A 43091-nucleotide genomic window follows, 5' to 3' on the forward strand; every position below is an offset into this window, starting at 1 on the left:
GGCTTTACGAGCATTGCGGCGATGTTCCTCCGGCTGAACTCGAGGAGTTCTACTACGGTGAACACAGAACTACGCGAATTGCGGAGTTCTCAAATCAGTAAGTCTCCGGACTCGCCGGTGCGATTCACCCTGTTCCCGGGTGTGACCCTGTCGTTAACTGGCCTCGTTGCCTTGGATCTGATCTGTCCACCCGGGCATGGTTCCGCGAACCGGCCAGGGCTGGCATGACCGTATAGGAGCTTGGGTAGAAGCCCCATCAACGTCTTGTCTGCCCTTCCTGACCGGCGAGCCCTCGTTTGGTAACAGGAAGGCACTTTCCATCATGACAACGATCGAGCTGGAAGTCATCGCCGGGATCGACACCCATGCCGACACCCACCATGTCGCCGTGATCGATACCACCGGTCACAGGCTAGGAGACGCGGGATTCCCGACAACCTTGAAAGGCTACAAGGCGATCGCCGCTTACATCGCCGCGTTCGGCCTTGTCCGACGGGTCGGAGTTGAAGGCACCCACTCGTACGGCGCTGGGATCACCCAGCATCTGAAGGATTCCGGAGTCCGTGTCGTCGAGGTGATCCGTCCGAATCGGCAAGTGCGGCGCATGCAAGGAAAAACCGATCAGGTCGACGCCTACGCAGCCGCATCAGCGGCTTTGGCCACCGACGATCATCCGGAACCGAAACAACTCGACGGTCTCGTCGAGGCCGCCCGCTACATCCACGCAGCGCGTCGCAGTGCGGTCAAAGCACGCACTGCCACTCGCGTTCAGATCAAAAGTCTGCTGGTCACCGCACCCGAGCAGATTCGGGCCCGGTACCGAAGTACCGCCGACACGGCATTGTTCCCCGCCTTGGCCCGCACGAGGCCGGCATCGGAAGAGAACATCCTCACCCGCACAATCATGTCGTCGTTGAAATCTCTGGCACGCCGGTACCAGCACCTCACCGCGGAAATCGACGTACTGGAGGCCGAGCTCGAGCAGCTGGTGCTTCAGATCAACCCGGGGCTGGCGCAGACGAAAGGCATTGGAACCGTCACCGCCGCACAACTATTGATCACCGCCGGTGGAAACACCGATCGACTGAAGTCGGAAGCGTCTTTCGCAGCACTCTGCGGGACAAGCCCTATTCCGGCTTCCAGCGGCAAGACCACTCGTCACCGACTCAACCGCGGTGGCGACCGGCACGCAAACTCCGCCCTCCATCAAATCGCCCTCACTCGAATGACCTACGACCAACGAACCCGCGACTACATTCAACGTAAGCAGCAGGAAGGCAAGGGAACCAAGGAAATCCTCCGCTGCCTCAAACGCGCGATCGCTCGAGAAGTCTTCGCACTCATCACCAACCCCATCCCCGTTGTCGATCACCGAAAGCTTCGACCGCTCCGCCAAGAACGCGGACTCATCCAAGTCCAGGCGGCCGCAGCCCTAGGCGTCAGCATCGCCAAAATTTCACTCGCGGAAAACGGACGGGTCCACGACGCTACCTTCCTCACCACCTACGAAACATGGCTCCGAAACACCGATTTGACACCATAGGAGCATCACACCGAATCGCAGATCAACTGAACGCCACTGTCTCACTTGATGTGATGAAGGCGCGGGCCCTCATTCCTCGTAGGTTCCCGGCGGATGCTGGGGTGTCACGTCCAACACGACGTTAGGAGGAGTTCATGTGTGAGTACGACGGAAAACAGTTCGTCGGGATCGATCTGCACCGGAAACGGTCGGTCATCGTCTGCCAGACCGACACCGGCGAGCGACTCTCCGCGGTACGGATCGTCAACGATCCGGTCGCGTTGGGTCTACAACTCGAAAAGGCCGGCCCGAACCCCGAGGTGGTGCTCGAAGCCACGTACGGATGGTACTGGGCCGTCGATGCACTAAAGGCAACCGGTGCCACCGTGCATCTGGCACATCCGTTGGGTGTCAAAGGATTCCGTTACCGGCGGGTGAAAAACGACGTCCGCGCCGCCAGCGATTTGGCTGACCTGCTGCGAATGCACCGCCTACCTCAGGCGTGGATCGCCCCACCATCGGTGCGGGAGCTGCGGGAATTGGTGCGCTACCGCGCGAAGTTGGTGGCGATCCGTTCTGGGTTCAAGGCCCAAGTGCACGCCATGCTCGGCAAGGCCGGGCTGTTGATTGCCGCGTCGGACCTGTTCGGCGTCGAGGGGCGCGAACAATTGCAGAAAACCCCGCTGGCAGGTCCGTACGCGCAGCGCGTGGCGTCGTTGCTGCACCTGATCGATGTACTCGACGCCGAGGAAGCCGTGTTCACCGGCCGGATTTCCGAGCAGTTGCGCGAGCACGACGGCTATCGGGCGATCCAGGCGTTGCCCGGGGTCGGGCCGATTCTGGCAGCGATCTTTGTTGCCGAAATCGGTGACGTCAGCAGGTTCGCCGGCCCGGAACGGTTGTGCTCATGGGCCGGATTGACACCACGGCACTACGAGTCCGACACGGTGGTGCACCGCGGGCATATCACCAAACAAGGCAGCAAACTCGTCCGCTGGGCCACGGTGGAGGCGATCCAACGTAAGACCACCGCCAAGATCGCCGCCGATCGGATGCGGATCGAGGCCCGCCGCGGCAAGAGCATCGCGAAGATCGCCGCGGCTCGAAAACTGCTCACCCTCGTCTATTACGGCCTGCGGGACGGCGAGATCCGTGCGTTGGCCAAGGATGCGGCGTGGGCTGTCCGGACGCGGTATGCGCGTGGTCGTCGTCAAGTCTGGCCCCCATCTCGGCGTGGTCGCTCACTTGATTGACCCCGCATAGCGCTCGTCGTACCACTCCATGCCCAACGCGCTGGGCGAAGGAATGACCGGCAGCCGGATTACCGGCCTTGCCGACACCTCTCGCATCAACCTGGAGAAGCGCACCCCCACAACCACACATCGTGATTTGTCTTCGACTACCGGCAAGTCTGCACCGACCTGGACCGACGTCAAGACCGTACGTCCTAGCTGCGCTGCGGGCGCTCCGTCTTGACCGCAGCCCTTGTTTGGTGCTGCCCAAAACTGCTCGAAGACAGCAGAAACCAGCTTGACAGACACCCACCCCTTCACGAATGACTTGACAGATACTGGCGGGTCCAGTCAGCCGAATGAGTGCACTGACTGGACTCAATCTTCTTTGGTCCGATCCGCTACTTCGCCCAGCGCATTGGGCCTCCGTCTCCTGGATACTCCCACCGAACAGCGGCTATCTCAACGCCTGCAGGCAACTGGAAATTCACATATCCACGGGCGCACTCTCCTGGTGCCAGTTTGCCGCCACTGATCGTCGGCTTGAATGGCTGACTCGACGAGTCGTACGACTTGTACTCACGATTTGCAGCGTCAACAAGAGTGAACCCGTATCCAGTCTTGCTGATCTGCCTAGCGCCCGCACAAAGTTCAGCATCAAGAACAGTCCAGGCGCCCGGCTCATTACTACGTGAGAAAGCCGAGTCCGGAACACGATCAGTCGGGTTCTCCAACGTCAACGGTGTTACCTCCGCGCCATCAACAGTTGTCTGGGTTTCCCCCAGTGGGAATTGTTGGGTCTGCGCTTTTGTCCTAGCTCCCCCCGGAGTCGAGGCATCAGACACGGGTGACCGCAGAGCGGTGGTTGTCGCAGCGGAGCTGGTGGACTTCGATTCGTCCCGATCTCCACCAACAAGGATGCCTGCGATGACGAGCAGGGTGACTAATCCGCCGGTTATCCAGGGCCACTTCTTGGGCTTCTTCATTTCAGGCTTCGGCGTTGGCGCCTGGAACTGCGGCTGTGGGTATCCAGGTGGGTGAGACGGATTGAATCCGTGCGGGTCAGAGGGCATAGACATAGGGGTTCCCTTCATGGAGTTTGATCGCCACTCGGATTCGAGCGCGATAGGAGCGTGAAGCAGGTATTTCGCTACAGGGCAGTGGCGGTCAACCCCTGCGTGCCAGGGTGAGTTGAGTCCACCGATTCACAGCAACCCCACCTGATGCAGGGCGAGATACGGACCCACCGAACATGACCACCGCGACCGCTCCAGCGATCACAGACCACAATGAACCGATGGATCCAGCACATCCCAGAGCCGACGGACCACGCCGGCGCCGCAGCTTCACCACCGCGGACAAGATCGCGCACCTCACGGCGTACGAACACGCCTGCGAACACGGCGGCGGCGGCGCGTACCTGCGACGGGAAGGTTTGTACTCGTCGCTGATCAGCGAATGGCGCAAGCAACGCGACGCCGGAGTACTCCAAGGCAAGAAACCTGGCGAAAAGGTCGGCAAACTGACCTCCGAACAAGCCGAGATCGCGAGACTGACCCGCGAACTTGCCCGGGCGAACAAGCGACTGACCACCACCGAAGCCGCTCTGGACATTATGGGAAAAGCACACGCTCTCTTGGAAAGTCTCTCCGAGGGAGCGGATTCGGGCGAGACGAACAACAAACGATGACCGCCGCCTGGTCCGAACTCACCGCTGCCGGTGTCGGTACCCGGGCGGCGAGCACGCTGACCGGTCTCGTCCGCTCGACAGCAACCAGACGCCGCAACGCAGCACGCCTGCCTACACCGCCGGCGGTGACCCACTGCGCACCGGTCAACAAACTCAGCGACCTCGAACGCCGCCGTGTCCTCGATGTCCTCAACTGCGAGCGGTTCGTCGACCAGGCGCCATTGGAGGTGTTCGCCCAACTCCTCGACGAGGGTACGTACCTGTGTTCGGTGTCCACGATGTACCGAGTCCTGCGCGAGAATGCGCAGGTCGCCGAGCGTAGACGGCTCGCGCGGCACCCGGCGAAGACGTGTCCGGAACTGGTCGCGACTGCGGCCAGGCAGGTGTACTCGTGGGACATCACCAAGCTCGCCGGTCCGGTGAAAGGTCAGTACTTCGATGCGTACGTGATGATCGACATCTACTCCCGCTACATCGTTGGTGTTCATGTTCACACGCACGAATCCGGTGTGCTGGCAAGAGAATTGATGGAACATATCTTCGCGGTGCATGGCATTCCGAACGTGGTCCACGCCGACCGCGGAACATCGATGACCAGCAAGACCGTCGCAGCACTCCTCGCGGATCTCGAAGTGACACGCTCGCACTCACGTCCGCGAGTATCGAACGATAATCCATTCTCCGAGTCGTTGTTCAAGACGTTGAAGTACGGGCCGGCGTTTCCTGAGCGTTTCGGATCACTATTTGCAGCAAGGGAATTCATGGACAGCTTCACTAACTGGTACAACCACGAGCATCGGCATACCGGGATCGGCCTGCATACTCCCGCCGATGTTCACTTCGGACTCGCGGCCGGCAAGGCCGCTGACCGAAGAAGTGTCCTCGCCGCGGCCCGCGAGCAACATCCACACCGTTTCGGCACCACAGTTGCACCGAAGATCCTCGACCTCCCCGACAGCGTCTGGATCAACCGACCAGCCGACGAATCCGAGGCCGCAAAGAACTCCGAAACCGCAGCGGCTTGACACCTACTGGACTCAACCGCCTTGACAAGTTCCGAACGCCGGAAGCACTGATTCACTCACGTCGCCACTGCCGAAGCTACAACCATCGACAACTGGCTCAGTATCGAATCTTCGTCCAGTAGCTTTCTCACCCGCTCACACCACACATCCAGCGGCAGCTCGTCGCCGAGCACAAACATTTCGATGTCGACGAGCATTCGCCCGCTACACGCCTCGATATCGGCGGCTATCCGCTTGACCTGCTCGCGGCAGGTCACTGATTTTTCGGTCGACTCCCACGGCGCGCTTCGTTCAACTCACGATGCTCTGAATTTCGTTGTATACGTTAAGAACTCGATTATCAACAGACGTCGCGGCCGGAAGCCTCGGTGCGAGTCAGGCGGGCCACCTGACGGGGTCATGGGACTTGGACCCAGATACTTCTGAAATGGTCCGCCTCCACCTCATGATTGATCTCATAGCGGGCTCGCACGTGATTGTAGAAGCGCTCTGGAACTCGTGCGGAGTCGAGGCGAGAGTGGAAGATTTTGTCCTGACGTGGCCGTAGTGCTCCTCGGAGGTCGTCGAGCTTTTGCTCGGTGACATTGTCAGGAGTGAGTCCGTGAAGGGCCTCGTCGATACGTTCGCGGAGTGCGATCTTTGTCCGAGCCACTGACCGTTGTTGCAACAGGCTGCGGAAAACGAGTGTGGCGACGGGCAACGTAGGTGCGATAAACCACGCACATAGCTGCCATACGTACCACTCCGCAGCGAATGAAATACCCATGCCGACAACGAACCACAAGGTGAGTCCTGAGACGAGCCTCCACGCCCATTCTTCACGTTGATCGGCGTCCCAAATCAGATTCTCGCGTTGGCAGAGGGTCTCGGCGATGGGGGACGGGATACCGCGTACATCGAGATACCAATTTTTCTTGTCCTCGTTCTTACGATACCTCCCCGCGGCATTCGCTATGTGTACCAAAGGAACTGGGCTGCCGAGATCTCGATTCCAATCAAGACGAAACAAGGAGGTGTCGAACTTCTCTTGGATGAGAACGGCACGTTGGGTGAGCTTCTTGGTTAACCGTGGCCATACTGCTTCGGTCACGCCCGCAGCGACGATTCCACCGACTGTGGCTGCCATCCTCAATTCAGGGATGAGGATGGCAGCGAGCCCCAACACGCTTAGACCCAACGCGACTGCCCAACGGAGCGATTCGACGCGTTGCGCCCTCGCATGTTCAACGTCCGCGGCTTGGAGTAAGCGAATGTGATCAAGATCGTTCTGCTGATCATTGATGCTCTGCATCGACGCGGCGTTCATGGGCGCGGCATCCGGCTGCCGAACAGGCTTCGCCACAGCTCAATTGCGGCTCTCTCTTGACCTTCTGACTCCAGAAGGATCGCTTCCTCGGCGGTGGCGAGCCACCGCCGAATGGTGCCTTGTAGGTCGATGCGCTCCGAGATCGTCATGGCAGCGTTGACGTCGCCTCCGAGTTTTGCGGGATCAGGCCAGTTGTCGGTGATCTGGTCGGCGGCAGAGGCGAGGAAGAACCTGATCTCGTCTTGGTATCGCGCGAGGTCGGGCTCAACGAGATCGAGAGCCATGACCTCGATCAGGAACGATGGATTGAGGGGTTCACCTGCTTCACGATTGATCGCCTTGAGCATCTTCACGAGCGGGACAAATTTGTCTTGGCAGGCGGTATTCTTTTCAGTGACCATGCGAGCGTGCTCGTGTGGGTTGGTTTCCATCCACTCCACGCCGTTCGGTATGCGAAAGCCGGTTTCGGTGGCGAATGCAGGTGCAACCTCGTATGAGGTGACATCTTCGCCAGCATAGGAGATCAGGGCGACGGTGTCGTCTCCGGTGACATCCGACCAGCGGGTGGACAGCACATCGACGAGTGCGGTCACTGCGGTCGTTCCAGTGCCGTCGGCGAGATGCGCTTGGGGTCCGTCGGGGTCAATGACGACGAAGATGTCGACGTCCTTGAGTTTCTTTGTCTTGGTGTGACGGTCGTAGCTTCCGGTGAGGAAGTCATCGGCCAATGCCCATTGTCCGCGGACATGATCCCGGACGATCTTGTGGCGGCTTTGTGCGAGTTGCTGCTCTCCTGTAGTGATTTCGAGGTTGCTTTTCAATCCGGCGAACGCTGCGTCGACCAGTCCCATATCTGTTATCTGTTCCTTCGGGTCAGCTCATGTAGACGCGCGCCGCGGCGGTCGCGTCGGGGGCAGTAGCCAGTGTTCCGATCGATCGTGACCGGAGGTTGGCTGTGGATGCGCTGATTCCGGGGCTCCAGCCGGGCTGGGGGGTTCGGGGCCCGTTGAACGCACAAAAGAGTTTGAATGTGGTGTCGGTTGGCACAGTTTTCAGCTTTGCGACGTACTTCAGAATGGAGGCGTTGTCGACGGTGAACTTGCGGTCGCCGAATCCGCCGGCGGTGTAGGAGATAGGGAATTTGAAGATGGGGTCGACAGCCCCGGAGGGGCGGTGGCATTCTACGGATACCGACGCAAGGGAGCCTTCGGTGATCCACGCGGCGATCGCTGCCGCATCCTGATCCCATTCGTTGTAGAGACGGGTGGAATCGATCCCCAGGCTCGCAAGAATGTCGGCGATCGAGGACATGATCGCGTCCGACATATGTGTGGCCGTATGGGTTCGGGTGTAGGTGGTTGTGGAGGTCGAGGTGCTCATCAGTTACCTCCGATCCTGCGAAGCGCGTCATGATCAATACTCAATGACATTGCCTCATGCGCCTTCTCCTGATAGGCCGGCGCCGCTGCGGTAGAGATGTGGTCGCTTCCCGCAGCGGCTGAGCTGAGGTGCTCGGCGAGATGGTCCGGGGCAGTCATGTGCAACACCCAATCGTCGGTAGCGGTTACTCCTCCGGGAATGGGATCGAGAATTTCTTCAAGAGTGAAAGCGTTGTCGCCGCGCACAATCCGGATTGATACGTACAGACCCTCGTCAACGAGAACCAGTGGAGTCTCGTCCAGGTGGCCAGCGGCGGTAAGAGCCGAACCAATCCCGCGAACATCCGTGAGGGCGGCCGCGACCGAACCGGGAGAGACGGCATTACTGCGCTCGAGGGTGTCCGACAGCAACTGGACGACAACCGTCCATGCGTCGGAGGCCGTCCGGACCGGCGAGCCGGCAATCAACCTAGTTCGTTGCATGGTCTACCTCCAACTCGTTAAGGACCGCCGCGTCGGCCGCTGTGAGAATGTCCGCGATCCTCAACTGGTTCGGATCGAGTGTGACATCGAGGCGGCATAGCATCGCGTCGGTCACGAGCTTGCGCACGGCCCGCCCATCTCGACCGGCCAAGCGGACCGCGACCTTTCGTAGTTGCGGGTTCTCCGCCAGAGTCGCCAAGGCCGGGTATATTGCCCCGAAGCCCCGCAATGTGTCTCCGAGGATGGCACCGATCGCTTCCTCTCCAGGCAAGGGCATCGGCACCGTGATGTCCGCCCTGGAGAGAAACGCGGTATCAAGCGCGGAGGTGAAATTTGTTGTCGCAACGGTGAACAGGTGCGGAAACCGCGATGCGTTCTCATCTAGCGCAGTCAAGACTGCGTCCGTTGCCCGGTGCACATCAGCGGGGTTCGCCGACAACGAAGCCGCGCTGCGCGCCACAGCCATGGACTCCACCTCGTCCAAGAGGACGATCGTGGGCAACCCGTCTTCAGCCAACGTCGGGATAGTGTCCGTCAGCAGCTTCGTGACCCGCTGCTGGCTCTGCCCGTGCTCCGCACTCATCAGACCGTGCGGATTCACCTCGATAAGGCGTGCCCGCTTGGTGGCCGCCACTGCGGCGATCTGCTGGGCAAGACCGCGGGCGAGAGTGGACTTTCCTGTCCCGGGCGGGCCCATCAACACCGCCAGCCCATGAAGCGCAGTGACGTGGAACGGCAACGTGGCCCGCAACTCAATACTCAACAGCGCAGCGCGCAGGAGCCGATCCTTCACGGATCGATCCACCACAATCGAATCCCACAGTCCCTCGTATCGAGGCAAGGGCACTACCTCATTGCGGACCACGCACTCAGCGACATTCATCATGTACCTCCAGTCTCCGCAGCGCGTCCCGAAGGCGACGACAATGGAATTTCCCGCTGCAATAGTTCAAGTCGAATATTGATCATGGCATTCGCTACCGACAGCATCGGTCGCTAAATCCTCTGTAGCCTGCATTAGCTGCCGCTCGTCTGCGTTTCGCGTACGGATCAACCACGTATTTCGGATTCGGGGTTGCCGTATTTCAGTTTCATGTTGATTGCCAGCAGAAATCCGAAGGGCTCAAATGCTGGGCGCCGAAAAGTTACGGCGAGAATGGCAAGTTGTGCTCAGTGTCGACTCCGAGCGTCCAATACGGGTCGTTCGTCAAACCGCCGATCTTCTTAGCCTGAGGACTCGCCTCCAGTTTTGTGCCCTTATCTCCACCAACTGCTGAAACCACCCCTGCGGGTTGTCGTTCGTTTCGTGGCGAAAACGCAACCGATACCTGGATCTTGTCTGTGATCTTCATGCGGTTCGCTGGCGATTCACCGTAGTTGTACGAGTCAGCAAAATCTTGCGCCTTCTTTTGATCGTCTCTGAGCACGAGGGAGTAGGCGGAATCTTTCACCACTCCCTCGCCGTAGGAAACGGTGTAAAACCCTTCGTCAGGATCCTGGCCGAGGAACGTCGAACGTGCGAGACCGACGAAGATCACTGCGCCATCGGGAACTGCCAATCGACCCGTCACCGTTACGTCCCGGCCGTGGATGCTCACGTTGGGGACGAGTTCGATGGTCGGGGTTGCTGTCGTCGAGAGACTTCTTGCCGAAGTTGCAGTTGCGGCCGCGGTTGCGGTTGCGGTTGCGGATGAACTCGTCGTCGTGACAGGCGAAGAAGACACAGTGGTCGAAGTAGAAAACGTCGCAGCTGAAGTAGTCATCTCGGTCAGCACCGCTTCATCAGCTGCACGAGATGCTTCAGCATCGCGACGCTCCTGCCACTCAGGATGATTCCGCTCATCAACGCTCGAAGCAAAGGCGAAGACTGCAACCGATGCAGCGGCTCCTACGACCCATCGAATGGGTCGTCGCTTGTCGGCCTGCACCCCCGACTCCAGCTTCTTCCTGCGCCGGGACGGTGAAACGAGTGCAAAGTAGAGACACAGAAACGCCACTGCCGCAAAGAAGATAGCTGATGCATATACGGGGTTGAAGATGAAGACGATTGCCAGAACTAGCGAAACGAATCCGACCAAGATCACCAGAACCTTCACAGTCGCCTTCGCTATGTCACGCGCCGTTCGCTTACCGTGCTGAGTAACGTCGCGATTTCCATCATCAGGTGGCATCGACACTTAGGCACTCGTTTCTACGGCGAAGGATGGCGGAAGGTTTAATGTATCGTGCGGCCGAATCGACTGTAGACGGCCGTGACATGATCCCTCCTGGTTCACCCATCGGCTAGTGCCCTTTCCTTCGTCAACTACGCCGCAGTGAATGGCCGGAATGCATGGTCACCGAGAACCAGCCAACTCCGACACACCAAAGACCCATTCAGCGAGTCGAACTCACGAATCTTGCGGCAGAACTATGAAGGCCCAGACGCGCCGACCCCCTTCCGGATATGCGGCCCGACCGAAAAAGTAGGACGCCCAATGCTCAACTACACCGCCATCGACTTCGAGACAGCGAATTCCTACCGCGGCTCGCCATGCTCGGTCGGCCTAGTCCGCGTTCGCGACGGAATCCCGGTCGAGGAACGCCGCTGGCTGATACGCCCGCCCGCGCAGGTCGACCATTTCGACCACTTCAACATCGCACTGCACGGCATCACACCAGCAATGGTGGCGACCGCACCCCGATGGAAAGACGTACTACCGGCCATCGTCGACTTCATCGGCAGCGACGTCGTGGTCGCGCACAACGCCGGATTCGACATCGGCGTCATCCGCTACGCGTGCGCCGTCGACAAAATCGAATGGCCGGAGCTGCGGTTTCTGTGCACGATGGTGCTTGCGCGGCGCGCGCTGTCGCTACCAACCTACCGTCTGCCGTACGTCCTCGAGGCGCTCGGAGGGGTAATCGTGGATCACCATGATGCGCTTGCCGACGCCCGCGCCGTTGTCGATGTCGTTCGCGGACTCGCTGCCGCGCAGGGTGTGTCGGATCTTGACGCGCTCGCCACGTCGGTCGGTGTCAGTATCGGCCGAATGGCCAGCGCCTTATACAAAGGCAGCGTCGCGGTCTCCCCCAGCGCAGGTGGTTTCCCGCTCGTTCAGCCCGACCTCAATCCGAATGCCGATCCCGACGGGTATCTCTACGGACGTGTGGTGGTGTTCACCGGAGCGTTGATGTCGATGACTCGGCAGATCGCGTGGGAAGAGTGCGCACGCGTCGGTGCCGTCACCAACGAGTCGACGACGAAGCGGACCAACGTACTCGTCGTCGGCGACATCAACCCCGCTGTCCTTCAGCCGGGATCGAACATCACCGGTAAGGCTCGGAAAGCGTTCGAACTGCAAGAAAAAGGCCAAGACATCGAAGTGATGACGGAAGACGATTTCCTTCGCTGCCTGGGTGGGAAACCCCTCGACGAACCCGAAATTTTGCTCTCGCACGAGGGCGTCGACGAGTCCGTTGCACCGGCGCCTGTACCCAGCCGCCTCCGCATGGTTCCGATGGCTCTACGCCCGAAACCCCAACCGCCGCAGCAACCAAAGCCGCCGAAGCCGCCCAGGGCGTTGCGGCGAACACCCGTCCCGACCACCCAGACATGCTCCATCGACAACTGCACCAACACCGCGGCATTCAAGACACGGACGAAACCGACCTGGTGCGAGCAGCACATCATCGAGCAACAACGCCGCGGCGGACTTTCGCCGTTGGAATCGTTCACTCACCCCGACGACTGGCAACTGACCGAATGCCTGACCTGCACCATCCAAGCGCACTATCGGTTCGAGTACACCCTCGACAAAAACACCTACGGGGAACCGACGTGCCGTGCCTGCTTCTGGCGAGGGTGGGCGGCGCAGTCCCGGGAAATGCAGGGCGCATGGGCCAAGGTGGAACCTGTTCCGTACGAAAAGGCCAAGTCCGTTGCGGAAGAACACGGGTACGAGTACCTCGGACCGCTTACGGCGCCGTCGCTGCCCGACGACCCGCACCACGTACGCTGCCGTCGATGCGGACGGATTAGCGCTGAGCGCCTCGGCGATATTTCATTCGGCTGCTCGACCTGTAAACCCCGCGACTAACAGTTGTATCGGAGACCGAGCATTGTGGGATTGGCAGTGGCGCCGCTCGCCTAGAGTGAGTGCGCCACTGCCCGATACCCTCTCGTAGGAGTTCTTGTGACCACCGCACCACACACATATCTACTTCCAGTCGCGGTGATCGAGGAATCCTCCGGGAAAATTTGTATCTGGCACATCGACGTCGGACCGGACATCGGTATGCCACGCCTCTCCGGCGGTTGGGTACTTGAACCTGACAACACCGACACCATCGTCAACCTGATCCGGGGCCGGCATGTCGTCCTGTGTAATGGCACCGACATCCTCGACCGCGAAAACATCACCACGGCAGGAACAGTCGATATCGACGCCACCGTCGACGCCGTCATTGCTGAACGTGATGCGTTGCAGGCCCGCTTCAACTCTCATGCGGCGACACGCAAGACTCTGGTGTCCCCGACGTGGCCGGAAATCCCGCATCCGAAAGAAATTGCCGCTACGGTCCCCCGCACCGAGAAAATCATCGAGCAAACCGGAGACGCGTTCCCGCTGGCTCGGGGGTTGAACGTCTTGGCCCAGGCGTGGGCGCAGATCGAGAAGCAGCGCCTGGCACGGCCTTTCCTCATCGAACCTGTTGTCCCGAATCCTCGACCGCTGCCGATGGTCCTGCTCTGACTACTGCCACACCGCCCACATTTGCAGCGATCAACGCCGAACCCGCGAACCGTGCACGCTGGCAGCATCTGCGAGATCGGTGTGACCGTCGTCCGTGATGGTGTCGTGGAGTTCTCGGTTCTCAGGTTCGTGGCGTTGTCAACCGCCGAAGTGCTGTCGAGCTTCGACTACGCGAATGTGCCGACTCATGGCATCGCTGCCACGGATGGAGTGTGGAACCGACGTTCGCAGAGCGAATGGCCGAGGTGGCAGCTGCCGTCGGCGACGTAGCGATCATTGATCATAACGCGGGATTCGATGTCGGAAGCGATCTGATCTGCATGCGACCATTCCCTGATCGAGCAGCCGACATAGACGTATTGCTGCACCGTGGTGTGCACACGGAAGCTGCTGGATCTCGCGCACCCGGCCACGGATCAGCTTTAAGAAACTGGCTGCGCGGTCTACGGCAGATCTACGCGGTACTCATCTGCAAGATGCTCGCACGCAAACGTGACAGCGCTCCGAAAACTCGACAAATGGACCGCGAAGCGCGGAGTGTCCCTCTCGAAGTCAACCCCGTCTCTACCCGCTGCGCGAAGAAAAGTCTTGCAGGCTGTCACGATTAGTGCAGTCTCTTTTCGAAGCTGTGTCGTAGCAGCTGCACCTCTGATAGCAGTCGCATCGTCCCTGAAATCAAGAACGGCCTTGACGCATAAATCGGGTAGTTCATCTACTACCGGGTCCGTGAAAATTCGCTTAGACCCGACAATGGCAAACAGCGTTCGCACGCGGTCGGCATCGGTTACAACATTCGCTGAGGTGGTACTGAAGGTTCCATTCAAGCCTGCAGGACCGAGTCCCCCACCGAACGTCCATGTTCGTTTCTGTGCCATATCCATCCTTTTGATCCGGATGGTTTGAATCCCATCCCTTTGACGACATCCGCGGATTCCTACCTGAAGATACGCATGCGGTGACGAGGAGGTTGACACTAGCCATGAGATGAAAGGCCGTGGCTTCCTCGGCATCTAGCACGCGACACCTGTCCAGAATGGTAATATCATTGCGGCAGTGCACTTTTCCAGTTCTGCGTGCCGGCGTGACGATCTGCGAACGGCCCTCACACCCCGAGCCGGCCACCACAAACACTTACATGCGATTCAGGCCTCGGCTGGTTCCTGGAGCCGTCACCGCCAAAACCCTTCCCACCCATCAGTGACGCTCACCGCCGCCCCGTCCACAACCATCGAGTCTGCCTCTCCAGTCATTGTGTTTGAATCAAGCCTGGCGAAGCGACGCCGCGCTACCTGCTGAACGAACTACGCCGTTCGCCACTCGCGCCAGTGATCATCGAGCCACTTCTGTTGCTTCGGAGTGAGTTTCACGTTGATCGAAGTGCCGTGCAGATCGCCATACGCGGGATAGTTCCGTACCTCGTCGGCCACATCGATCAAACCGCTGGCATCGACGGCGAGCAAGCCTTGGTCGAAAAGTCGATGCACATCTCGACGCAGAAGTAGGCCGCCCTGGTCCTTGTGCTCCCCGAGATCGGCATAGCTGTACAGGTGGCATGCCTCAAGTACCGCGATCGGGCACGGGCCCGTGAACGCACAGTACGATCCGTATTCACCGAGCAGCTTGGCTCTGAAGGCGGCCTGACCGACTCGAACACGCACCGGCCGGACCACGTGCCCACCTGCCAACTGTGCGGAGGTGACGTCGAGGATGTGAAGTGGGTTGCCTTGCACCGCCTGTTCTACCACTCGCCGGAAGTCATCCCATCGAAGGCGCCTGAAGCTGTTCTGCTCGCCGGGGTGTACGCACAGCGATCTCAATGTCTTTCCGTCGAGGACGCCCGCGAGGTTGATCCAGGATTGGCTGTGGCTGCTGCGGTATGTCGTCACTGCCTTCTCTCCGAGAACTGGTTCCTCGAATTCCGAGTAACAGTCGTCGCACCGATACGTCGGTTTCTTGCGCACCCGGCGTACTACATTCGCCCGGTTGCATTTCGGGCACTTACTGGTCGCTTTGGAACCGTTGCCGACCTTGATGTCTTCGATTACCGACACCCCTATCAGGAACTCGTCCCAGATGACGATGATGTCCCCGGCGTGTACTTCGGCGGAGTGAATCACCGAGCTGTCCCAGCTGTAGTGGGACGCCGCGTCATCGTCGTACCGGTCACTTCCCACGATGCGTCGATAGTCTGCCTGTTTGGACTGCGCCAGCCATGCGGTCTTGCCTGTTACGAACTTCAACTGCCACCCCTGTCATCTCTTCGATTGCTACAAGGCTGGTGCACGCGCGCCACGGTATCGACGGCGGGGTTCCTCGGTAGCACAGCAGGCGAGATGCGCGACAAAAAGTGTCCGGTCCACTGCTCGATAGATTCCTGAAATCGTCGGGCGCTTGAGGACCCATTCAAGCGACACTCGAACTCAACCTTGATGCCTCTACTCATCCGTGCACTTCTTGTCGGCGACAGTGGCGGCGGCTCACTCGACGAGCGACGTTCATTGCACCCGCTACGCCGTGACTACGGCATGATTTACTTCCCGCCCACACCCGGATTCGGGACGACGGGCAACTCGTTTGCTCGAACGACGGCAGCGCGGCGCACAGCCTTCAGAGTCGGGTAGAAACTGTTGTGCGCGTTGGTATCCAGGTTAAGTGGGACATCCAGACTGCTAATGAGCTGGTGCTCCAACACCCAAGGTTCAGGATGCAGAACCCAGGACACCAATGCATTCTCCGCCATCCATTCGGACAGTATCTTCTCCCCGGTCACGAACGTCCGCCGATTTCCTGACCCCACTCGGCGTAGTTCAAGCCCGAGCTGATCAGACATTAGACACCCGAGCGTCTTACGGAGTGTCGAGCCTTCGGCATTCCCGGTGTAGTGAGTACGTAGCCGTGAGCGGATGTTCTGCTTGCTGGGGGCTTTGCCGTTCGCCGGCGGCGCGGACGGGCTGATTCCCGTGTAGAGCAAGGTCAGTCCGTCCTTCTCCGCGCAACCCGCTGTGTTGATGCCGGGGGGCACTTCTCGGAACCACCACCCGTAGACACCCGGAGCTGCTGGCACCGGACAGGGGCGGGCGAGTACTGCAGCCCGAGTGAAGGGCGACGCTGCCAGGTACGTGGCGCTTTCGTCCTGCGCGGCGCTGCTGGTTGAGATCGTATCCATAGCGAGAATGGTTTCATAGCATTCTGACAGTGAATTTCATCGACACCGCAGCCGTCGAACCGATCGCAACCGTCGGCAAGTGATCCTTCGGTGGCGAGCTAGGGCAGAAGATTTGGGACCCGCACGCACCTACATCACCGATGCTCTGCCTGTCGCCGGCAATCAGGATCGAGACGCCGGTAACCACCCGATACACCTTCCCACACCACCGCCACACCGAACCTCAGCAACAGATCGACGAGATCCGCTCCAGGCTCGTCCGGAACAAGCACCGCCTTCGAGGTATGGGGGACGTGCCGGGCGTAGTCGAGGACCTGCCCGAGTGCCGCCCGGATCGTCGCCCGGCCACTGTCCGCCTTGACCTCGACCAACTCGCCGGTCGTCACGTCGAACACATCGGTATAGAGGGCCGACGACTCCCCCGGCACCACAATCATCTGGCGACATACCGTGTGTCCCTGATCTTCGAGGAACCTCAGATACCGCTCTTGCAGCGCCGACTCACGGCGCTCGGCGTGCACCGGACCGAGATGATCCCGCTCGAACATCTCGATGGTACGGATCTCGGGCGCGATAACGGTCACGCGTGCCGCAGACAACCGTGCCGCCGGATCATGCCCTGCTGGGGCGTCGATAGTCGGCGCGGCCCGGTCGGCACCGGGACTACTGCCGTTGGAATTCAGGCCCAGACGGGCCAGTAGGTCGTCAAGCGCCGGGTGCTCGCGTCCGATCGCAGCGATGGCGGCGACGGCCTCTCGGCGGAAGTTCTCATCCCGGGCGAGGAGGGTGTGCGCCTCGGCGCTCAGACCAGCTCGGGAGCCGAAGCGATGGACCACATCCCTCGGACGCAGTCCCTGACGGAGGGAGGCGTCGGGCAGCTCGATCTGCCACCAGGGTGAATCCGCCAGGGCAATCCACGGTATGGCCGGGTCCGGGGCGCTAGCGGCGATCGCAAAGGGGGTCAGCAGCTTTCCCAGCGCCTGCCGGGCTGCCGAGAACGCGGTGAGACGAGCAGCACTGGACGGCCTCGATATCGCCCATAGCAACACCACGTACTGGTAGAAAGCCGCCGCGCCGTCCTGGCGGTGAACAGTCAGATGGTGGAGGGCGTCGAGCAAGAGCGCCCGCGGGTCGCGGCCGGGACTGCTCTGCGAACCGTCGCGGTCGGACAGGGCCGCGCCAGCGCCGTCACCGTTGCCGGCTGCGGCGCGGGCGGGATCATCCTCCAATGTGGAGGGTGAAGTGGACGCGGACCCGAGGGCGCCGGCTGACGCACCAGGGACACTTGCAGTCTCCTCTCCGACCCAGTCCCGCCACGCCCCGGGACACTCGATATTCGTGGTGTCGGCTCCGCACAGGACGCTCGTCAGCCAGCTCCGCGACACCACTTCCGTATCCAGGACCGTGAACCGTGCACGGTAGTTCTCGAATTCCTGCCCCGAGGCGGTGTGGCGAACCACTGTCAGCACGTCCTCTGCCTCAGGGCTCGGTTCACACGGGACCAGAAGACCGAGAAACCGTACCGCGCGGCCGATTCCGGCTTTCTCGAACAGCAGGAACGGCGGCACCGAAAGTCGGTCCTCCCGGTCTGCGCGGGCTGCGGCGAAAGCGTTGCGCAACAGGATGTTTCCGCCACGCGTGGTCTTGAGCAGGTCTCGGCCCGGCTTGCGGTTGTCACCGAAATAGGTGAACACCCCGGTCTCAGGGTCGAGTGCGTCCGGCCATTCCGCCTCCGCGCCGCTGGTGTAGAGCACCGACAACCGGACCGTGCCCCTCGTCGGTGACCCGGCATGCCGGAAGCCACCTTGGTTTCCGACCGGGAGCAACTTCGCCAACGGGTCATCGCCCGCGGTGCCCTTACTACCGCCGAGATAGACGGCACCGACGTACAGGTCGGCGTCGGCGAGATCCTCGAACGGGATGGTTCTGTTGTCGGTCGGCACGATCGGACACCGTACAGCGGGGCTCCGACACCGAATCACTGCCAGCCACCCCAGTTCGCAACACCGGAGTGCACACCGCCACGCCCAATGAGAATGTCGCACCGGCGGATGCCTTGCCCACACACGAATTCCGGCATCGCGCCTGTTCGTCGATGATAATCCGCGGGGACGATCCCAAGCCGGACGAGATGGGCCGCACTTCCTGCGCGCGCATTCACGCTCAGGCAGCAGCGAGCCTGTACTCGCAGCGCCGAAGCGCCAAGTAGGTTTCACAAGCGGTTCAATTCGGACGTAGTCCGCTGACGATAGGGCAGAAATGGGTCGTTTCACCGAGCACGCGGCGCGGGAACGTATCGACGAGACAGTCGATCTGTGGCGAAAGAATTGCCTCATGGCAGACGGGTCGTTGACTCAGTCGCAACCGGCGGAAACCTGGACGTTGGCGAACGCCAAAGACCTGGAGACACGGTTCACCAACAATCCGCTGGTCGGGTCGGCCGGCGGCGGGACCTTCGCGAGCAAGTTCGAAGTTCAGCTCGAAAATGCTTCCCCCGAACTGAGACTTTTTGCGGCAGAGCTATTGCTCATCCATTTCCTGTTCACCAGTTCCGTGACAGGACGAGGCAAAGTCGAGGTAATCGACAAGACCTTGGCCGATTCCGGATACAAACTAGACACAAGCTCGGTGCCGTACAAGGCAATGTGGTCGAAGATCGGCCACCCTGGTGTCGGATTCAACACGCGCCGAGATCTCCAACTCGGGTTGCTCATCGACTTCACGGTCAGATTGAAAAGCTTGTCTGTGGAAGATCGAGAAGCGGTACTCGCAGATCCATGGGCGCTCGAGGATTTCGTGCGGCAAGCCCCCAGTCAGAACAGCCGCGAAATGATGCACATATTGCTACATCTGTTGCATCCTGATTCGTTCGAGCGAATCGCCTCGGGCGCGCACAAACGTGAGATCGCCAGCGCATTCGCTCAGCTTCTCGATGAGGATGTTCCGGAGGATTGGTCGGTGGACCGCAAACTACTCGCGATCCGGACAAAGTTGGAGAACGACTTCCTGGCGGCAGACGGCTATGTCGATTTTTACCATGCACCGTTGCAGGGGGTGTGGCAGTCCCGCCCGGGCAGGGACAGCGAAGGTACGACCGATATCGAGTCGCTGGAATGGAAGAAGCAGCTCATTCTGTACGGTCCCCCCGGCACCAGCAAGACTTTCACCGCAAGAAAATTGGCCGAGAGCCTGATCCGGCGCGAAGCTCTCCGAAGTTGGGGGCCGCGCAAGTTCTTCGACAACAAAGATCTACTCGAACACCGGGTGAACGAGAACGTCGAGTGGGTGCAACTTCATCCAGGGTATGGCTATGCCGAGTTCATTCGAGGACTTCGGATCGAAGGGGACGAGACTCGCTATCAACCAGGCCTTCTCCCCGACTTGATCGACCGCGCAACGACACAAGATCTTCCCGAAGATCTGACTCCGCTACCGTTCGTTCTGGTCCTGGACGAGATCAACCGGACGGACCTCTCAGCGATGCTCGGTGAGGCATTCTCGCTGCTCGAGCGCGACAAGCGTGGTTTCTCCGTAGCGTTGCCGGGCATCAACAAAGGGGAACCGCCGACGAGGCTGGCGATGCCGGAGAACCTGTACGTCATCGGCACAATGAACGAGATCGACCAATCTGTCGAGACACTCGACTTCGCGTTGCGACGACGATTCCTGTGGAGCGAGTGCCCATTCGAGCGGGACACCCTGTTGGAGATTGTCCGTGCACGATGGGACGGCGATGTCGGGACACGCTTCTCGTTCGAGGACGCGGCGGCGCAGTTGGAGATTTTCGCGGACCGCGCAGTTTCGCTCAACGACGCGATCCTCAAGATGGAAGACCTCGGTCGTGCTTACCAGATCGGGCACACGTACTTCGCGGATATTACGTTCTTCCTCGGGCGATCGCTCAGCAGCGCCCGTCAGAAACCCGATAAAGGAACCTACTTGTGGACCAAAGGAGGCAAAGCGAAGGACCCACTCATCGACCTCTGGGCTCGATCGTTGAAACCTCTACTCGAACAGTACCTTTCCGGAACTGACGCCATGGAGAGCTCCCTCAACGCCCTCTGGACGACATTCAAGTCGCAATGAGAATAAGGGAGCGAATCGTTTACCAAGATCTCGGCGGACTGGTTCCAGGCACCAAAAATCTGAACAACGCCGAAAACAAATGGCTCGAGGAGTTGGCGCCGCGACTGGACCCCACCTCGATGCTGGTCCCGATCAAATATTCCTTCACCAAACATCAAGATCAAGCCGAACCCGTACTGACCCGGCAACTGGACGGAACATGGCGAGCCGGCCGCTACATCGGGGAAATCCGGAGCGGTAACACGATATTGGAGATCCGCCCACGCCTCGGCTTCCCCATCATCGCAGCGTGGGCGAGCGCGGCGTTGAACCTGAAGATCGTCCCGCGCGCCGCCGGCAAGAACGGGACGTCCTTCCTGATCGCCGAACTGCAGGCCGCTGCCTGGCGCCGCGCGCTGGTCGACGCGGCACGTCACGGGATGCCCGCCATCCGCGCGACCGAGCATCACGTAGGGCCCAGTGTGCGGGGGCGACTCGATGTACCCGGCACAGTGCCGTACCGCGCGAGACGGAGCCCGAACCTGGTGTCGCTGACCCAGCCGAAAGTGGTCGACAACCCGGTCACCCGTGTAATCGTGTTGGCCGATCGAGTCTTGAACACTCGAATTCAACGCGCAGGTTGGCGCGGGCCGCGCATCGACGAATTCATTCCCCATCTTCGCGCCGCGACAGGTCCCCGACCTGCTCTCCCGACGAGGCGGGAACTGCGCTCGGTGCGGTACTCGCCGATCACGCAACCCTACAAAGCTGTGGCAGATTTGTCGTGGCTGATCGCCAAAAACAAAGGCCCACAGGGTGATAGTTCCACCGATACACACGATGGAGTCCTGCTCGACGTAGCGGAACTGTGGGAGTTGTTCCTGCTGCATTGTCTGCGCGCCGCCGCAGACGATCTAACGGTTACGCACGGAACGACCGCGGATCTATCAACTCACCTTCTGCACGCCGCAACCGGAGGGCAGAAACTGGGCCGACTGCTACCGGACTTCATCGTCGGAGACGACGCTGCGCCCACCGCGATCATCGACGCCAAGTACAAGCGCCTCAACGATCCGTTCCCCGTGAACCGAGAAGACCTCTACCAACTCACCAGCTACCTGGCTGCTCATTCCGGCGGGGGCATCAGACCCCGCGGCATCCTCGCCTATCCACTACTTCCCGACTCGGCGATGTCGAGCGCTGAAGCGAACGGGCCGTGGAGCCTGCAATGGGGTGGCGGTGGGACGGCAGAATTTCTCCGACTGCCCATCGAAGCCGCAGGCTGTATCGATCGGTTCACAAAAATTCTGTCATCCGACCGCGACACGGTAGATCGCCACAACTACTCGTAGACGGGTGTCCCACCATGGTGAGGATCCGGATCATCCTGTGGAGTGCGGCGATCACCGCCGTTACTACCCCGCGACGGAGATCTCGGCCGCTGCCCACGGCAGCAGTCGGCCGGCCGCAGCACTCCTCCGAGGAGCACCTTGATCCGCTCGGAGACGACGCAAGGCATGGATCAGCTACCCGACTTGTTTCCCTCGTAACTGGCTTCGAATGCGCCGCCCGCAAGTTGAGGGCAGTGAACCTTCCGCTGCATACACGGGCCTTTGCGCATGATGTTCAGTGCAGTTGTGGCGGCCGCCCGGGTGACCGCGACGTCGTCGAGGAGCCGTTCGAGGGCATCGAGCGTGTCGACACGCAGGAGCAGCTGCCCCGGCCCTGATTCCTCGTAGACAGCGGGAGACCATTGTGCGGTCGGGTGGCGGCGCAAGAACGCCCAGACTGATTGGTCGGTGGGGAACAACTCATCCGCGTTGACCTGAATCGTCCCCGGCCCCGATATACCTCGGTTCTGATAGATCACCAGCATTTCGGTCATCGCGATCGTCAAACAGGAAACTCGACCACTGCGCTTGCCAGGTTTGGTCAGGCAGCTGATCGCCCAGGAGTGAAGTTCTGTCCGCGCAGGATAGGGCACACAGCGGGTGAGGTAGCTGCCGATGATGCGGGTGATCTGGTCGGCATCGGGATGGGTGAGGAAGTGCCGGTAGTTGGCCGCGGTGCGGGCGAGTCGTTCGACGGACGAGCTTTCGCGCGCAGTGGTGTCATTGGTGTTGGCGACATCGGGTGCGGCCAGCCAGGTGCGTTGTTCGTCGGGAGAGATCAGGTCGTCGAGGTGTTTGCTTGCCCCGATCATCGTGGCCATCTCGTTGATGTTGCGTGCGAGCAATCCTGCCTCTTGCGCGCTATGGATGAGCGACTTCTCGCGCAGTCTGAGACGCCGTTTGTCATGGAGCGATCGCGTTGCCTCCGCGTCGGAGACCACCCGGATCTGGTGTATGTCCAGATAGCGGCCACGATGCTGCTTGAGCCGTTCGGGAAGATTGATCGATTCGCCGATATAGCACTGTCCATCCGCGAACTCGAGAATGTAGTAGCCACCGGAACCCACACCAGCCTGTTCGAGATACCTGATGAGCGTCGAAGGGGTCGGCTCCAGTGGGATGGAGAACCCGTTCTCGACAGCCCACGCATCGATCTCCTGTGCTCGGGCATGGACTACGTCCGGCTCGGGCAGCGGCTCCGGAGCCGGAGGGATGACGGGCAAAATTGATGCAGGAGTCGCCGCACCTCTGGAATGCCACTGCTTCGATGTATCAGAGGGCACGAGGGCACAGTTCGCCGCCGCTACCGCCATCACGTCATAAAGGAAGTCGAGTTCAGCGGCATCGACGTTCGCATCGACACCGAGAAATCCGGTCGCCTCGGGGTCGAGTTGCCAGCTCCCGTCATGAAAGGTCCAGCGCATCCGCATGTCCCGGACATCGACGTCCAGGAGGTCGCCGACTACCAGCCGAAACTGGGCGCCTAGATCGGGCGGGACCTGCGTGGACATCTCGATCACATTCGTCTCGCGATAGGTAACTGTGAACTCCCAGCCCGCTACCAGCGCGCAGATCATCGCGTCGGATATGGGAACCAGCTTGCCGACCAACCCCCCGAGGACCGGATCGTCGTCATCGGCGAGACGGTCGTGCAGATCGAGAAATCCCCCAGGGCGCCCGGTTGCCGCCTCGGGTATCAACCAGTCGGGTACGTGCGTGTACATGTGCTCGATCACAGACCTACCGTCGCGCGCTGAAATGATACCGCTTAGGGACAGGAGCCCGGTCGACGTCTCGTCCACGCCCCACAGCCCCTGCTCGTAGGCGATCGTCACAAGTGCGTCGTCTATGCCATCCACCGGGGCAGATGCACGAACCTCGATGGAGGTTCGCTCCTCGGTAGCCGACATCCGTACACGTATCGACCAGCCGGCAACGAACATCGGAAAGACCTGGTCCTCGATCTGGTCGGAGATCTCTTCGACGAGGAGTCGTGGTTCTTCGATATCGTTTTCCATGCAGTTACCTTCCAGTTCAATTCCGCAAGTAGGTACATTTGCCGCACCCATCCCTCCAAAAGCCAAGCCGCTGTTCACCGGGGCCGGTAGTAGCCGATAGATGCGGGAACCCGTCGGCCCGACCGAGCAACTACCAGACTTCCCGTGCCGGTCCGGCGCGACGCTCGGCCCTGATACGCGCGACGGTAGTCACCCAATTCACCGCCTTTTTCAGACCTCGGACGATGAACCAGTCCTGCGCGCAATCGGTGAGCGGGTCGACAATGTCGCCGGGCTGCTGCGACGCCATTCCCGCCCGTCTGGAGAACACGGCACCGCGCTCGACGACGAACACGTCCGGGTAGATCTCGCAGGCCAGTTCCCTGCTCGATTTCGCGCGGTGGGTTGCCCGCAGCTCGAACTGCACGGTCCGCTCATCGCGCCGCGGCAACAACGCCCAGTCGATGTCGGGCCGAATACGTGCGGACGAATCCCCCTGACCCGTGTGTCGCTGCTCTATCAGCCACACGGCCATCGGATCGCCGGACAACACCTCGATCCAGTTGACCGCGAGCTCGGTCACCTCGTCGTCGACAACGAAGACATACTCGTCTTCCTCCGGCAGACGGGTCACGACGGCAATGCCCGCATCCGCCACCACCGCCTCGTCTGTCGTGAAAGCCCGACCACATTCGTCGACGAAGACGTCAGGGTGGATCTCGCACGCCGCCTCCCCAGTCGACGTCACTCGATGAGTAGCCTTCACCTCAAATACCATCTATTACAGCCCCTTCCCTGCCGTCGTAATACGCATTTCACATCGGGCGCCCTGGTGCGGCGATTCGGCACCAGGGCGCCGACAACCCTGCCGACACACCGGAAGCACAGATTCGAATGTGAGCACACAGTCCGATACGAGACTTCCTGAATTCGCGTGGCGATCGATTCAAGAACTCCACAGAGTTACGCGATTTCCGCTAACCGAAATGCGAGCGAGCTTGCACCGAGGAGAGTCAGGAGGCGCTAGCAACGGCCGCAACGATGAAGATCAACAGCCAAAAAGCAACAAAGAGATAGCCCAGGACCAGGCCGGCGATAGCCAGGCCACGGCCGTTCTCGCCTGTGCGCCTGATCTGGCTCAGCGCGATGTGGCCGAAGACGATCCCCAGTACACCTCCGAGGATGCCGAAGATGAGCGCGAGGATCGCGAAGGTATTGGTGGTCTGCGAGCGAATGGGTGCGCCGTAGACGGGTTGTCCATCGGCGGTGTAACCGACGATCGGTGCCACCAACGGGCCAGTAGGCACCACAGCTTGTCCTTTAGACGACCGCACGGCCGCGATGATCGCCCCAACTATCATCGCAAGAAAGCCTGCGACGTTGACGATTCCGGCGATAACCTGGATTCCAGATACATCGGTCGTCTGATTCACCGCGCCGAGGAACAGGTTGATGCCAAAGGCCATGAGAAGCCAATGCCACCACTGGATTCCATAATTTAGGTACGCAACGAGTGCGATACCGCCGGTCCCGAGGACGGACGCCACACCGATGACAAACCAGCCCGCTGTGGAGTCTTTGATCAACAACACATGTAGAAATGCGCCGACGATGTTTGCAAGGAAAATGCCCAGGCCGATCCAAAATATCGGTAATCCTAGTAGTGGCCGAGCCGGTGGAGGGGTCGTGGCGCGCCCAGGCGTTCCCTGTGGCAACGGCATCGATGCTGTCGGCGGATAGTGTTCAGACATTGGGACATCCTGCTCCAAAGCATGAAACAGGACAATACCGACCCGTTGGAAATGGCAATTCCGCGCGGTGAATTCGACATTGATGTTCGACACGGGTTCTCGACATACCAGCGTTGCGCGAATGCGCTGTGAATCGCATCGCCAAGCGGCGGCCTATTGGCAGAACTGCACGGCCACAGTCGATCCCGAATCGGGAATCGTGACCGAAAGAGTGGTTCTGGCCCACTTTCCGTGACGGCTCCACATTCGCGCCGCGTGTCGTTCGGGCAGGACTTGGATCGCGCGGGAGATGATCGTTCTGGTGTTCTGAGAACTGTTGTGACCTGCGTGCACTTCTTCCGCATCTGGCGGGGGTCGACATCGATTCGGTCGATGCGACCGCCGTTGGAGTCCTTATTCGTGCGTCGCCGTTGTCGACTTCGGCGAGCTGTCCGACCTGTGGTGTTTCCTCGAAACGAGTGCACAGTCGGTACGAACGCATGCTCGCCGATACGGCTATAGCTGGCCGATCGAGTTACGTTGTCTTGCAGGTGCACCGGTTTCTGTGCTCGAACACCGGCTGTGACCGACGCGCATTTGTCGAGCAGATCGACGGACTGACCAGCCTGGAGGCGTCGCCAACGGAGAGCCCGGCGAATCTTGTTGGTACGAAAGGAAAGAACACGACCCCGGAAACTGGAATCCGGCAGCATGCCGACTGCACATGGGTCGGTCTGTCATGCCCTGATACTGATTCGGGCCGTGAAAACATCATCGGCGAACCGATCAGGCCGGCAGTGACCTCTCACACAAGATTGAGGTTAGGAGACGACGCCACCGCGCTGCTGTTCGCGCTTCGCGGTCGAGCATTCGCGCAGCTCGGCTACAACGAGGCCGCTCGCGAGAGTTTCAAGGAAGCCTTGAGGGTCCGCTCCCGCGCTTCCGAAGTACGACATCGTGCGCTGCTCGAGCGGGCACAGGTCGACCTGGCACAGAACCGGAAAGCGGCCGCACGCAAGAGCATCGAGAAAGTTCTCGCCGAGGACCCCACCTACCCCGGACTTCAGGACGCGCTCGCCGCACTGCCATGATGACGGTTTCCGGCACAAACGTTCACCGCTCCGAAACCGAGCAGGGAGCATCGAAACTGTCCGACCTGTTCAGTACCGACATCACTAATCAAGGCTTCACGAAGTCCGCGAACCCGCCCGGAGTCCCCAACACGGCCGCTTCACCAAGGACAGCCCGCGAGGAACCTACAACTACTGCATCGTCCACCAGGGGAGCTATCTCGGTGAGATCAGCGTCCTCGACGACAAAAGGTTCACCAGCTGACCACGGCACAGTTTCAGATTATCTCGACCGTGAAATAAGTTTCACCGCAATGATTTCCTGCTTGATCCGCCCACGTGGTAAGACTTCGTAGTCGTTCTGTTTTGCCCAGTCGCGGATCGCCTGCAGTTGCTCCGTGGAGCGTCCCGAACCCGTCGCCTTTTCTACTGCTGTTGCAGGCAGCTTGCGACTACGGCGCGCAACTCCGATCTTCTCCGTGACTGAGATGTAAGGCTGTAGAGCCACTCCCATTTTGTCCGCGTTCGCCAATCTTAGATCGATCACGTAATCGATTCCCTGAGGGGAGAATTCGATTCGTTCACCGAACCCGCCGTCAATCGGCTTTCCGTCGAGATCGTCAATCAGCTACCGGATCAGTATCTCTGCCATTGCAATAGTCCTTCGGGTTGATTGGCGCGAGTCTCTGCCATTGCAATAGTCCTTCGGGTTGATTGGCGCGAGTCTCTGCCAACCCGTCAACCGGTTCACAGGGCCTTCGACAGCACCGGATCTGTAGGGCAGGGTCAGCCCATTCCTGACCGAAAAACGGCCGGTGTCTAGTCCTCGCACGAATCGGTACAGGTGCGGAAGTTCTTCTTCAGAGACGGTAGACTGACACGAGTTCAATTATGCACCAAGACATCCGGTGAGTATCTCCGCAAAACGGCTCGACGTGCACTGCGATCGCCTCAAGACGTGGGCGGCTTCCCTGCCTTCGAGATTAATGACGACTCCTCGGCCAGTCCGGCTCTGAACATCGACTTCCCGATTCTGGTGATGACCTGGTCGGCACAATCTAACTCGAACACAAATCGAAGCTCAAAGCTGTGACCGCAGAACTCAAGACGTGCATGTGCACGGGGCTCAAGGCCAATATGTGCGTCGATCAGCTCTGTTGTCCCTCCCGGGCAAAAGAAGTAGGACGGCGACGACCCAGCGAAAGGCCTGCTCGACGGTCTCATGTCAGCAGGTCCAGCGGATATCTGTAGGGGATACTCACCCTATCCCGCGGACGCTGCAGCCCGTACGCTCATTTCTGTTATCCCACAACGAAATGGGTGCGGCGATGGACACCGAGTGGTTCAAGCGATTCGGGGATATTCCCGGAGTCACCTACAAGACTCCGCATGGAATCGATCGGCGGCGGTTACTAGCCGCGAAGGCTCGTCCGCGAGAGCTTTACCTCGGTGGCAAACGGGTCGCGATGCAGGACGAGCCAGACGATTCGACTAGTCCAGCGGCTCAACGTTGGTTCGATCTGAACATCGCCGACATGAGCGTGGATGCCATGCTTCGCAACCTCTACGAAACCCTGGAGGTCCCGGGCGAGGCGGAGGACTACCACTTCGCCATTCAGGATGTGATCGAAGTGCTCTGGCGACGGCGGAGAAGTGAGCCTCTCGTCCTAGCGCACGTCGAGTCCTTATCGTGGCTGGATGTGAGACTCATTCAGGCGTGTCCGGATGCGATCATGTTCGGTGACGAACTGCAGTACTTCAGCGTGCCGGCATTTGGTCGCCTGATCACGCTTTACACCCGAGAAGGCGCTTGGCGCGATGCCCTTGTGGTCGCGGACATCGGCGAGCAATTCGGCGTGTACCCCGGGCGGGCAGCAATTGTCGAACGGGTCGCTGCCCTCGATGCCGAGGCGGCCGATGCATGATATCGACCTTCACTCGAAGCTGCGATCGACCTCGTTTCTCGAGTATGCCTTTCTGCGCTGGGTCCTCGGCCCTGCGAGCCTGCCCGGCCTCGAGGCCCATGTCGTTGCGCAGCAACCCGCCGAGGTGCACGGCCGCAGCTATCTCATCGATTACGAATTGGTCGGCGAGACGGAGCGTGTCGCGGTCGAGCTCGACGGTTTCGAGTTTCACGGAACCCGGTCCGCGTTCACTTACGATCGGTTCCGCCAGAACGACTTGGCCGCCACGGGGCGAAGCGTGGTTCGGTTCACCTACGACGGCATTCGCTCGGACACCCGCCGCTGCGTGGTTCAGCTCCAGACGATCCTCGCGGCGGACGCCCGGTTGGCCAGGTTCATCAATCCCAACCCTCGCATCGAGGTGCCGGAGATGAATCCAGATCCCCTTCACGCGCTCGATCCGACGCCATGGCGCGAAGCCACCACCGAGGAATCCGCCATGAACGACACCTCGTACTTCGACCAAGTCCGCACCAGGCTCAACCACAAGACACTTCGTCTGTGCCAGCGTGAAGCGTTCAGTGCCCTGGCGAACTACTACGGCGGAGGCGGCTCCAACGCTGCCTGCGTGATGAGCGTCGGCGCCGGCAAAACTGCACTGGGAGTACTCGCCTCCCTAGCTTTCACACGTCGCCGGACTCTCATCGTGACGCCCGGAAAGGTCATTCGAGGCACCTTCGATCGGGCATGGGACCACCAAGCAGTCGGCAACGTTCTCTACGGCTTGCCAGGTGGCCCACTCATACCCGGAAGCCGGCCCCCGAACGTCCTCACCCTCGATCGTGAGGGCGGCGCCATCAGATCCATCACCCGAGAGCAGCTGCTCGCTGCCGACGTTATCGTCACGAATTTTCATTCGCTCGGGAACGGGACCGATCCCGACGACCTGCTTGCCAAGCTCAACGTCGACGATATCGATCTCATCGTCGTCGACGAGGCTCATATCGCGGCAGCAGAGTCCTACCAACGGTTGTTTTCTCACTTCGCCGACGCACGGACTCTCCTCATGTCGGCGTGCTTCCAACGCCTGGACGGCAAACCGATCGACGCTGATGTGGTGTATAGGTACCGGCTTGTCGACTCGATCGCCGATGGCAATGCCAAGAACCTGCGGGTTCACCGGTTCGCGCCCGACTCGGCAGCGACGACGTATGAACTTGTGTGGCCCGACGGTGCGCGCGAGGAAATCGTCGGACGGGACGAACTTCTCAAAGTTATCGCTGACGAGCGCAAGCTTGCCCGTATTACCGCGAAGTCGAACGAACCGATACGTCAGATGATGCGTCTGGTGAGGGCAGTCTTGGACGCGCAGACCGAGCTGCTCCATCCGGTGAAGCCGCGGGTCCTCTTTGCTGCGCTCGGGGAGCGGCATGCCGAGCAGATCGCCCGGATCGCCGAGGAACATGGCATTCCCTGCGCCACCCTGCACCACAGCCAGACCGACGCCCACATCAAGCGGACGAGACAGCGGTTCGAGTCCGATACCGGTGACTTGCAAGGCATTGCGCAGCTGAAGATGCTCGCGCAAGGGTACGACTTTCCGCCCATCTGCGTCGTTGTACCACTGCGGGCCTACGGTAGTTTCAACGAGTTCTACCAATTCATCGGACGCGGTATTCGGGTGCTGCGCCACCCGGCATTGCTCGGCCGAGTTGGACCCGAGCAGCAATTCCTCGACGTCATCTATCACGCAGAGTTCGGTCTCGACGACCACATCGACACCATCTATCTGGAAAACGACATGGACCCTCACACAGTCCATGCCCTGCCGGACGACTGGCGGAAGTCTGCTACCGAGCTAGACGTGCCCGGCACGCGCGGTCACGACGTTGCCGGACACCCCGACGCATTCGTCCTGTTCGAGCGCGGCGCCACCGAAGCCCGAGTCGTCCACGACGAGTCCCTCATCGAAGCCCACCGGGACGAGCGAGAGCTCGCAGCGATGGCCCAGCGGTATGCCGAATATGCAGCCGGAACCGACGACCCGGTCAACTTCCAGCAGTTCGTCGACATCTCCAGGCAATTCCGTGAGTGAGCCGACCTTCGGTAGGCGAATCCTCGGATGCCCACCACACGAAATCCTCGAGGCCGAGGACGCAGCCGGACGCAGCGAGCAGTTCGCAGAACTCGATGCCCTCCTCACGACGATCCTCACCAGTTCCTTCGCCGGCGACCCTGTAGTCAGAGTCGCTGTCAAAGTCGATAAGAACATGACCAGGTCCGACTCCGTCACCATCTTGGGTTTGGACGCGCAGCAGCGTCAACTGCTTGGCGATCGGTATCTACTTGAACGCCAGCAGTCACGGGGTGCGTGGTTCCTCCCACAGATCGCGTTGCTCAAGGTCGGGATGTGTAACCTACCGTCGCTCACCGACCTCCATCCCCGGTTCGCTGTCAACGCCGCGCGCGATGCCACCGCTGCGAAGGTAGACCTGCGAACCAATGACGATGCGCTGGCGATATGGGCGCTGCTCATCCCCGTGTTCTCCGAACTTTTCGCTCCTGTCGATGCACGCACCACCTCTGGCAAGCCTTTGACCGCCGACCAGCAGCGTCACATCTGGGACCTGATCGCCACCACCTACTCTGAGTTGAACCTCGATGTTGTCGAACAGCTTGCCGATATGCGGTACGGCGGCAATTGGAGTCGTCTGCGCATCGACGGCCAGATGGTGGCGAAGCAAGCCCTCGTGGCAGCCCTCGCCTCGCAAGTCGGCTCCGACACCGTACGAAGGTGGCGAGCCCGATCCATTCAATCGCTGGCCGCTCGGTACTACTCGAAGGCCATGAGCGGACCGCCCCTCGCTCGTTCCGTATTGACGGGCACCTACCAGGCAGCACTGTCCGGCCTCTTCGGTGGCGACTGGCTGGCGTTCCTCGACTACCTCGGCGAACCACCGAACGACGCCGAACACATCCTGACCTCACTACCCGAGCCGCGCGTATATCTGGGCGGCTCGGACAAGTTGACGGCGGTAGCAGCCACAAGCGGCCTTCCTGTTGACGAACTCGAACGGATGCTGGGCGCACTGCTGGGCCGCACCACAGGGACCTCAGCAGTCGAGGACCGTGTCGCAGTGATGCGCCGGTGGTGGCAATCGTTCGATCACGTCCACGCCGCACAACAATCTCGAGCGAAGCCGGCTCGAGGACTAGTCGAAGACGCTTTCGAGCTGGCAACGGGCCAGATTCCCGCCCCACCGCTGTACCGGAAACTACTGCCGGCAGATCTGTGCGATGACATCGACCGACTCTGGGACGGAATCACGTTGCCGCGCTGGCCCGAACGGATCGTCAGCGAGTTCCACCCACACCATCAGATGGCGCTGGCTTTTGGTCCCGCGATTGACCTGTGGAACGGCGTCGCACTGACTTGCTGGTCAGCGTGCAACACATATACCAGCAGGAACCTGACAGAGATCGCGGAGCGCTACCGACAGGAGGTGAATGCGCTCGCCGACTTCGGGTTTCCGATCGACGGCGGCATGTTCGAGGAACTCGCTCAGGCAGAGCAGCACCTCGGCCCTATCCAGCCGTGGGCGGAAGGCTGGGACCGTCGGCGCGACGGATTCGAGACTGTTCGTGACATCGTCACTCGTCACCGACGGGCCTGGGCCGACAGACATCTCGATGACTACCTCCGCCACCGGTGGAACAGCGAAATACGCGACGCCGCACGCGAGTTCAACCGCAGAACCGCCGCACGCAACAAGCCACCCACATTCAAGCAATTCGCCAGCTTCGCTATCCCTACGGCCAACCACTGGTTCGATGGGGACTTGGCCGCCTTGTATGCCGCCCTGGGCGAGCCGTCGCCATCGACCACCGCTCGCCACGACCTTCTCGTCGGCGACCCACGCGACTTCATGTATGCCGTGTATGCCCAGCTCGGCGGCAGGTGGGCTGCAGCAGAGAAATCATACGATCCGGATTATGCCAAGGACCCGGAGTTGGGGCAGCTCGCTGAAGCGGCACTCCGCTACCTTCAGCAGTACGAGGCACTCGGGCGGCCACCATCCTTCGGAGAATTCCGCGCTACCCGGTTCCGTTGGGAGCAACTCGGCGGCGAAGAAGCCGGCTGGTACCGATACCAGCAGGTGATAGAAGTTGCCCGTGTCATCCCCAGCCCAGCACCCCGGCCCACGTCCGCCGATCCCCAGACCGAATCGAGACACGAACCGTAAGGATACGACGGGCTCTAGAGGTTTTGGGTGCCAGGCACTGTCGCGGTCTCCTCCATATGTCAGTCGATGGTGGGGCGCGTTGCGGCGGCAATCAGATGTTCTCTCGCCTGATTTCCGACCGTCGTTGTGTCGGCAATTTCGCACTACCGTGACCGCGACGCTGAGGGAGGACGTGGATACGGATCCGGAATCTCGTTGGTGCTCAACGATTATCGGATACAAGTTCGACACCACTGTTGCGGTCCGGGCGGAGGAGTCTCGGGATATCGGCGAACTCGGCGTAGTCGAGCTAGCGGAAATCATTCTGCAGCCGTGAGGTCCTCATCGTTCGCGAAGACCAACCGTCCATCGTCGAGCGCGATCGCCCACCGATGCACCGGAGCCCAATCCCGCCCCACCCCTGTGGGTGACAATGTCGCCGGTACCAGAATCTCGCGCGTTGACCTGCACCCGAGAACCCACACCGAGCACGTTGTCGGTGTCGCCAGTTTCGTCGGTCATCACCCGATCCAGACAGATCGACTCACTTTTGCATGTCAACCACTTCTGCCCCGCGTCCGCTGATGAAATGTGCACCGTCTACCGCTTCCGTGGTGCGCCGAAGAGGGAAAGTGCCCAGTACTGCCGCAGCCGCAGGTGGACCTTGCGACGTAATATCTCCACTGTGTCCCTTGGGTTGGTCACACGGTCCGCCCGACAGCTGCCACGCAGAGGTCGGCGGGCCACCTAGACTGCGCGTTCACCTTTGCCGGCTCGGACGCGCACAGCCCACCGGACAGACACTCAACCCCGGTGGGCCACCAGGATTGTGGAGTTGTGGGAGTCCGCAGCCGATCAACGGTTCCGGCGCCGGAGCTCGAGTAACAGTGACGCCGTAGCGAACTGATGTCGTAATCCCCACCAACGACAGAACCACTAGATCGATATCCGAGATCGATATCCCGTCCAAATCGACAATGTCGGCTCCACATCCGACTACCGTTCAAACCTATGGGGACCACCTTCCACGGACCCAACCCGTGGCCACACATCACCCGCGCCATCCGCACCCGAGGCCCACGCCACGCAGCGATCGCCTACCTCGACCACAACGCCCCCGAACAACTCCCCTTACGAGCCGGAGACGTCCTCGTCGTCAACGCCTCCAAAGCAGCGATCCGAGCACACGCCACCTCCCCCGCCGCCCTCGCGTACTACCTCGGCAAAGGTGTCCGGGTCCTGTCCTGCCCGACCCTGCACGCGAAGGTGATCGCCACGAACCGGCGAGCAGTGATCGGCTCCGCGAACGCAACCATCAACTCCACCTTCGCCGACGACGCCGTCATCATCACCGACGACCCCACCATCATCACCTCAGTACGAAAATTCATCGACAGCCTCGACGACCTCACCGAAGTCGACCAACCATTCATCGACCACGCCACCGCCGAATGGACGATCGGCCGCGCAGTACCGATCCCCGGTGTCACCGGACGAATCCGTAACCCCGACAACGACTTCCTACCAACACCCACCGCCCGGATGTTCGTCAAACATGTCGTCGACTACCAGCCCAGCCCCACCGAACAACACCTGATCCACGAGCAACAACCGCCGCGGACCACCGCCGGGCCCGTAGCGAAATACCAACTCCAATCAGTACGCCTGGGCAAACCCAGCACCACCACAACCGGCGACGTCATCGTCCTCGTCTCCGCCGACAACCAATGGATCTACCCACCAGCCCTCGTGACCGCCGAACCCCTCCGCATCCCGCGATCCGGCGGCGCAGTGCTGTCCTTCCTGCGCATCCGCACCGACCTACCCCCACTCGCCCTCCACATCGCCGAGAAACATCTCGCCGACCTCGGACACACCGGCCCACGGCTGCGGGCCGACCACTACGTCCGCTCTATGTCCATCCGGACCGCGCTACTTCAGCTGTGGAACCTCTGACCATCATGGGGCATGTCATGTTCGAGCGCAGACCCGAGGAGCATGCGATCGTGACTGCTCCAACCGCAGTTTCACGCCATGTAAGTCCCACTACTGAAATCGCTGCACGCACACGCCACATCTACCTGCGCAATCTGCCGACTGGGTACGACGAATCCGAAAACTGTTACCTACTCACACAAGTCGATCCGGACTCGTCGATACGCTCACACCGCGCGCACAAGCAATCCGACACTACCGTTCACCTTCTGCCGGCCACGTCACGACACGTACGCGATTCGACGAAAACTAAGGCAGGACAACAGCTTCGAAAATAGCGAGCGAGAACGACCCTCCCCGACAGATCCGGAATACTAGAAATATCCGGAATATCAGAAAATTCGATCAGGCAGCGCGGTTCATGGCAAGATCATGTCGATGCCATCACCGATCAAACGCCCTGGCCGACTCCCCGTGGTTCCACCCGCACCGCTACCAGCAGAGGCGCAGGAACTACTGGATCGACCTGCAGCGGTGGATCATTCATCGCCGTTCACAGCTGGTGATCCATTTTCCCGGCTACGGCATGTGAGGGACGAACCCGTCGATGATACTGAATTCCTCTCCGCATTCCATTCCGGAAACAGCAATGCCTTGGCGAGCTATCGGCGTAACCCGAGTCTGCGCGAGTCGCATCTGTGGCTGCTGCTGACACTTGATGATCCCGGAACGAACGGATACATCTTCGAACATCCAGCTTCCACCGATCACCTCCGCCAGCAAATCCTGGCCCGTGTCGCGCACCCGGGAAACAAGCGACCATCGATCGATCCGACGTGGATCGGCGGCATAGCCCGCGACGATGCGTCAGTGCTGCCGTTGGCATTACGATTCGCCGTCGACTCGGGCATCGTCGATGCTGCGCTGTCAGTGCATGCAGACAAAGCATCGGAGGTCGATGTTCGCATTGCGATTGCGCGGACCCTCGAACTGCCGTCGCGCAATGCGACAGCAATATTGAAGGCGGTGCGCCACCAATGTTCGCACAATTTGTCACCGCAAACGCTGGACCTGCTCGTAGCTGCCGAAGGCGACCTCACTGGCGTCCCGGCCGATCGTTCGGCCTTCGCCCCGGAACTGAGCCGTTACCCCGAACTCCCCCAACCAGATCCACGATACGGTGACGATCGGCGAGCACTACTTGTTCAGTCCCTGACCGACGGGAATGACCGCCACTCGATTCGAGCTACAGTCTCACGAATCCGCGGACCACTGCCGTGGCAAGACCTCACAGACGCAGTACTGCAAGGAACACCGGACCTGGATGCAGTGAAGGAGCTGTGCAACCGTGCCGACTCCGACAATTCGTTTCTTACCGCCGCCATCGGTAAATTCGGGTTCGCCATCGACTTCATTGCGACGGTTTCCCCGGAACGGGCCGGACAAATCCTCGACGCGTTCGATACAAATGCGGCCACGAACTCGCCACACATCGACGAGGCAATTGCCGTTCTGGCCAGTCGCGTTGTCATGCAGAACCCCGCACAGGTGTTCCAACGATTCGGCTCCGAAGTGTTCACGCAGGCAGCGTCGTGTGTAGATATTTCGACAATGCGATCCGAGCATCTGCGCGAGTGGCTCCTCGAATCCACAACACTCGACCAGTCGATGTGGCGGAACTTCGTACTCTCGTTCCCATTGTCGGTGTTGCGCAGCGTGGCCGCGGATGCGCGGCAAGCCGGCAGCGACGCATTCTGTGATCTTGACCTTCATTTGAACACCGCAGCAACGACGGAAGCGAAGTCACACCACTTCGATCGCGCTGACATTGAAATCCTGCTGGCATGTCTGGTCGATTGGCCGGACACAATGTACGAATTGATAGGGGCGATTTCGAGTTCCCAATACCAATGGTCATCAGACGAGCCCACACATGCCGAACCTGACATATGTGTCCTTGACTCCGCTTCAGAGGTCGCATCTCGTATGACGAGCATCGACGACGATGTCGAGTCGCTGTTCCTCGAGGCGACACCGTTCGAATTCCTCGATGACGACGAGTTTTCCGAGTTCGAAGAGGACGGAGAGGACGGAGAGGACGATCAGGAAGACGACGCGGGCAGCGGAACCAACGAAAATGTGGAAGCGGACGCAACCGACGACGACGGAGACGATTTCGACGACGAATCCCCATCCGATGTCCTCACCTCTATGCCTAACGACGAGCTAGCTGAATTCGTCGTGCAGATGAGTGTCGACGGTGCCGTGATGGAACTACAAGAAATCCCCGAGCAAAAACTGGTTGAAGTCCTACGTTTGATAGAGCCGAAAGCCCTCGCGGTTCTGCTCGCTCGAACACCGCAAAGCATCCTGAGCACGTTCCTCCAGGCTGTTCCCGTCGACTCCGTCCCGACCAGATTTCGGCTCGATCACCCGTCAAACCCAGTTTCGAACAGGCACAACTCGGTTCAGCGACTCGAAGGTGCTGCGATCGGTGTCAGGCACGAAATCGTCGAACGGCTCAGATCCGGGTTCTACCGATATGACAACGAAAGTCCTTCATCAGCCGCGATTACGGTGCCGTTGAAGCACGGACTCACTGCGATACTTGACTGCGCCATCCCCGACCACACCGACGCCTTGGGTACAGCGCTGCTGCAAGCAATGGCACTGCACCCTGACAGTCTGCCGACGTTGACACACAAGCAGGTCATCATCACTCGGGTGGACCCCAATACCCACTCCATGCACCTGCTGCCGAGCGATCACCGCATCATCGTCAATTCGATCCCTGACCCGTTCTGGGAAAACGGTCATGTCCCGGTCCGATCGACTCTGCGACTGTCCTCCACTGCGACGAGAAGTTAACCGGCCCTTGCCATTTCCTCTGACACGTTCCTTGCCGCAGACATGGGACGGGCCTCGACTCGAGTGCTCGTCCCATGTCCGCCGTTGCATTGTCACCTTCTCGGCATGACTACATCTCGAAAACACCCTCCCAACGCGAAAGAGTAATCACACGATAGTTTTCGGGCCTCGCGAACCGTCTCGGCGTCTCCAGCACATCAAGTGAGGCAGCGACGTTCAGTTGATCTGCGATTCGGTAACGGGTTCGCTGATGAAGAAAACCGTCGGCATCTCGGGTGAACTCGGCTGGCGCGAAAACCGTACTGGGTTCGCGATGTAAGCGCCGTTCAGGGTGATCTGGCGGGCTTCGTCGAACCGCGTCATCGGTCCCGAAGTTCACAGACTAGAATAGATACGGATACTAACCTCTATAGTCCACTGATGCGAATGCACATCTATGCAGCAGGAATTATCGCCACAGCTCTTGTTCTTTCAGCATGTGGATCCAGCAACGACGATTCGGATTCCAATTCTCCGGCTACCGTCGCAGTACCCAACACCTCCGCCAACGGAACTCAAGTCGCGGCAAGTGAACCTGCCATCCTCAAGCCCGGCGACAAGACTGGGATCAGTCTCGGTAGCACCAGAGGGACTGCGACTCTCGAATCTATCCAGACGAATATCCCTTGTGGCGCCGGAGAAAATTTCTATCAAGCTCTGGAATTTACGGTGACCCTCGATCCGGGCACGAGTTTCATGACAGCCGCGTCACTGGAACTCACCGAAATCCTGCCCGATGGAAGCCAAGCAACCTCGAAATCGAATATTTCGATCAACGGTTGCTTGAGCGAAGACGAGCCTGTGCTCGATACCATTCGCCACGGCTCAACACAGCGAGGTTGGATAGTCGCGAAGACGAAACAGGATGGTGGGTCACTCTATTTTCATACGGACTCCCAGAACAACATGGACTCGATAATCGAATTCTGATCTCTCGTTCGTTCGTCAATCAGGGACATCCTTGCTGCCCAATTGGGCAGTAAGGATGTCGAATGGTGTGCAGAGTGGTCGGCCCTCACGCATTTCCATGTGCCATTGCCTGACACACTTTTCTGACGTGGCTATTCAGACCAACTATTTCGGAGTGTATCGAGCACTTGGAGTCGTTCGTCTTCGCTCAACAAGATCGACAGCGGTGAGAGGTTCCGCATCTCTCGGGCGTGTTCGTCGTCGGATACGACGACGGCGCGGATGGCCTCGATGTCGTTGTCCTCGACGATGTGTTCCCACTGGTCGAGGCAGCGATGCAGTGATTTTCCGGTGACACGGCTGCGGATGCTCTGCACTTTTTCTCGCACACGGTCGGTGTTCACCGATAGATGTTCACGCTCGATTTTCTCGAGAACAGCGGCCTGCAAGAGTTTCTGGCGGACGACTTTGCGCGTCACCACGGACATCTTCGACTCCCCTCCGTGTCGGCACAGCACTCGCGATCCGGGCGGTTGTCCGTTCAGAGCAATCGGGGCACACTTCGACCGGAGTGGTCGATAGAATCGTTGTCAAAGACCCCGGATCGGCCTCTCCCACGATGTGCATGTCACCGGGGTTTCGTCATTCCTGAAGAAGCGGCGCTGTGTCGAGAAGCCCCACTCTGCCTTCCACCACTTCTGCAACATCACCGCATAGACGACCTCTGCGGATCGTTTTCCGGACTTGGCGCAAACTCTGGTGCGGGCCAATGGAAAGACCTGGACCACACCGGAAACAGGACACCACCGTCGATCTCCGTCGCTGTGAAAATGCGCCCTTCGTGCCAGCCGTGACCGCACTCGACATTGGCATCGAGTACCGGAACCTGTTTCTTTTTGAGGAAGAACTTTGATCTGTCTACGCAGCTTCGACTGGTTGCCCTTGATGGTGAAGATGTAGTGACCGCCGCGGCTGGCTAGGTACTCGACGGTCCCCGCCGCCGCAATCACGGGACGTCATCCTCGAAGGGCAGCTGGTAGACGAGGCATCGCCGGTATTCGATCCTGACGACGACATACGAACCTGATCGGACATGAACGCCGCAAGCCGAAGTGCATGGCGGGCGGCGAGACAGCCACTCCTCGAATCCCACGTCAGCAAGCTGAGTATCCCGTCGACCGAACCTCAAACGGTGTCGGCCACACGATCCTCATGGCGACTCCGATCCCAGCGTCCGATCTGCCTCAATTCGAGTCGTCGAGCGTCATCGAGCGCAGACATCAGATCCTCGCCGTCCAAAAATCGCTCGATTAGGTGACTGACCACGCCGAGATAGTGCCGACTACTGATCATCCCGACCGGACCGATCACCTCGATCTCCTTATCGCAGTCAGTCAGCTTCTCGATGTAGTGCTCCGCCAGTCCGTAGCAGATGCACATGATCACTCGCGGAGCGCCGAGCGACTCTGGAGCGAACGAGATCTTGACCTGTGTCTCGCGGTCCCCACTGCTGGCGTAGCTGGCCTCACGCCACGACCCATGGCCATCGAGCACGATCAAGTCCGCGGGTCTGGACATTGCCTTGACCGCCGCTTCCAATTGCTTTTCGGTCCGGCCCCGCGGAACCACCTCACACCCATCGACGTTGGCTGCCCACGCCGACAGCTTCGACGGGACGGCACTGATCACGAGCACTCGTCTTGTGTATGACATGGCTGGCACGATAGCCCCTCACCGCCGGGAACATCGGAATCAGTTGTCAGTTTGGGATACTCCCAAGCGCGACGCCGCCAAATATTGGGCCACCCGTCACAGCAGGTGCGCCGCTACCTACCGATAGTCATCAAAGCGCTCACCGACTGACGTCTTCCAGTTAATAGCCATGTCCGACAGAACGACCACCTTGCGGGCGGGTGGAGATGAGTACCACTCGTCCGCCCGGTCAGGTGATCTACGCGTTTGTCGTTGATCGACGTCCTCCGGCTCAATCACCAGACGGGGTGCGAAGATCCTTTGTACAGCATCAATACTGCAGAAGGAATGCCATGAAACCCGTATTTTCGCCACGACTCAAGGAGAAGACCGCAGAGAAGTGGCTGGCGAAGCTGACCTCACACCTACTCCCTGGAGAACAGGTGTGGGCATTGGCTAGGACAAGCCAAGTACGACCCTCGATGGATGGCATTGCCGTCACCAATGCACGCCTCCTCGGGTTCTCCGGTATCGACGCCGACGCCAAGGGCGCCAAGGTCGCCGTCGACGCCGACGACATCATCCGGTATGAGTTCGTGAAGAAGTACTCCGGCCCATATCTCATCGTGACCACCCAGACCCAGGAATCCCTCGTCTTCGGCTTGATCCATGCCGACGAGATCGAGTTCGTTTGCCACTATGTCGACTTCCTAATATCGACCGGGTTCTCGGCCGAAGTCCGGGACGCCATCCGCACCCACGAAGCAAACACCGCCCAGCAGGCTGCCTCAGCCGCCCAAGCAGAACAAAACCTCGCCGCACGCCGGAACAGTGTCAACATCGTCGGGTCACCACTGAAAGACAAAGGCTGGATTACCATTCACGACCACGCCGCACCTGGAGAGGTGCCGTGGTTCATCCTCAACAACGGCTCAGCCGGATTCCTCGCCGCTTTCGAAGATCGGCTGATCATCGCCAAGGTCGGCGGCATGGCCGGGTTCATGACCGGCGCCCTCGGCGGTGGCCGGGTCACCTCCTTCCCCTATACCGACATCACGAACATCGAGTACAACAGCGGCATGGTCAACGGTGTCCTGGAGATCCTGACACCCAGCTACCAGGGCACCGCTAACCACGACTACTGGCGTTCGTCGAACAAATCCCGCAACCGTGCGACCGACGATCCCTGGACACTGTCGAACTGTCTTCCGCTACAGAAAATGCTTCACAGCCAGGCGCTGCCGCGAATCAACGAATTGCAGCGCAAGATCGCCGATGCGAAACGACCACAGGTCATCGTCCATCACGCCCCGCAGCCTGCTCCGGCCGTTGCCCCGCTCGCCGGCGGCCTCGCTGAGGAGCTGCAGCAGATTGCGAACCTCCACAGTCAAGGGTTGCTCGATGCCGAGGAGTTCGCCGCAGCCAAGCGGGCGACAATCGCCAAGCACAGCAACCCCTGACCGTCGTGTCCGCACGTACAGAGGCACCCATCCATCTGGGCAGGACCGCTCCCAGATCGGATTGGATGCTCACTCCTACTTTGGAATCCGTCGACAACCTCACTGCGGCTTTGGCATACTTCTACGGGCTAATTAGCCGACCGAGTTGTCGAGCTGCGGAGCGGAAAACAAGCGCTCACGCCCAGCAGCGATGACATCGCGCCCAAGTTCGGCCTCCGAGACGTCGAAGGCCTCCGGCGCGCTCTGGGCGGTATCACTGACCCGTGCGAACTCGTCGAACACTTCACGCTTCCGCGCAAGAATCTCGGTGATGCGCGGGTGCTGTCAAGTTGTTTGGGGTACAGCAGCTTTCGGGCGCAGCAGGCCATCACACGGAGCAGTCGGTCAGGCAGTGAGGCGTAGTTCGGTGACCTGATTCCATACCTGGAATCGAGCGCGAATTTCGGTGCGATGATCGGTGGCGTACATACGGTGCCTCGGTGGGCGGAAGTGCGGGGAAATGCGACTGAACGAGGCCAGAAACCTCTGCGCTGAACCGACAGAGCGGAACCCTTTCATCGCGCGTTCACGTTGCCGGGTCGGTTGATGGGAGTTCTCGCACCGATTATTCAAGTACTTGTTTTGCCGGTGCTCAGTTGTCGACATCGTCTTCCGGTGCGAGACCTGGTAGCTGGGGAGTTTGTCGGTGATCAGTACCCGCGGCGGGTGGCCTTGTTTCTTCAGAAGTTTCCTGAAGAACCTGGTCGCAGCCTTGCCGTCCCGCTTGGATTGGATCAATATGTCGAGGACGTTGCCGTACTGATCGACTGCCCGCCACAAATATTTGCGGACTCCGCCGATCTTGACGAACACTTGGTCGAGATGCCACTTGTCTTCGGCCTGCAGCTGACGGCGGCGCAGCCGGCGGGCGAATTCGGGCCCGAACCGGGCACACCAGGCTCGGATCGTCTCGTACGACACCGCTATTCCACGAGCGGCCATGAGTAACTCGATCTCTCGGAACGAGTGGGTGAACCGGTGATACAGCCACACGCAGTGGGAGATGATCTCGCGCGGGAATCGGTAGCCCTTGTACGTCGACGACACCACCACATCATCTCCGATCAGGCGATCTCAACAACTTGACAGCACCACTGAGAGTCCCCCCCTCCGTGTCAGGATTTAGTGAGACACTCGGAGGCAACCGAGATCACTCACTGAGGGCATGAAACGAGCATCACCGATGACCAGCCCGAACCCCGAAACAACACCAGATGCGCCGGCAGATCCCGC

41 protein-coding genes and 1 pseudogene are annotated in these 43091 nt (G+C 60.1%); 20 read left to right on the forward strand and 22 right to left on the reverse strand.

Annotated features, from left to right (window positions below; translation table 11 throughout):
- Nucleotides 1-322 precede the first annotated feature (322 nt).
- From MTX36_RS26750 to MTX36_RS26760, 3 genes are all read left to right on the forward strand, one after another.
- Nucleotides 323-1543 carry an IS110 family transposase gene (locus MTX36_RS26750; protein WP_243622695.1) on the forward strand — a complete coding sequence of 407 codons (1221 nt, stop codon included), beginning with the start codon at nucleotides 323-325 and terminating at the stop codon, nucleotides 1541-1543.
- A 134-nt stretch (nucleotides 1544-1677) separates the two neighbouring features.
- Nucleotides 1678-2775, forward strand: a complete 1098-nt coding sequence (locus MTX36_RS26755; RefSeq protein ID WP_243622696.1) for an IS110 family transposase — start codon at nucleotides 1678-1680, stop codon at nucleotides 2773-2775.
- Between the two features lie 28 nt (nucleotides 2776-2803).
- Nucleotides 2804-2998 (forward strand): hypothetical protein, encoded by a 195-nt coding sequence (locus tag MTX36_RS26760; protein ID WP_243622697.1) that lies wholly within the window; start codon nucleotides 2804-2806, stop codon nucleotides 2996-2998.
- Between the two features lie 157 nt (nucleotides 2999-3155).
- Here MTX36_RS26760 and MTX36_RS26765 read toward each other — a convergent pair whose 3' ends face one another.
- The gene (locus MTX36_RS26765) at nucleotides 3156-3833 is read right to left on the reverse strand and encodes a hypothetical protein (RefSeq protein ID WP_243622698.1); all 678 of its coding nucleotides are present in this window, start codon (nucleotides 3831-3833) and stop codon (nucleotides 3156-3158) included.
- 218 nt (nucleotides 3834-4051) lie between these two features.
- Between MTX36_RS26765 and MTX36_RS26770 the strand changes: the two genes are divergently transcribed.
- A protein-coding gene (locus MTX36_RS26770) for an IS3 family transposase (RefSeq protein WP_243622699.1) occupies nucleotides 4052-5469 on the forward strand; the annotation gives its coding sequence in 2 pieces (ribosomal slippage) (nucleotides 4052-4429 and nucleotides 4432-5469; 1416 coding nt in all).
- Nucleotides 5470-5525: 56 nt separating this feature from the next.
- Here MTX36_RS26770 and MTX36_RS26775 read toward each other — a convergent pair.
- The 7 genes from MTX36_RS26775 to MTX36_RS26805 all read right to left on the reverse strand — a co-directional run bounded on the left by MTX36_RS26775 (nucleotide 5526) and on the right by MTX36_RS26805 (nucleotide 10175).
- Nucleotides 5526-5726, reverse strand: coding sequence for a hypothetical protein (locus tag MTX36_RS26775; protein ID WP_243622700.1), 201 nt, complete (start codon nucleotides 5724-5726; stop codon nucleotides 5526-5528).
- A 140-nt stretch (nucleotides 5727-5866) separates the two neighbouring features.
- Nucleotides 5867-6811, reverse strand: coding sequence for an S-4TM family putative pore-forming effector (locus tag MTX36_RS26780; RefSeq protein ID WP_243622701.1), 945 nt, complete (start codon nucleotides 6809-6811; stop codon nucleotides 5867-5869).
- Nucleotides 6772-7626 (reverse strand): CBASS oligonucleotide cyclase, encoded by an 855-nt coding sequence (locus MTX36_RS26785; RefSeq protein WP_243622702.1) that lies wholly within the window; start codon nucleotides 7624-7626, stop codon nucleotides 6772-6774. Before MTX36_RS26785 ends, MTX36_RS26780 begins: the two co-directional genes overlap by 40 nt.
- 22 nt (nucleotides 7627-7648) lie before the next feature.
- Nucleotides 7649-8155 (reverse strand): hypothetical protein, encoded by a 507-nt coding sequence (locus MTX36_RS26790; protein ID WP_243622703.1) that lies wholly within the window; start codon nucleotides 8153-8155, stop codon nucleotides 7649-7651.
- Complete coding sequence (locus MTX36_RS26795) at nucleotides 8155-8637, reverse strand: hypothetical protein (protein WP_243622704.1); 483 nt, start codon at nucleotides 8635-8637, stop codon at nucleotides 8155-8157. The genes MTX36_RS26790 and MTX36_RS26795 overlap by 1 nt, the downstream gene beginning before the upstream one ends.
- Nucleotides 8624-9523: an AAA family ATPase gene (locus MTX36_RS26800; RefSeq protein WP_243622705.1), complete on the reverse strand. Its 900-nt coding sequence runs from the start codon at nucleotides 9521-9523 to the stop codon at nucleotides 8624-8626. The genes MTX36_RS26795 and MTX36_RS26800 overlap by 14 nt, the downstream gene beginning before the upstream one ends.
- Before the next feature lie 259 nt (nucleotides 9524-9782).
- Nucleotides 9783-10175: a hypothetical protein gene (locus tag MTX36_RS26805; protein ID WP_243622706.1), complete on the reverse strand. Its 393-nt coding sequence runs from the start codon at nucleotides 10173-10175 to the stop codon at nucleotides 9783-9785.
- A gap of 76 nt (nucleotides 10176-10251) precedes the next feature.
- On the opposite strand from MTX36_RS26805, the gene MTX36_RS26810 reads away from it, so the two are divergent.
- The 4 genes from MTX36_RS26810 (at nucleotide 10252) to MTX36_RS26825 (ending at nucleotide 13640) form a co-directional block, all read left to right on the forward strand.
- On the forward strand, nucleotides 10252-10470 hold the full coding sequence (locus MTX36_RS26810) for a hypothetical protein (protein ID WP_243622707.1): 219 nt from the start codon (nucleotides 10252-10254) through the stop codon (nucleotides 10468-10470).
- Nucleotides 10471-11114: 644 nt separating this feature from the next.
- The gene (locus tag MTX36_RS26815) at nucleotides 11115-12716 is read left to right on the forward strand and encodes an exonuclease domain-containing protein (protein ID WP_243622708.1); all 1602 of its coding nucleotides are present in this window, start codon (nucleotides 11115-11117) and stop codon (nucleotides 12714-12716) included.
- Nucleotides 12717-12812: 96 nt separating this feature from the next.
- Nucleotides 12813-13370 (forward strand): hypothetical protein, encoded by a 558-nt coding sequence (locus tag MTX36_RS26820; RefSeq protein WP_243622709.1) that lies wholly within the window; start codon nucleotides 12813-12815, stop codon nucleotides 13368-13370.
- Nucleotides 13371-13421: 51 nt separating this feature from the next.
- Nucleotides 13422-13640 (forward strand): hypothetical protein, encoded by a 219-nt coding sequence (locus MTX36_RS26825; RefSeq protein ID WP_243622710.1) that lies wholly within the window; start codon nucleotides 13422-13424, stop codon nucleotides 13638-13640.
- 1031 nt (nucleotides 13641-14671) lie between these two features.
- Here MTX36_RS26825 and MTX36_RS26830 read toward each other — a convergent pair.
- The 3 genes from MTX36_RS26830 to MTX36_RS26840 all read right to left on the reverse strand — a co-directional run bounded on the left by MTX36_RS26830 (nucleotide 14672) and on the right by MTX36_RS26840 (nucleotide 18479).
- Nucleotides 14672-15610, reverse strand: a complete 939-nt coding sequence (locus tag MTX36_RS26830; protein ID WP_243622711.1) for an HNH endonuclease — start codon at nucleotides 15608-15610, stop codon at nucleotides 14672-14674.
- A 290-nt stretch (nucleotides 15611-15900) separates the two neighbouring features.
- Nucleotides 15901-16536, reverse strand: a complete 636-nt coding sequence (locus MTX36_RS26835; RefSeq protein WP_243622712.1) for a GIY-YIG nuclease family protein — start codon at nucleotides 16534-16536, stop codon at nucleotides 15901-15903.
- Between the two features lie 134 nt (nucleotides 16537-16670).
- On the reverse strand, nucleotides 16671-18479 hold the full coding sequence (locus MTX36_RS26840) for a hypothetical protein (protein ID WP_243622713.1): 1809 nt from the start codon (nucleotides 18477-18479) through the stop codon (nucleotides 16671-16673).
- A 316-nt stretch (nucleotides 18480-18795) separates the two neighbouring features.
- On the opposite strand from MTX36_RS26840, the gene MTX36_RS26845 reads away from it, so the two are divergent.
- On the forward strand, nucleotides 18796-20622 hold the full coding sequence (locus tag MTX36_RS26845; RefSeq protein ID WP_243622714.1) for an McrB family protein: 1827 nt from the start codon (nucleotides 18796-18798) through the stop codon (nucleotides 20620-20622).
- A complete protein-coding gene (locus MTX36_RS26850) occupies nucleotides 20619-21953 on the forward strand; it encodes an McrC family protein (protein ID WP_243622715.1) in 1335 nt (444 codons plus the stop codon). Before MTX36_RS26845 ends, MTX36_RS26850 begins: the two co-directional genes overlap by 4 nt.
- Before the next feature lie 170 nt (nucleotides 21954-22123).
- Here the strand turns inward: MTX36_RS26850 and MTX36_RS26855 are convergent, their stop codons facing one another.
- The 3 genes from MTX36_RS26855 to MTX36_RS30330 all read right to left on the reverse strand — a co-directional run bounded on the left by MTX36_RS26855 (nucleotide 22124) and on the right by MTX36_RS30330 (nucleotide 25833).
- The gene (locus tag MTX36_RS26855) at nucleotides 22124-24010 is read right to left on the reverse strand and encodes a hypothetical protein (RefSeq protein ID WP_243622716.1); all 1887 of its coding nucleotides are present in this window, start codon (nucleotides 24008-24010) and stop codon (nucleotides 22124-22126) included.
- A gap of 130 nt (nucleotides 24011-24140) precedes the next feature.
- The gene (locus MTX36_RS26860; protein ID WP_243622717.1) at nucleotides 24141-24737 is read right to left on the reverse strand and encodes a hypothetical protein; all 597 of its coding nucleotides are present in this window, start codon (nucleotides 24735-24737) and stop codon (nucleotides 24141-24143) included.
- 265 nt (nucleotides 24738-25002) lie between these two features.
- A complete protein-coding gene (locus MTX36_RS30330) occupies nucleotides 25003-25833 on the reverse strand; it encodes a DUF4190 domain-containing protein (protein ID WP_243622718.1) in 831 nt (276 codons plus the stop codon).
- A gap of 317 nt (nucleotides 25834-26150) precedes the next feature.
- Here MTX36_RS30330 and MTX36_RS30335 point away from each other — a divergent pair.
- Nucleotides 26151-26282, forward strand: a pseudogene (locus MTX36_RS30335) (transposase family protein); the annotation flags it as partial.
- 234 nt (nucleotides 26283-26516) lie between these two features.
- Nucleotides 26517-26810, forward strand: coding sequence for a hypothetical protein (locus MTX36_RS30340; protein WP_243622734.1), 294 nt, complete (start codon nucleotides 26517-26519; stop codon nucleotides 26808-26810).
- Between the two features lie 88 nt (nucleotides 26811-26898).
- On the opposite strand, the gene MTX36_RS26880 is transcribed toward MTX36_RS30340, so the two are convergent.
- Together MTX36_RS26880 and MTX36_RS26885 are read right to left on the reverse strand one after the other, a co-directional pair.
- Nucleotides 26899-27063 (reverse strand): hypothetical protein, encoded by a 165-nt coding sequence (locus MTX36_RS26880; protein ID WP_243622719.1) that lies wholly within the window; start codon nucleotides 27061-27063, stop codon nucleotides 26899-26901.
- Nucleotides 27064-27072: 9 nt separating this feature from the next.
- On the reverse strand, nucleotides 27073-27417 hold the full coding sequence (locus tag MTX36_RS26885) for an Lsr2 family protein (RefSeq protein ID WP_279395065.1): 345 nt from the start codon (nucleotides 27415-27417) through the stop codon (nucleotides 27073-27075).
- A 700-nt stretch (nucleotides 27418-28117) separates the two neighbouring features.
- Between MTX36_RS26885 and MTX36_RS26890 the strand changes: the two genes are divergently transcribed.
- The 4 genes from MTX36_RS26890 (at nucleotide 28118) to MTX36_RS26905 (ending at nucleotide 33253) form a co-directional block, all read left to right on the forward strand.
- Nucleotides 28118-28714 carry a hypothetical protein gene (locus tag MTX36_RS26890; protein ID WP_243622720.1) on the forward strand — a complete coding sequence of 199 codons (597 nt, stop codon included), beginning with the start codon at nucleotides 28118-28120 and terminating at the stop codon, nucleotides 28712-28714.
- The gene (locus MTX36_RS26895; RefSeq protein ID WP_243622721.1) at nucleotides 28707-30788 is read left to right on the forward strand and encodes a DEAD/DEAH box helicase family protein; all 2082 of its coding nucleotides are present in this window, start codon (nucleotides 28707-28709) and stop codon (nucleotides 30786-30788) included. The genes MTX36_RS26890 and MTX36_RS26895 overlap by 8 nt, the downstream gene beginning before the upstream one ends.
- Nucleotides 30781-32937, forward strand: coding sequence for a hypothetical protein (locus tag MTX36_RS26900; RefSeq protein ID WP_243622722.1), 2157 nt, complete (start codon nucleotides 30781-30783; stop codon nucleotides 32935-32937). Before MTX36_RS26895 ends, MTX36_RS26900 begins: the two co-directional genes overlap by 8 nt.
- A 172-nt stretch (nucleotides 32938-33109) precedes the next feature.
- On the forward strand, nucleotides 33110-33253 hold the full coding sequence (locus tag MTX36_RS26905) for a hypothetical protein (protein WP_243622723.1): 144 nt from the start codon (nucleotides 33110-33112) through the stop codon (nucleotides 33251-33253).
- A gap of 5 nt (nucleotides 33254-33258) precedes the next feature.
- Here the strand turns inward: MTX36_RS26905 and MTX36_RS26910 are convergent, their stop codons facing one another.
- Nucleotides 33259-33438, reverse strand: a complete 180-nt coding sequence (locus MTX36_RS26910) for a hypothetical protein (protein WP_308198256.1) — start codon at nucleotides 33436-33438, stop codon at nucleotides 33259-33261.
- A 489-nt stretch (nucleotides 33439-33927) separates the two neighbouring features.
- On the opposite strand from MTX36_RS26910, the gene MTX36_RS26915 reads away from it, so the two are divergent.
- Together MTX36_RS26915 and MTX36_RS26920 are read left to right on the forward strand one after the other, a co-directional pair.
- On the forward strand, nucleotides 33928-34872 hold the full coding sequence (locus MTX36_RS26915) for a phospholipase D family protein (protein ID WP_243622724.1): 945 nt from the start codon (nucleotides 33928-33930) through the stop codon (nucleotides 34870-34872).
- A gap of 417 nt (nucleotides 34873-35289) precedes the next feature.
- Nucleotides 35290-37719 (forward strand): hypothetical protein, encoded by a 2430-nt coding sequence (locus MTX36_RS26920; RefSeq protein ID WP_243622725.1) that lies wholly within the window; start codon nucleotides 35290-35292, stop codon nucleotides 37717-37719.
- Nucleotides 37720-37935: 216 nt separating this feature from the next.
- On the opposite strand, the gene MTX36_RS26925 is transcribed toward MTX36_RS26920, so the two are convergent.
- Entirely contained in the window at nucleotides 37936-38082 is a 147-nt protein-coding gene (locus MTX36_RS26925) for a hypothetical protein (RefSeq protein ID WP_243622726.1), read from the reverse strand.
- Nucleotides 38083-38139: 57 nt separating this feature from the next.
- Here MTX36_RS26925 and MTX36_RS26930 point away from each other — a divergent pair, with 57 nt between their 5' ends.
- Nucleotides 38140-38688 carry a hypothetical protein gene (locus tag MTX36_RS26930; RefSeq protein ID WP_243622727.1) on the forward strand — a complete coding sequence of 183 codons (549 nt, stop codon included), beginning with the start codon at nucleotides 38140-38142 and terminating at the stop codon, nucleotides 38686-38688.
- 131 nt (nucleotides 38689-38819) lie between these two features.
- Here MTX36_RS26930 and MTX36_RS26935 read toward each other — a convergent pair whose 3' ends face one another.
- Nucleotides 38820-39155, reverse strand: a complete 336-nt coding sequence (locus tag MTX36_RS26935; RefSeq protein ID WP_243622728.1) for a hypothetical protein — start codon at nucleotides 39153-39155, stop codon at nucleotides 38820-38822.
- Nucleotides 39156-39852: 697 nt separating this feature from the next.
- On the reverse strand, nucleotides 39853-40380 hold the full coding sequence (locus MTX36_RS26940) for a hypothetical protein (protein WP_243622729.1): 528 nt from the start codon (nucleotides 40378-40380) through the stop codon (nucleotides 39853-39855).
- Nucleotides 40381-40712: 332 nt separating this feature from the next.
- On the opposite strand from MTX36_RS26940, the gene MTX36_RS26945 reads away from it, so the two are divergent.
- Nucleotides 40713-41819, forward strand: coding sequence for an SHOCT domain-containing protein (locus MTX36_RS26945; RefSeq protein WP_243622730.1), 1107 nt, complete (start codon nucleotides 40713-40715; stop codon nucleotides 41817-41819).
- Nucleotides 41820-41951: 132 nt separating this feature from the next.
- On the opposite strand, the gene MTX36_RS26950 is transcribed toward MTX36_RS26945, so the two are convergent.
- Together MTX36_RS26950 and MTX36_RS26955 are read right to left on the reverse strand one after the other, a co-directional pair.
- Nucleotides 41952-42101 (reverse strand): hypothetical protein, encoded by a 150-nt coding sequence (locus MTX36_RS26950; RefSeq protein ID WP_243622731.1) that lies wholly within the window; start codon nucleotides 42099-42101, stop codon nucleotides 41952-41954.
- Between the two features lie 102 nt (nucleotides 42102-42203).
- Complete coding sequence (locus MTX36_RS26955) at nucleotides 42204-42908, reverse strand: IS6 family transposase (protein WP_374230550.1); 705 nt, start codon at nucleotides 42906-42908, stop codon at nucleotides 42204-42206.
- Between the last annotated feature and the right edge of the window lie 183 nt (nucleotides 42909-43091).

Origin of the sequence: Rhodococcus sp. ARC_M6 (assembly GCF_022810305.1) — a bacterium.
GTDB lineage: Bacteria > Actinomycetota > Actinomycetes > Mycobacteriales > Mycobacteriaceae > Rhodococcus_F.

Excerpts from the sequence above, each read along its gene's own strand:
- MTX36_RS26750 (WP_243622695.1), top strand. The coding sequence starts at position 323 with ATGACAACGATCGAGCTGGAAGTCATCGCCGGGATCGACACCCATGCC.
- MTX36_RS26755 (WP_243622696.1), top strand. The coding sequence starts at position 1,678 with ATGTGTGAGTACGACGGAAAACAGTTCGTCGGGATCGATCTGCACCGG.
- MTX36_RS26760 (WP_243622697.1), top strand. The coding sequence starts at position 2,804 with ATGCCCAACGCGCTGGGCGAAGGAATGACCGGCAGCCGGATTACCGGC.
- MTX36_RS26765 (WP_243622698.1), bottom strand. The coding sequence starts at position 3,833 with ATGTCTATGCCCTCTGACCCGCACGGATTCAATCCGTCTCACCCACCT.
- MTX36_RS26785 (WP_243622702.1), bottom strand. The coding sequence starts at position 7,626 with ATGGGACTGGTCGACGCAGCGTTCGCCGGATTGAAAAGCAACCTCGAA.
- MTX36_RS26790 (WP_243622703.1), bottom strand. The coding sequence starts at position 8,155 with ATGAGCACCTCGACCTCCACAACCACCTACACCCGAACCCATACGGCC.
- MTX36_RS26795 (WP_243622704.1), bottom strand. The coding sequence starts at position 8,637 with ATGCAACGAACTAGGTTGATTGCCGGCTCGCCGGTCCGGACGGCCTCC.
- MTX36_RS26800 (WP_243622705.1), bottom strand. The coding sequence starts at position 9,523 with ATGATGAATGTCGCTGAGTGCGTGGTCCGCAATGAGGTAGTGCCCTTG.
- MTX36_RS26810 (WP_243622707.1), top strand. The coding sequence starts at position 10,252 with ATGGTCGGGGTTGCTGTCGTCGAGAGACTTCTTGCCGAAGTTGCAGTT.
- MTX36_RS26815 (WP_243622708.1), top strand. The coding sequence starts at position 11,115 with ATGCTCAACTACACCGCCATCGACTTCGAGACAGCGAATTCCTACCGC.
- MTX36_RS26835 (WP_243622712.1), bottom strand. The coding sequence starts at position 16,536 with ATGGATACGATCTCAACCAGCAGCGCCGCGCAGGACGAAAGCGCCACG.
- MTX36_RS26845 (WP_243622714.1), top strand. The coding sequence starts at position 18,796 with ATGGGTCGTTTCACCGAGCACGCGGCGCGGGAACGTATCGACGAGACA.
- MTX36_RS26850 (WP_243622715.1), top strand. The coding sequence starts at position 20,619 with ATGAGAATAAGGGAGCGAATCGTTTACCAAGATCTCGGCGGACTGGTT.
- MTX36_RS26855 (WP_243622716.1), bottom strand. The coding sequence starts at position 24,010 with ATGGAAAACGATATCGAAGAACCACGACTCCTCGTCGAAGAGATCTCC.
- MTX36_RS26890 (WP_243622720.1), top strand. The coding sequence starts at position 28,118 with ATGGACACCGAGTGGTTCAAGCGATTCGGGGATATTCCCGGAGTCACC.
- MTX36_RS26895 (WP_243622721.1), top strand. The coding sequence starts at position 28,707 with ATGCATGATATCGACCTTCACTCGAAGCTGCGATCGACCTCGTTTCTC.
- MTX36_RS26910 (WP_308198256.1), bottom strand. The coding sequence starts at position 33,438 with ATGACCGACGAAACTGGCGACACCGACAACGTGCTCGGTGTGGGTTCT.
- MTX36_RS26915 (WP_243622724.1), top strand. The coding sequence starts at position 33,928 with ATGGGGACCACCTTCCACGGACCCAACCCGTGGCCACACATCACCCGC.
- MTX36_RS26920 (WP_243622725.1), top strand. The coding sequence starts at position 35,290 with ATGCCATCACCGATCAAACGCCCTGGCCGACTCCCCGTGGTTCCACCC.
- MTX36_RS26925 (WP_243622726.1), bottom strand. The coding sequence starts at position 38,082 with ATGACGCGGTTCGACGAAGCCCGCCAGATCACCCTGAACGGCGCTTAC.
- MTX36_RS26930 (WP_243622727.1), top strand. The coding sequence starts at position 38,140 with ATGCGAATGCACATCTATGCAGCAGGAATTATCGCCACAGCTCTTGTT.
- MTX36_RS26935 (WP_243622728.1), bottom strand. The coding sequence starts at position 39,155 with ATGTCCGTGGTGACGCGCAAAGTCGTCCGCCAGAAACTCTTGCAGGCC.
- MTX36_RS26940 (WP_243622729.1), bottom strand. The coding sequence starts at position 40,380 with ATGTCATACACAAGACGAGTGCTCGTGATCAGTGCCGTCCCGTCGAAG.
- MTX36_RS26945 (WP_243622730.1), top strand. The coding sequence starts at position 40,713 with ATGAAACCCGTATTTTCGCCACGACTCAAGGAGAAGACCGCAGAGAAG.